The 54,112-nt window shown below is 63.7% G+C and carries 56 protein-coding genes, 1 tRNA gene and 1 pseudogene (1 of these 58 cut by a window edge); 34 read left to right on the forward strand and 24 right to left on the reverse strand.

Translation table 11 applies throughout. The features are described from left to right. Window positions 1-84: 84 nt before the first annotated feature. The 4 genes from AC1DYJ_RS24790 to AC1DYJ_RS24805 are packed head-to-tail and all read right to left on the reverse strand — an operon-like array spanning window position 85 to window position 4,173. Window positions 85-1,437 carry an aminotransferase class III-fold pyridoxal phosphate-dependent enzyme gene (locus tag AC1DYJ_RS24790; RefSeq protein WP_477285528.1) on the reverse strand — a complete coding sequence of 451 codons (1,353 nt, stop codon included), beginning with the start codon at window positions 1,435-1,437 and terminating at the stop codon, window positions 85-87. 23 nt (window positions 1,438-1,460) lie between these two features. Continuing rightward, the gene (locus AC1DYJ_RS24795) at window positions 1,461-2,120 is read right to left on the reverse strand and encodes an HAD family hydrolase (RefSeq protein WP_477285526.1); all 660 of its coding nucleotides are present in this window, start codon (window positions 2,118-2,120) and stop codon (window positions 1,461-1,463) included. After that, window positions 2,117-3,379: a Tm-1-like ATP-binding domain-containing protein gene (locus tag AC1DYJ_RS24800; protein WP_477285524.1), complete on the reverse strand. Its 1,263-nt coding sequence runs from the start codon at window positions 3,377-3,379 to the stop codon at window positions 2,117-2,119. The genes AC1DYJ_RS24795 and AC1DYJ_RS24800 overlap by 4 nt, the downstream gene beginning before the upstream one ends. Before the next feature lie 29 nt (window positions 3,380-3,408). After that, window positions 3,409-4,173, reverse strand: a complete 765-nt coding sequence (locus AC1DYJ_RS24805; RefSeq protein ID WP_477285522.1) for an IclR family transcriptional regulator — start codon at window positions 4,171-4,173, stop codon at window positions 3,409-3,411. Window positions 4,174-4,351: 178 nt separating this feature from the next. Between AC1DYJ_RS24805 and AC1DYJ_RS24810 the strand changes: the two genes are divergently transcribed. Beyond that, a complete protein-coding gene (locus AC1DYJ_RS24810; RefSeq protein WP_477285520.1) occupies window positions 4,352-5,794 on the forward strand; it encodes an APC family permease in 1,443 nt (480 codons plus the stop codon). Between the two features lie 14 nt (window positions 5,795-5,808). Beyond that, window positions 5,809-7,296, forward strand: coding sequence for an aldehyde dehydrogenase (locus AC1DYJ_RS24815; protein WP_477285518.1), 1,488 nt, complete (start codon window positions 5,809-5,811; stop codon window positions 7,294-7,296). 5 nt (window positions 7,297-7,301) lie between these two features. Here the strand turns inward: AC1DYJ_RS24815 and AC1DYJ_RS24820 are convergent, their stop codons facing one another. Together AC1DYJ_RS24820 and AC1DYJ_RS24825 are read right to left on the reverse strand one after the other, a co-directional pair. Beyond that, on the reverse strand, window positions 7,302-8,891 hold the full coding sequence (locus AC1DYJ_RS24820) for a GMC family oxidoreductase (protein WP_477285516.1): 1,590 nt from the start codon (window positions 8,889-8,891) through the stop codon (window positions 7,302-7,304). A gap of 4 nt (window positions 8,892-8,895) precedes the next feature. After that, a complete protein-coding gene (locus AC1DYJ_RS24825; RefSeq protein ID WP_477285514.1) occupies window positions 8,896-10,398 on the reverse strand; it encodes an aldehyde dehydrogenase family protein in 1,503 nt (500 codons plus the stop codon). Between the two features lie 214 nt (window positions 10,399-10,612). Between AC1DYJ_RS24825 and AC1DYJ_RS24830 the strand changes: the two genes are divergently transcribed. The 10 genes from AC1DYJ_RS24830 (at window position 10,613) to AC1DYJ_RS24875 (ending at window position 18,990) form a co-directional block, all read left to right on the forward strand. Further along, the gene (locus tag AC1DYJ_RS24830) at window positions 10,613-11,506 is read left to right on the forward strand and encodes a hypothetical protein (RefSeq protein WP_477285512.1); all 894 of its coding nucleotides are present in this window, start codon (window positions 10,613-10,615) and stop codon (window positions 11,504-11,506) included. Window positions 11,507-11,539: 33 nt separating this feature from the next. Then, window positions 11,540-12,127: a YceI family protein gene (locus AC1DYJ_RS24835; RefSeq protein WP_477285510.1), complete on the forward strand. Its 588-nt coding sequence runs from the start codon at window positions 11,540-11,542 to the stop codon at window positions 12,125-12,127. Window positions 12,128-12,318: 191 nt separating this feature from the next. Then, window positions 12,319-13,107 carry an SDR family NAD(P)-dependent oxidoreductase gene (locus AC1DYJ_RS24840; protein ID WP_477285508.1) on the forward strand — a complete coding sequence of 263 codons (789 nt, stop codon included), beginning with the start codon at window positions 12,319-12,321 and terminating at the stop codon, window positions 13,105-13,107. 9 nt (window positions 13,108-13,116) lie between these two features. Then, window positions 13,117-13,911: a MoaF C-terminal domain-containing protein gene (locus AC1DYJ_RS24845; protein WP_477285506.1), complete on the forward strand. Its 795-nt coding sequence runs from the start codon at window positions 13,117-13,119 to the stop codon at window positions 13,909-13,911. Window positions 13,912-13,928: 17 nt separating this feature from the next. Beyond that, window positions 13,929-14,321 carry a nuclear transport factor 2 family protein gene (locus tag AC1DYJ_RS24850; RefSeq protein ID WP_477285504.1) on the forward strand — a complete coding sequence of 131 codons (393 nt, stop codon included), beginning with the start codon at window positions 13,929-13,931 and terminating at the stop codon, window positions 14,319-14,321. 33 nt (window positions 14,322-14,354) lie between these two features. Next, a complete protein-coding gene (locus AC1DYJ_RS24855; protein ID WP_477285503.1) occupies window positions 14,355-15,557 on the forward strand; it encodes an amino acid ABC transporter substrate-binding protein in 1,203 nt (400 codons plus the stop codon). Window positions 15,558-15,673: 116 nt separating this feature from the next. After that, the gene (locus AC1DYJ_RS24860; RefSeq protein ID WP_477285501.1) at window positions 15,674-16,411 is read left to right on the forward strand and encodes an ABC transporter ATP-binding protein; all 738 of its coding nucleotides are present in this window, start codon (window positions 15,674-15,676) and stop codon (window positions 16,409-16,411) included. Next, window positions 16,404-17,114, forward strand: a complete 711-nt coding sequence (locus AC1DYJ_RS24865; RefSeq protein WP_477285558.1) for an ABC transporter ATP-binding protein — start codon at window positions 16,404-16,406, stop codon at window positions 17,112-17,114. The genes AC1DYJ_RS24860 and AC1DYJ_RS24865 overlap by 8 nt, the downstream gene beginning before the upstream one ends. A gap of 3 nt (window positions 17,115-17,117) precedes the next feature. Then, window positions 17,118-18,011, forward strand: a complete 894-nt coding sequence (locus tag AC1DYJ_RS24870; protein ID WP_477285499.1) for a branched-chain amino acid ABC transporter permease — start codon at window positions 17,118-17,120, stop codon at window positions 18,009-18,011. A 4-nt stretch (window positions 18,012-18,015) separates the two neighbouring features. After that, window positions 18,016-18,990 (forward strand): branched-chain amino acid ABC transporter permease, encoded by a 975-nt coding sequence (locus tag AC1DYJ_RS24875; RefSeq protein WP_477285497.1) that lies wholly within the window; start codon window positions 18,016-18,018, stop codon window positions 18,988-18,990. A 24-nt stretch (window positions 18,991-19,014) separates the two neighbouring features. Here AC1DYJ_RS24875 and AC1DYJ_RS24880 read toward each other — a convergent pair whose 3' ends face one another. After that, entirely contained in the window at window positions 19,015-19,884 is an 870-nt protein-coding gene (locus AC1DYJ_RS24880) for an AraC family transcriptional regulator (RefSeq protein ID WP_477285495.1), read from the reverse strand. A gap of 175 nt (window positions 19,885-20,059) precedes the next feature. Between AC1DYJ_RS24880 and AC1DYJ_RS24885 the strand changes: the two genes are divergently transcribed. After that, entirely contained in the window at window positions 20,060-20,785 is a 726-nt protein-coding gene (locus tag AC1DYJ_RS24885; RefSeq protein WP_477285493.1) for an SDR family oxidoreductase, read from the forward strand. 69 nt (window positions 20,786-20,854) lie between these two features. On the opposite strand, the gene AC1DYJ_RS24890 is transcribed toward AC1DYJ_RS24885, so the two are convergent. Together AC1DYJ_RS24890 and AC1DYJ_RS24895 are read right to left on the reverse strand one after the other, a co-directional pair. Then, window positions 20,855-21,808 (reverse strand): helix-turn-helix domain-containing protein, encoded by a 954-nt coding sequence (locus AC1DYJ_RS24890; protein WP_477285491.1) that lies wholly within the window; start codon window positions 21,806-21,808, stop codon window positions 20,855-20,857. A 109-nt stretch (window positions 21,809-21,917) separates the two neighbouring features. Next, window positions 21,918-22,664 (reverse strand): IclR family transcriptional regulator, encoded by a 747-nt coding sequence (locus tag AC1DYJ_RS24895; protein ID WP_477285489.1) that lies wholly within the window; start codon window positions 22,662-22,664, stop codon window positions 21,918-21,920. 160 nt (window positions 22,665-22,824) lie between these two features. Here AC1DYJ_RS24895 and AC1DYJ_RS24900 point away from each other — a divergent pair, with 160 nt between their 5' ends. From AC1DYJ_RS24900 to AC1DYJ_RS24940, 9 genes and pseudogenes are all read left to right on the forward strand, one after another. Beyond that, window positions 22,825-24,210 (forward strand): transaminase, encoded by a 1,386-nt coding sequence (locus tag AC1DYJ_RS24900; protein ID WP_477285487.1) that lies wholly within the window; start codon window positions 22,825-22,827, stop codon window positions 24,208-24,210. A gap of 3 nt (window positions 24,211-24,213) precedes the next feature. Beyond that, window positions 24,214-25,011: an SDR family oxidoreductase gene (locus AC1DYJ_RS24905; protein ID WP_477285485.1), complete on the forward strand. Its 798-nt coding sequence runs from the start codon at window positions 24,214-24,216 to the stop codon at window positions 25,009-25,011. Then, window positions 25,008-25,781 (forward strand): SDR family NAD(P)-dependent oxidoreductase, encoded by a 774-nt coding sequence (locus AC1DYJ_RS24910; protein WP_477285483.1) that lies wholly within the window; start codon window positions 25,008-25,010, stop codon window positions 25,779-25,781. Before AC1DYJ_RS24905 ends, AC1DYJ_RS24910 begins: the two co-directional genes overlap by 4 nt. Before the next feature lie 61 nt (window positions 25,782-25,842). Beyond that, on the forward strand, window positions 25,843-27,507 hold the full coding sequence (locus AC1DYJ_RS24915) for an amidohydrolase (protein ID WP_477285481.1): 1,665 nt from the start codon (window positions 25,843-25,845) through the stop codon (window positions 27,505-27,507). After that, window positions 27,494-28,579 carry a CobW family GTP-binding protein gene (locus tag AC1DYJ_RS24920; protein ID WP_477285479.1) on the forward strand — a complete coding sequence of 362 codons (1,086 nt, stop codon included), beginning with the start codon at window positions 27,494-27,496 and terminating at the stop codon, window positions 28,577-28,579. The genes AC1DYJ_RS24915 and AC1DYJ_RS24920 overlap by 14 nt, the downstream gene beginning before the upstream one ends. A 36-nt stretch (window positions 28,580-28,615) precedes the next feature. Continuing rightward, window positions 28,616-29,800, forward strand: a complete 1,185-nt coding sequence (locus AC1DYJ_RS24925; protein ID WP_477285477.1) for an ABC transporter substrate-binding protein — start codon at window positions 28,616-28,618, stop codon at window positions 29,798-29,800. Between the two features lie 144 nt (window positions 29,801-29,944). Beyond that, window positions 29,945-30,814 (forward strand): branched-chain amino acid ABC transporter permease, encoded by an 870-nt coding sequence (locus tag AC1DYJ_RS24930; protein WP_477285475.1) that lies wholly within the window; start codon window positions 29,945-29,947, stop codon window positions 30,812-30,814. Next, window positions 30,801-32,519 carry a branched-chain amino acid ABC transporter ATP-binding protein/permease gene (locus AC1DYJ_RS24935; RefSeq protein WP_477285473.1) on the forward strand — a complete coding sequence of 573 codons (1,719 nt, stop codon included), beginning with the start codon at window positions 30,801-30,803 and terminating at the stop codon, window positions 32,517-32,519. Before AC1DYJ_RS24930 ends, AC1DYJ_RS24935 begins: the two co-directional genes overlap by 14 nt. Continuing rightward, window positions 32,516-33,222 (forward strand): annotated as a pseudogene (locus AC1DYJ_RS24940) (ABC transporter ATP-binding protein). The gene AC1DYJ_RS24935 and the pseudogene AC1DYJ_RS24940 overlap by 4 nt, the downstream one beginning before the upstream one ends. A 188-nt stretch (window positions 33,223-33,410) precedes the next feature. On the opposite strand, the gene AC1DYJ_RS24945 reads toward AC1DYJ_RS24940, so the two are convergent. Beyond that, the gene (locus AC1DYJ_RS24945; RefSeq protein WP_477285471.1) at window positions 33,411-33,950 is read right to left on the reverse strand and encodes a sigma-70 family RNA polymerase sigma factor; all 540 of its coding nucleotides are present in this window, start codon (window positions 33,948-33,950) and stop codon (window positions 33,411-33,413) included. Between the two features lie 284 nt (window positions 33,951-34,234). Here AC1DYJ_RS24945 and AC1DYJ_RS24950 point away from each other — a divergent pair, with 284 nt between their 5' ends. Both AC1DYJ_RS24950 and AC1DYJ_RS24955 read left to right on the forward strand, forming a co-directional pair. Next, window positions 34,235-34,774: a sigma-70 family RNA polymerase sigma factor gene (locus tag AC1DYJ_RS24950; protein ID WP_477285470.1), complete on the forward strand. Its 540-nt coding sequence runs from the start codon at window positions 34,235-34,237 to the stop codon at window positions 34,772-34,774. Further along, complete coding sequence (locus AC1DYJ_RS24955; RefSeq protein ID WP_477285469.1) at window positions 34,771-35,388, forward strand: ChrR family anti-sigma-E factor; 618 nt, start codon at window positions 34,771-34,773, stop codon at window positions 35,386-35,388. Before AC1DYJ_RS24950 ends, AC1DYJ_RS24955 begins: the two co-directional genes overlap by 4 nt. 13 nt (window positions 35,389-35,401) lie before the next feature. On the opposite strand, the gene AC1DYJ_RS24960 is transcribed toward AC1DYJ_RS24955, so the two are convergent. After that, the gene (locus AC1DYJ_RS24960; protein WP_477285468.1) at window positions 35,402-36,829 is read right to left on the reverse strand and encodes a cryptochrome/photolyase family protein; all 1,428 of its coding nucleotides are present in this window, start codon (window positions 36,827-36,829) and stop codon (window positions 35,402-35,404) included. Window positions 36,830-37,148: 319 nt separating this feature from the next. On the opposite strand from AC1DYJ_RS24960, the gene AC1DYJ_RS24965 reads away from it, so the two are divergent. Beyond that, the gene (locus AC1DYJ_RS24965) at window positions 37,149-37,385 is read left to right on the forward strand and encodes a hypothetical protein (protein WP_477285466.1); all 237 of its coding nucleotides are present in this window, start codon (window positions 37,149-37,151) and stop codon (window positions 37,383-37,385) included. Between the two features lie 221 nt (window positions 37,386-37,606). Here the strand turns inward: AC1DYJ_RS24965 and AC1DYJ_RS24970 are convergent. Further along, window positions 37,607-37,683: transfer RNA gene (locus tag AC1DYJ_RS24970), tRNA-Met, on the reverse strand. A gap of 238 nt (window positions 37,684-37,921) precedes the next feature. On the opposite strand from AC1DYJ_RS24970, the gene AC1DYJ_RS24975 reads away from it, so the two are divergent. After that, the gene (locus tag AC1DYJ_RS24975; protein ID WP_023683623.1) at window positions 37,922-38,881 is read left to right on the forward strand and encodes a Gfo/Idh/MocA family protein; all 960 of its coding nucleotides are present in this window, start codon (window positions 37,922-37,924) and stop codon (window positions 38,879-38,881) included. A gap of 53 nt (window positions 38,882-38,934) precedes the next feature. On the opposite strand, the gene mnmA is transcribed toward AC1DYJ_RS24975, so the two are convergent. Continuing rightward, window positions 38,935-40,125, reverse strand: coding sequence for a tRNA 2-thiouridine(34) synthase MnmA (gene mnmA / locus AC1DYJ_RS24980; RefSeq protein WP_477285464.1), 1,191 nt, complete (start codon window positions 40,123-40,125; stop codon window positions 38,935-38,937). A 257-nt stretch (window positions 40,126-40,382) separates the two neighbouring features. Between mnmA and sciP the strand changes: the two genes are divergently transcribed. Beyond that, entirely contained in the window at window positions 40,383-40,658 is a 276-nt protein-coding gene (gene sciP / locus AC1DYJ_RS24985; RefSeq protein WP_013529904.1) for a CtrA inhibitor SciP, read from the forward strand. 62 nt (window positions 40,659-40,720) lie between these two features. Here sciP and AC1DYJ_RS24990 read toward each other — a convergent pair whose 3' ends face one another. Next, a complete protein-coding gene (locus AC1DYJ_RS24990) occupies window positions 40,721-41,650 on the reverse strand; it encodes an NADP-dependent oxidoreductase (protein WP_477285462.1) in 930 nt (309 codons plus the stop codon). Between the two features lie 90 nt (window positions 41,651-41,740). Here AC1DYJ_RS24990 and AC1DYJ_RS24995 point away from each other — a divergent pair, with 90 nt between their 5' ends. Then, window positions 41,741-42,145 (forward strand): winged helix-turn-helix transcriptional regulator, encoded by a 405-nt coding sequence (locus AC1DYJ_RS24995; protein ID WP_477285460.1) that lies wholly within the window; start codon window positions 41,741-41,743, stop codon window positions 42,143-42,145. Window positions 42,146-42,248: 103 nt separating this feature from the next. Here the strand turns inward: AC1DYJ_RS24995 and AC1DYJ_RS25000 are convergent, their stop codons facing one another. Beyond that, window positions 42,249-42,626: a flagellar export protein FliJ gene (locus AC1DYJ_RS25000; protein WP_023669945.1), complete on the reverse strand. Its 378-nt coding sequence runs from the start codon at window positions 42,624-42,626 to the stop codon at window positions 42,249-42,251. Window positions 42,627-43,076: 450 nt separating this feature from the next. Here AC1DYJ_RS25000 and ctrA point away from each other — a divergent pair, with 450 nt between their 5' ends. After that, the gene (gene ctrA, locus AC1DYJ_RS25005) at window positions 43,077-43,772 is read left to right on the forward strand and encodes a response regulator transcription factor CtrA (RefSeq protein WP_006203583.1); all 696 of its coding nucleotides are present in this window, start codon (window positions 43,077-43,079) and stop codon (window positions 43,770-43,772) included. Window positions 43,773-43,858: 86 nt separating this feature from the next. Here the strand turns inward: ctrA and AC1DYJ_RS25010 are convergent, their stop codons facing one another. After that, window positions 43,859-44,227: a response regulator transcription factor gene (locus AC1DYJ_RS25010; protein ID WP_477285557.1), complete on the reverse strand. Its 369-nt coding sequence runs from the start codon at window positions 44,225-44,227 to the stop codon at window positions 43,859-43,861. Between AC1DYJ_RS25010 and AC1DYJ_RS25015 the strand changes: the two genes are divergently transcribed. Next, window positions 44,151-44,399 carry a hypothetical protein gene (locus AC1DYJ_RS25015; RefSeq protein ID WP_477285560.1) on the forward strand — a complete coding sequence of 83 codons (249 nt, stop codon included), beginning with the start codon at window positions 44,151-44,153 and terminating at the stop codon, window positions 44,397-44,399. The two genes, AC1DYJ_RS25010 and AC1DYJ_RS25015, sit on opposite strands and share 77 nt — an antisense overlap. An 86-nt stretch (window positions 44,400-44,485) precedes the next feature. Here AC1DYJ_RS25015 and chpT read toward each other — a convergent pair whose 3' ends face one another. After that, window positions 44,486-45,115, reverse strand: coding sequence for a histidine phosphotransferase ChpT (chpT, locus tag AC1DYJ_RS25020; protein ID WP_477285458.1), 630 nt, complete (start codon window positions 45,113-45,115; stop codon window positions 44,486-44,488). 392 nt (window positions 45,116-45,507) lie between these two features. Between chpT and AC1DYJ_RS25025 the strand changes: the two genes are divergently transcribed. The 3 genes from AC1DYJ_RS25025 to AC1DYJ_RS25035 all read left to right on the forward strand — a co-directional run bounded on the left by AC1DYJ_RS25025 (window position 45,508) and on the right by AC1DYJ_RS25035 (window position 47,656). Continuing rightward, complete coding sequence (locus AC1DYJ_RS25025; RefSeq protein WP_235984549.1) at window positions 45,508-46,044, forward strand: DUF1134 domain-containing protein; 537 nt, start codon at window positions 45,508-45,510, stop codon at window positions 46,042-46,044. 155 nt (window positions 46,045-46,199) lie between these two features. After that, on the forward strand, window positions 46,200-47,348 hold the full coding sequence (locus AC1DYJ_RS25030; protein ID WP_477285456.1) for a coiled-coil domain-containing protein: 1,149 nt from the start codon (window positions 46,200-46,202) through the stop codon (window positions 47,346-47,348). A 41-nt stretch (window positions 47,349-47,389) separates the two neighbouring features. Then, a complete protein-coding gene (locus tag AC1DYJ_RS25035; RefSeq protein ID WP_477285454.1) occupies window positions 47,390-47,656 on the forward strand; it encodes a hypothetical protein in 267 nt (88 codons plus the stop codon). An 86-nt stretch (window positions 47,657-47,742) separates the two neighbouring features. Here the strand turns inward: AC1DYJ_RS25035 and AC1DYJ_RS25040 are convergent, their stop codons facing one another. The 6 genes from AC1DYJ_RS25040 to AC1DYJ_RS25065 form a co-directional block, all read right to left on the reverse strand. Next, the gene (locus AC1DYJ_RS25040; protein WP_477285452.1) at window positions 47,743-48,537 is read right to left on the reverse strand and encodes a TrmH family RNA methyltransferase; all 795 of its coding nucleotides are present in this window, start codon (window positions 48,535-48,537) and stop codon (window positions 47,743-47,745) included. Window positions 48,538-48,593: 56 nt separating this feature from the next. After that, window positions 48,594-48,932: an ArsR/SmtB family transcription factor gene (locus AC1DYJ_RS25045; RefSeq protein WP_477285450.1), complete on the reverse strand. Its 339-nt coding sequence runs from the start codon at window positions 48,930-48,932 to the stop codon at window positions 48,594-48,596. A 163-nt stretch (window positions 48,933-49,095) separates the two neighbouring features. Continuing rightward, window positions 49,096-49,866 (reverse strand): HugZ family pyridoxamine 5'-phosphate oxidase, encoded by a 771-nt coding sequence (locus AC1DYJ_RS25050; protein WP_477285448.1) that lies wholly within the window; start codon window positions 49,864-49,866, stop codon window positions 49,096-49,098. A gap of 36 nt (window positions 49,867-49,902) precedes the next feature. After that, window positions 49,903-51,075, reverse strand: a complete 1,173-nt coding sequence (locus tag AC1DYJ_RS25055) for a CaiB/BaiF CoA transferase family protein (RefSeq protein WP_477285446.1) — start codon at window positions 51,073-51,075, stop codon at window positions 49,903-49,905. 6 nt (window positions 51,076-51,081) lie between these two features. Continuing rightward, window positions 51,082-51,843, reverse strand: a complete 762-nt coding sequence (locus AC1DYJ_RS25060; protein ID WP_477285444.1) for a 3-hydroxyacyl-CoA dehydrogenase — start codon at window positions 51,841-51,843, stop codon at window positions 51,082-51,084. Window positions 51,844-52,074: 231 nt separating this feature from the next. Continuing rightward, on the reverse strand, window positions 52,075-52,611 hold the full coding sequence (locus AC1DYJ_RS25065) for a GNAT family N-acetyltransferase (protein ID WP_477285442.1): 537 nt from the start codon (window positions 52,609-52,611) through the stop codon (window positions 52,075-52,077). Between the two features lie 272 nt (window positions 52,612-52,883). On the opposite strand from AC1DYJ_RS25065, the gene AC1DYJ_RS25070 reads away from it, so the two are divergent. Beyond that, window positions 52,884-53,870 (forward strand): glutathione S-transferase family protein, encoded by a 987-nt coding sequence (locus tag AC1DYJ_RS25070; protein ID WP_477285440.1) that lies wholly within the window; start codon window positions 52,884-52,886, stop codon window positions 53,868-53,870. A gap of 10 nt (window positions 53,871-53,880) precedes the next feature. Here the strand turns inward: AC1DYJ_RS25070 and AC1DYJ_RS25075 are convergent, their stop codons facing one another. Then, a protein-coding gene (locus AC1DYJ_RS25075) for an ABZJ_00895 family protein (RefSeq protein WP_477285438.1) crosses the window boundary here: on the reverse strand, window positions 53,881-54,112 show its final stretch. It continues 248 nt past the right edge of the window; 232 of the gene's 480 nt are visible here — the last part of the coding sequence; its start codon lies off the right edge, out of view; its stop codon occupies window positions 53,881-53,883.

The raw sequence follows: 54,112 nt of genomic DNA on the forward strand, positions 1-54,112 counted from the left end.
CGCCCCCACCCCGTCTCTCAGGCTTCGCTGCGCTCCGCCTGTTCGCCGACCCTCCCCACCCCCACAAGGGGGAGGGTAAGTTGCTCACACCGCCGCCGCCAACCCCGCATCCAACCCCTGCGCAATCTTCGCCACATCGGCAGCGGTGATGATCAGTGGCGGCGACAGGATGATGTTGTTGCCGGAGACGCGCAGCATGACGCCGGCGGCGTAGGCGCCGTCGGCGATGGCCGCCATGGTCTTCTTGTCGGCGGGCTTCTTGGCGCCACGATCCGAGACGACTTCGATCGCAGCCATCAGGCCCTGGTAGCGGACATCGCCGACGAGCTGGTGCTTTACCTTCAGCGCTTCCAGCGCCTTGCCGAGTTCGATGCCGCGCGCGGCTGCGTTCTCGTTGAGCGCAAGCCGCCTGGTCTCGGCGAGCGCGGCAATGCCGGCCGCGCAGCCGACCGGATGGCCGGAATAGGTGTAGCCGTGGCCGATCGAGCCGAAGCTGGTCTTGTCGGCCTCGAAAACGTCGACGACCTTGGCGCCGATCAACGTTGCGCCAAGCGGGAAATAGCCCGAGGTGATCGCCTTGGCGAGTGTCATGAAATCGGGCTTCACGCCGGTGAGCCGCGAGCCGGACCAGGCGCCGGTGCGGCCGAAACCGGTGACCACTTCGTCAGCGATGAGCAGTATGTCGTGACGGTCACAGATGGCGCGCACCATCGGCATGAAGCTCTCATGCGGAACGATGACGCCGCCGGCGCCAAGCACCGGCTCCATGATGAAGGCGGCGATGGTGTCGCCGCCCTGGAAGGCGATCTCTTCCTCGATGGCGCGGGCACACAGTTTTGCCAGCTTCGCCGGATCGGTCTCGTCGAACGGGTTGCGATAGGTCATCGGCGCCGGCGTGTGGAAGACGCCGGGCAAAAGCGGCTCGTAGTTGCGGCGGAAATTGGCGTTGCCGTTGACGGAAGCGCCGCCGAAATGCGTGCCGTGATAGCCCTTCTTCAGCGCCAGGAATTTCGTGCGGTCGGCCTGGCCGCGGATCTTCCAATATTGCCGCGCGAGCCTGAGCGCCGTCTCGACCGAATCCGAGCCGCCGGAAGTGAAGAAGGCGCGCACCATGCCTTCCGGCGCGAACCATTCGGTGAGCTCATAGGCGAGCTCGATCGACGGTCCGGTCGAGGTGCCGCGAAAGCCGGAATAATAGGGGAGCGCGTCGAGCTGCGCTGCGATCGCCTTTTTGATCGGATCGCAGCTGTAGCCAAGGTTGACGTTCCACAGGCCGCCGACGGCGTCGAGAACGGTGCGTCCCTCGACATCGGTGACCGAAGCACCTTCGCCTTTGACGATGATCTTTGGTGGCGTCGCCCGCATTTCGGCTGGATGCGCCATCGGATGCCAGATCGACTTGGCGTTGTTTTCGGTGAGGAAGTTGATATCACGCATCGGGAGGACTCCGGGGTTTTCAATCAGGAGAGGGCGAGGCCGAAATGGCCTAGCGCCTCGGCATAGCTTTGCGCCGGTCGGGCGACGTCGAAATGTACGGTGAGCATGCCGGCGGCTACGGCGCCGTCGATATTGCGCTTCTGGTCGTCGACGAAGACGCAGGCCGCAAGCGGCAACTGCAGCGCCTCGCCGACCATGGCATAAGCGCGAGCGTCCGGTTTGAGGATTTTCGTATAGGTTGCATCGATGATCGTCTCGAACAGCGAGAGCATTGGCAGTCGCTCGCGAAACGATGCACCATAAAACAGATCGAGTTCGTTGGAGAGGATGGCGAGTCGCACACCTGCGTCATGCGCGATACGGATCGCCTGCTCAGCCTCGGGTCGGATCACGGCTTGCGGGTCGGCGCCGCGCGCCCGCTGCACGAAGGTCGACATGTCGTGCCAGTCTTCGCCGACCAGCCGGCCGACCTCGCTTGTGCGTATCTTCCAGTAGTCGCGCTCGCTGATCTCGTCAGCCTGCATGGCGCGCCACAGCGGATCGGAGGCCGGGTCGAACGGTCCGCGCCAGTCGAGCGTGCCTGGCTCTAGTCCAAGCGCTTGCTCGGTCAGCGCATGCGTCTCGAACAGCGTGCGGGTGACGACGCCGCCGAAATCGAGCACCAGCGCCTGAGGCTCGCTCATGCCGCGCGCGCGCCTGTCGGCGCGCCGGGCGGAACAATGCCTTCGGCCACCCAGCGATCGAAGATTTCCAGCGCCTTGGCGCTGAAGGCGGCGTCATTGATGTGACCTGATATTTCGTGCAATTCGGCATTCTCCGGCACGCTGAGCCGCATCTCCTCGACGAAGGCCGCAAGCGAGTCCGGATCGTGCAGCGGCTCGCCTTCCTGATCCCATTGCTGGATGCCACCGGCGGGCAGGATGAAGGCGGTCGGACCGGTAGCACCGGCAAGCTTCTCGCCGATGGCGCGCGCGATCTCCCGGCGCGTTTCACCGCCCGATGTCACCGACGCCAGCAGGCGGTTGTGCGCATGGTAAGGCCGATCGGCAAAACGCGGCGGCACCGGCTGCCAGGTCGGAAAATCCACCATGTCGATAGCGCCGGGCGCGACGATCTGCGGGATCCCCTGGCGGCCGGCATTTTCCAGCCGGTCGGCGCCGGAACTCACCACCGAGCCGGTGAAATGGTTGGCGAGTTCCTGCAGGCTGAAGTCCATCACCGCGACAAAACCCTTCTGCGCAGCAATCGCTTCGAGCGCGCGGCCGCCCATGCCGGTGGTGTGAAAGACGATGACTTCATAGCCGCGCTTCTCCAGTTCCGGCTTCAGCGTCACCATGTAGCGCAGGCAGCTTTTGCCGAGCGAACTCATGCCGATGCGCGGCTTTGTCTCGTCCGGCTTGATGGCTGCTCGCGCGGCACCGACCACCGCGCCGCTCGCCTGCGACAGCACCGCCTTGCAGGCGCTGTTGAGGCCGTAGAGGCCGCCTGCCCACAGGATCATCATCAGGTCGGTGGCGATCCGGTCCGGCGGCAGAAGGTGCGAATAGGCGATGGTCGAGACGACGAACTTTGGCACGCCAAGCGGCAGCGCCAGCGCGACGTCGAGCGCGAGGTCGGTGCCCATCGAACCGCCGAGCGCGATGAAGCCGTCGATCTCGTCCTGGTCGTACAAAAAGCGAGCGAGCCGTGAGGCGCCAAGCGCCATCAATGTCATCGCCGAATTCTCGTCGCCGCTGGCGATGATCGCCTCGATCGTCGTCTCGGCGGCACGCGCCACCGCATGGCGGTCGTGCTCCGGCCGGTAAGGCGGATCGCCCAGCACGCTGACGTCCATCATCACGGCAACGCCGCCGACGGCCTCGATGCGCTCGCGCATGAACAGAAGCTCGTCGGCCTTGGTGTCGCCGGTGCCGATAACCAATATTCGGCGATTGTCCTCCACGTCAGTCTCCCTGCAGTCTCTTGTGATTGTTATGCTCGTTTTTGTCCCGGCAGCTTGCCGAACAGCCGTTCGCCGATCTCGTGCGCGGCGGCGGCCGCGCTGACGCCAAGGCGTTCGATCTCGCCCTTCTGCGTCCGCACCCGTGGGGCTGCGACCGCAATGGCGCCGATAGCGTAGCCGTCGGCGCCGAGGATCGGCGCGGCAACACTCATCACGCCTTCCTCGAAACCCTGCGCGCCGATGGAATGGCCGCGGCGGCGGGCGGCAGCGATATGCTCGGCCAGTACGGACGCATCGCCGATGGTGAACGGCGTGAAGGCAGGCATCGGGCCGGCCAGCGCTTCGGCGCGCGTGCGCTCGTCGCTGAAGGCTAGGAAGGCGATGCCCGACGCGGTCGCGTGCAAGGGCAGGGCCTCGCCGAGCGGCACGCTGACACGGTTGGCCCTGGTCGATTCGACGACGTGAATGGAGAGCAGGCCGCGCCTGGAATATTCCGATAGATGCACCGTCTCTTCGGTCTCCGCCGCCAGCGCCTCGACCACCGGCACCGCCATGCGCAGGAACGGGAACTGCGCTTCGCGCATCAGCGCCAGCCGGGTGATGCCGGCGCCGAGCCGGTAACGGCGCGTCGTCTCGTCCTGCTCGACCAGGCCTTGCGCGATCAGCGATACGAGCAGCCGGCGCGTTGTCGCCTTGTCGAAGCCGGCGCCCCTGGCGAGGTCGGCAAGCGCCGTCTCGGGCGCGCCGTGCCCCAGCCTCTCCAGCAGCGAAATGGCTTTGGCCACCGTGCTCATATCGTCTCTGATCCTCCACCAGATACTTAACGTGCGAATTAACTTGACAGCAAGTCGATTCCTTTGCAAGTCTAATATCGAAATGCCGTTGCAAATAGTGAAATGCACATTGGCCCCCACAGAAGGCCCTCGGCGTCTCAGGGACACTTGGCTTCCGCAGCGCGGAATGGAGGGAAAGATGACGACAACAGATACCGGCGAAACAAACCGGCTGAGGAAGAACAGCCTCGGCGTCGGCGCCGTGACATTCCTTGTGGTTTCGGCTGCCGCGCCGCTGACGGCGGTGGCCGGTGGCGTGCCGCTCTCAATGCTGATGGGCAATGGCGCCGGCATTCCCGGCACCTTCCTGATCGTGACCGTGCTGCTGCTGGTCTTTGCGGTCGGCTATGTCGCCATGGCCCGCCATGTCGCCAATGCCGGCGCCTTCTACGCCTATACGGCGCGTGGCCTTGGCGGCACGCTGGGTGGCGCCGCCGCGCTGATTGCGATCCTCAGCTACAACGCCATGCAGATCGGCGTGTTCGGCCTGTTCGGCGCCGCCACCTCCGGCCTTTTCGCCGGCTGGGGCATCAACATGCCTTGGTGGGTATGGTGCTTCGTCGGCATCGCGCTGGTCGGCGTGCTCGGCTATCGCCGCGTCGACCTCTCGGCCAAGATCCTCACCGTGCTGGTGCTGCTCGAATATCTCGTCGTGCTCGTCGTCGACCTCGCGATCCTGTTCAAGGGTGGCGATTCCGGCCTCAGCCTGGCGCCATTCACGCCGACCCAGATCCTCAGCGGCTCGCCGGCGATTGGCCTCCTGTTCTGCTTCGCCGCCTTCATCGGCTTCGAGGCGACGACCATCTATTCCGAGGAAGCGCGCGAGCCGCACCGCACCGTGCCGCGCGCCACCTACATTTCGGTGCTGGTGATCGGTGTGTTCTACATGCTGACCAGCTGGCTGATGGCCAATGGCGAAGGCGTCGACAAGCTGGTGCCGTCGCTGAAGGCGCTGGCCGATCCCACCACCTTCCTGTTCGGCCTCTCGGACCGCTATGTCGGCCCGCTGCTGACGCAGCTGATGAGCATCCTGTTCGTCTCCAGCCTGTTTGCCGGTGTGCTCGCCTTCCACAATGGCGTCGCCCGCTACCTCTACGTCGCCGGCCGCGAGAAGCTGCTGCCGGAAGCCGTCGGCGTCACCCATCCGGTGTTCCAGAGCCCGCATGTCGGCTCGATCATCCAGACGGTGATCGCGGTTGTCGTGGTGGGGCTGTTCGCCGCCACCGGCCAGGATCCGGTGCTGGCGCTGTTTTCCTGGCTGACCAATGTCGGCACGCTCGGCATCATCGTTCTGATGGCGCTCACCTCGCTGTCGGTGGTGGCATTCTTCAGCCGCAACCCGACGGCGGAGCCGAGCGCGCTGAAGGCCAAGATCCTGCCCGGGCTTGCGGCGCTGGCACTTCTGTTCATCATTGTCGAGATCGTCATCAATTTCGGCAATCTGTCGGGCGCTTCAGGCTTCCTCGGCGTGTTGCTGCCGGGCCTGGTGCTGATCGCCGGAATCATCGGTTTCGTGCTGGCGGCAGCGCTGCGCAGCCGCAGCCCTGAGGCCTTCGCGCGCCTCGGCAGTCAGCCGGTCTAACCTGGAGGAATGAGTTGGATCAATCGGCCATCGATCGCCTGAAGGCGCAGACCATCGCGGCGCAGGGCCTGTGGATCGGGGGGCGAAAGCTCCCCGCATCCGACGGTTCCCATCTCGATGTGATCAGCCCGATCGATGGCCGTGCGATCAGCTCTATCGCCAATGGCGGTGCGGCCGACATCGACGCCGCCGTCAGTTCTGCTCGCAAGGCTTTCGAGAAAGGCTCCTGGTCACGCGCGGCCCCCGCCTTCCGCAAGAAGGTGCTGATAAAATTCGCCGAACTGGTCGAGAAGCACGCGCTGGAACTTGCCGTTCTCGGCGTGCGCGACAATGGTACCGAGATCGGTATGGCCTACAAGGCCGAGCCGCTCTCGGCGGCCGGCACCATCCGCTACTATGCCGAGGCGATCGACAAGGTCTATGGCGAGATTGCGCCGACCGCCGACACTGTGCTTGGCCTGATCCACAAGGAGCCGCTCGGCGTCGTCGGTGTCATCGTTCCCTGGAATTTCCCGCTGATGATCGGCGCCTGGAAGATCGCGCCGGCGCTGGCCGCCGGCAACACCATTGTCGTCAAGCCGCCGGAGATCGCTTCGCTCACCTTGCTGCGGCTGGCCGAACTCGCCACCGAAGCCGGGCTGCCCGAGGGCGTCTTCAATGCCGTCACCGGCCGCGGTTCGGTCGCCGGCGAGGCGCTTGGCATGCACATGGATGTCGACGCGATCGCCTTCACCGGCTCCGGTCCTGTCGGCCGCCGGCTGCTCGAATATTCCGCGCGCTCCAATCTGAAGCGCGTCTTCCTCGAGCTCGGCGGCAAGTCGCCCAACATCGTCTTTGCCGACGCGCCGGATTTGAGCCAGGCGGCCGTGGTCTCGGCCAACGGCATTTTTCGCAATTCCGGCCAGGTCTGCGTCGCGGGCTCGCGCCTGCTGGTCCAGGCCTCGATCTACGACCGCTTCATGGACGAGCTTCTCAGGGCAACCACGAAGCTGAAGGTCGGCGATCCGCTCGATCTCGCAAGCGATGTCGGCGCGGTGTCCAGCGCCGAGCAACTGACCAAGAATCTCGGCTTCGTCGCCAAGGCTTCCGAAGAGGGCGCGCGCCTCGTCACCGGCGGCGATCGCATCCTGGCCGAGACCGGCGGCAGCTACATGGCGCCGACCATTTTCGATAATGTGACGCAAGACATGCAGCTTGGCCGCGAGGAAGTGTTCGGGCCGGTGCTCGGCGTCATGCGCTTCGACACCGAGGAAGAAGCGGTGCGGCTCGCCAACGCGACCGTCTATGGCCTCGCTTCCGCCGTCTGGACATCAAACCTGTCGACGGCGCACCGCATGGTGCGCGCCATCAATGCCGGTGTCGTGCATGTGAACACCTATGGCGGTGCCGACATCACCGTGCCGCTCGGCGGCGTCAAGCAGTCTGGCTTCGGCCGCGACAAGTCGCTGCACGCCATCGAGAAATACACCGACTTGAAGACGGCGTGGATCAATCTCGGCTGACCGCGTCAGGCCGTGCCCAGGATGAAATCCGCGCAGCGATCGCCGATCATGATCGCCGGCGCGTTGGTGTTGCCGCTGGTCAGCCTTGGCATAACAGAGGCGTCGGCAATGCGCAGGCGCGGCACGCCGCGCACGCGAAGCTGGGGATCGACAACTGCCTCATCGTCCGTCCCCATCCGGCAGGTACCACAAGGGTGATAGACGGTCTTGGCGTGGCGGATGATGTGGTCGACGATTTGGTCGTCGCCGAGGTCATCGGCTTTGCCCGGCGCAAGCTCCTCTGCAACCATTTCTCGCAGCGCCGGCTGGCGCAGGATGGTGCGTGCCACCTTCATGCCGGCAAGCAGCAACACCAGGTCATCTGGATGCGACAGGAAGCCGGTGGTGAAGCGGATCGGGTCACTGGGATTGGACGAGCGCAGCCGCACCGAACCGCGCGATTTCGGCCGCAGCACGCACGGGTTCAGCTCCATGCCATGGCGCTCGACCGAGCCGTGTTCGGCATTCTCGATCATCACCGGCAGCACATGGAACTGGATGTCCGGCCGGCCGTCGCCGTCGGTGTCGAAGAAGCCGCCGCTCTCGACCACGTTGGAGGCGAGCAGGCCGCGCCGGAACAGCAGATACTCGATGCCGTGCCGCAGCGCCTTCAGCCCGCGATCTTCTCCGAGCAGCGAGATTGGTTTGCGGGTCAGCGCATAAAGCGGTGCCGCGACATGATCCTGCAAATCCTGGCCCACGGCAGGCATGTCGCGAATAACCGGAATGCCCATCTCGGCGAGATGCCCGGCCGGGCCGAGGCCTGACAGCATCATCAGCTTCGGCGTTGCCAGCGCGCCGGCGGTGAGGATCACTTCGGCCCTTGCTGAGGCGGTGTGGGTTTGTCCGTCCGGCGTCGTGTAGGAGAGCCCGCTCGCTGCGCCATTCTCCAGCGTCAGCGCCGTCACTTGCGCGTCGGTGACCACTTTGAGGTTGGCGTTGCCGGCGAGTGGCCGCAGGAACACTTTAGCCGCGGACTGCCGTTCGCCATTGGCTGTCGTCGTCTGGTAGAAGCCGACGCCTTCCTGATGCTCACCGTTGAAGTCGTCATTGAAGGGATAGCCGGCCTGCTGCGCCGCCCTGACGTAGGCGAGCGACAGCGGATGCCGGTAGCGCGGATCGGAGACCGGCAAAGGACCGTCATTGCCGTGGCGTTCGCCGGCAAGCCGCTCGTTGCGCTCCAGCCGTCTGTAGACCGGCAACACATCGTGCCAGCCCCAGCCGGGGCAGCCGAGATCGCGCCAGCCATCGTAATCCTGCGGCTGGCCCCTGACGTAGAGCATGGCGTTGATCGACGAGCCGCCGCCAAGCGTGCGTCCTTGCGGGATCGGCAGCGAGCGGCCGCCGACGCTGGGTTCGGGATCAGACTGATAGATCCAGCTGCGCGCCGTGCCGATCACCTTGGCGAAGGTGGCGGGCATGTCGATGAAGCGCGAATTATCGGCCGGTCCCGCCTCGACGACGAGCACGCGTCTGCCGGCCGCGACCAGCCGGCTTGCAACGGTACAGCCGGCCGAGCCCGCGCCGGCGACGATGTAATCGTAGACCTCCGTCATCACGTCACGCGTAGCGCATGATGGCGGTCTTGGTTTCAAGATAGCTGTCGATCGCCGCTCGACCATGCTCGCGACCGATGCCGGATTGCTTGAAGCCGCCGAAGGGCGCAGCCGGATCGAGCGTGTTGTGCGAATTGACCCACACCGTACCGGCCTTGAGGCCGTGGATCGCTGTCATCGCCTTGCCCATGTCGCGGGTCCAGATCGAGGCCGACAGGCCGTAGCGCGTGTCGTTGGCGATGCGGATCGCCTCATCGAGATCGGCGACCGGCATCGCCGCCACCACGGGCCCGAACACTTCCTCGCGCACGATCTCCATCTCGGGCGTGACGTTGTGCAGAATGGTCGGCGCCACGTAGTGGCCTTTGCCCGGAACCATTCGCGCGCCGCTCACACGTTCGACGCCTGCCGCCAGGCTGCGGTCGACAAAACCCTGCACGCTGTTGCGGTGCTTGGCCGAGACCAGCGGGTTGATCTGCGCGCCCGCATCGCGGCCGGCGCCCATGATCATGCCGTCGGCGATCTCGGCAAGGCGTGAAAGCGTGCGATCATAGATCGACTTCTCGATCAGGATCCGTGCCGCCGAGGTGCAGACCTGACCCTGGTTGAAGAACATGCCGAGGCCGGCCAGCAGCGGCTCGATGCCTTCCTCCATATCGGCCAGCAGGATCATCGGGGATTTGGAGCCGAGCTCCAGCGTGAAGCGCGCGACGCGGTCGACGGCGGCGTGGCCGATGCGTTTGCCGACTTCGGTCGAACCGGTGAAAGTCAGCTTGTCGACGCCGGGATGGCGGATCAAAGCCTCGCCGGTCACGCTGCCGCTGCCGGTGACGATGTTGACGACGCCGGGCGGAAACCCAGCCTGCTGGATCAGTCCGGCGAGCCGCAGCAACCCCAGCGGCGTTTCCTGCGGCGGCTTCAAGACGATCGTGCAGCCGCAGGCCAGCGCCGGCGCGATCTTCCACATGCCGATCAGCAGCGGAAAATTCCATGGCACGATGGCACCGACGACGCCGACCGGTTCCATCACGGTCATGGCATGGTGCTTGGCGCCGGGCGGCACCGGGATCGAAACCTGAAAAGTTGAACCCTCGATCTTGGTCGCCCAGCCGGCATAGTAACGCAGCCAGTCAATGGTGCCGCCGGCGCTCAGCATGCGCGCGACGCCCAGCGACTTGCCGTTTTCGATGCTTTCGATTTCGGCCAGCAGGTCAGCATCGGCCTCGATCATGTCGGCGAGTTTCAACATCAGGTTCTGGCGGTCCACCGGCCGCATCGATCCCCAGGGACCTTCAAGCGCCGCGCGTGCGGCGCGTACCGCCTGATCGACCAGTTCTGCGCCGCTTTCCGGCACGTGGGTGACGATCTCACCGGAGGCGGAATCGTCGACCGCAAGGCCTTCGCCGGCGAGGCCGTTGACGAAGCGCCCGTTGATGAAGGGCCGATGCGGCCGCGACAGGAATGCGGCCGCGGCGGCGCTGATCGGCGGCACGGTTCTCTCGTTCACGCCATCCTCCTCGAATGCTGATGAGCCGTTTTCGAGAGGGTTATGGAGCGCCTCGCCGCGCTTCAAGCCGCCACGGGCACGAGTGCGCTTTCAGTCAAAACAAAGTTCCCGCTCGGACAAGACGGCAAACGCGTTGCCAATCAAGATTGCCTCAGCGTCGACCGGCGCGGAGCTCGCGGTTCGGGCTTTGAGATTGTCAAGGAGTGTTGGCGATTTGAGCGCGTTTCTGGGCAATCCGATCGTCGTCACCGCGGCGCTGCCGATGCTGCTTGGCATCGTGCTCGCGCTGCTGGCGCGCTCTGCCTTGGCATCCTCGTCGCTGGTGCTGACCTTGCTGTGGGCGGCTCTTACCTTGTTCTTCTACTGGGACACACTCGGACCGCCGGCCGTGCCGCCAGTCGCGGCCAGCCAGAAGCTGATCTATCTCGCCCTTGCCGGCATCGTCATCGGCCTTTTGCCTGGGTTGAGCGGTCGGGCGGCAAGCATCGTCATCATGGCGGCGCTGGCGGCGGCGTTTCTCTGGCTGGGCTGGCGGCGCATTGGCGCTGGCGCGCTCGACCTGCAGATGATTGCCGCAATCGTTGTCGGCCTGCTGGCGATTGTCGGCGGCGCCATCGCGATGGCTCTGCGCGCATCGCCATCGCCTGAAATCGAAGCGCCGTTCCTTGTGCCGGCTGCCGTGCTTGCCATGGCGCTCTCCGGCGCCATCGTTTCGGTGCTTGGCGCCTCGATCGTTACGGGACAGTTGCTCGGGGCGCTTGCCGCTTTGGTCGGCGGCTGGTGCCTCGTCCAGTATCTGGCGACGCTGCGCGGCGGCACAGCCACCGCCTGGAGCAGGGGCGTCGCCTTCCTGCTCCTCTATGCCGTCGCCACGGTGCTGATCCAGGTGGCGCTGCTGGCGCCGAAGGCAAATCCGGTGGCACTCATCCTCTCGCCCCTACCGCTGATCGCTGCCGCGCTGGTGTCCGGTCCGCTGCAACGCTTCCTTCCCGGCGCGCGGCCGTTGCGGCCGCTCATCGCCGGCCTGCTGGTCGCCCTGCCGGCGATGCTGGCCGTCCTGGTGGCGATCGTCTGGGCGCCGCATGGGGCTGCCCTTGGCTTTTCCTGAACCCGTTTCAACACGCCAACCATGGAGAGACATGTGACGACGAAGAAACTGATTGCCGCGCTCGCTTTTGCCGGCGCATCGATGCTTGCCGTATCGGCCCATGCCGACACTTATGAAATCGACGGCCAGCACGCCTGGGTCACCTTCACCATCAAGCACGGCATCTATGGCATCGCGCATGGCCAGTTCGACACGGTCAAGGGCGCGATCGTCATGGACAAGGCCGATGTCACCAAGAGCAGCGTCAAGGCCGAGATCGATGTCGGCTCCGTCCACACCGCTTTCGAGCAACGCGACAGCGATCTGAAGGGACCTGACTTCTTCAACGCCGCCGAATTCCCGACGATCAGCTTCGAGAGCACCAAGGTCGAGAAGGTCGACGACAAGACCGGCAAGGTCACCGGCAATCTCACCATCAGCGGCGTCAGCAAGGAGATCACGCTTGATGTGAAGTTCCTCAACGAGGCACCGGCGCCGTGGGATGCGACGCTGACCAAGGCGGCCTTCAGCGCCACGGCCAAACTGAGCGCAGCCGACTTCCCGATGGCCAAAGCCGCCGACGGGTTCGGCCTCGGGCCGGATGTGGATGTCGTCATCGACCTTGAAGCGGTGAAGAAATAGGCCGCTGCGGATTGCGGCGGTGGCCGCCGCGCGACCGAGAGAGGTCGCGCGGCACTTCCGAGGCGGGGGCTGAAGTGCGCGCTCAGTCAAAACAAAGTTCCCGCTCGGACAAGACGCGCAACGCGCGTCCATCGCACACTTGGCCTCGACGAACAGCGACATTGGGCCTAGCGCCCCTAGGGACAGCAGGGATGAGATTTTCCGGCAAGACGGCCTTCATCACCGGTGGCGGCACYGGCATCGGCGCTGCGGTTGCGCGGCGGATGGCCGCCGACGGCGCTAGAGTGGTGCTGATGGGCCGGCGGCGCGAACCGCTCGAAGCCGTCACCAGGGATATTGGTGGACTGGTGGTGCAGGGCGACGCCGCCGATGCCAAGGCGGTGCGGGCAGCACTTGCCGAAGTGCACGAGAGGTTCGGCCCGGTCGACATTCTGGTCGCCAATGCCGGTGGCCATGGCGTTGGCCCGACCGTGACGATGAGCGACGAGACCTGGGCGCTGGCGACCCGCCTCAATCTCGACACCGCCTTCGTCTGCGCTCGCGAATGCCTGCCGGACCTCATCGCGCAGAAGGGCAACATCGTCGTCGTCGCATCGATCGCCGGTCTCTTCGCCGGGCCGGCGGCGGCCGGGTACGTCACCATGAAACATGCCTGCATCGGCTTCGGCAAATCGCTGGCGCGCGACTATGGCCGCCAGGGCGTGCGCACCAACACGATCTGCCCCGGCTGGGTGGCGACCAGCATGGCCGACGAGCAGATGCAGGTGATCGTCGACAAGCATGGGCTCGGCTCGATCGATGAGGCCTACAGGCTTGTCACCAAGGATGTGCCGCTCGGCCGACCGGCAACGCCGGAAGAGGTCTCCAACGTCATCTGCTTCGTCGCCTCGGGCGAGGCGTCGATGATGAACGGATCGATCCTGACCGTCGATGGCGGCGCCACCGTCGTCGACCTGCCAACGCTTGCTTTTGCCGACTGAGGATTTGCCATGAACGACCAGAACAGACCTGCCGACTGGAAACATTTTGACGACTTTGCCGCCGGCATCGCTACCAACCGGATGGCCACGTCCAAGGCGCTTGTCGGCCAGACCTTCAAGATCACGCTCAACACCGGCCGTGTCATCGATCTCGCCTTCACCGCCACCGACACGGTGGCGTGGAGCGAGGGCAGCGATGCCGGCGTCGACTGGTACGAGGCGCTGGAAGTTGCGCCGCAAGTGTTCTTCATCAACATGACTTTCGCCGCCAGCCCGGCCGAGGACGAGGCCTTCGTCGTCTCGACCGCGACGCGGCGTGTGCTTTCGGTACGCGAGCGGGTGCGTGAGGCCGCGGAAGCGCCGGGCGAGCCGCGCGTGGCGCAGGTCTATGCCGCCGGCGTGCTCGGCGACGCTTCCGTGCCGCCGACCGGGCGCGAGCCGGCGCCGACGCGCGATCTGGTCGGGCTGACGGCGCACTACACATACAGCCCCAATCACGTCTACGAGCACATCTATCTGAGCTCCGAGCGCTATGCCTGGCAGAACCTTGTCGGGCTCCAGCGCGGCCATGGCGACGTCGATCTCGCCACCACCTGGAAGTTCGCCGAGAACCTCTACGTCTTCGGCTTCCGCGAGTTCATCATCCCGGTCGCGTCGCTGTTTTTCTACAATTGGGACACGATGCGCTCGACCGGCAAATTCCTGGGCATCACCAGCCAGGGCACGATCGAGAACAAGCCCGCCGGCGCCTTCATCGAGAAGAAATCGCGGACCGTCTACGACCACGGCCAGGAACCGGTCTGAGCGCTGGGGAGCAAACCATGAGCAACAAGAACTACGACGCCATCAAGGCGCACTATGCCGGCTCGGATGCGAAGGATCTGGCGGCGATGATGGCGCCGCTCACCGGCCGCACAGCCTGGACCGAGATGGCCGGCTTTCCCTATGCCGGGACCTATGTCGGCCCCGACGCCGTCATAGCGGGCGTCTTCAAGCGCATCGGCGAAGACTGGGACGGCTACACATTCGCGCTGGAAAAACTGGTCGATGGTGGCGCGACCATTGTCGGCATCGGCACCTATTCCGGCACCTACAAGAAGACCGGCAAGCCGATGACCGCACGTGTCGTCCATGTCTGGGAAATGCAGGACGGCAAGGCCGTCAGCTTCGAACAGTTTACCGACACCAAACGGGTCGCGGCCGCGATGGTTTGAGGCAGCCTGACCGATCACAACTGGGAGGATGAAATGGGAAACAATCTGAAGGCAATGCTGGCGGGGCTGGCGCTGTCGAGCGCGCTGGCGCTCGGCGGCGCGGGGGCTGCCTATGCCGCCGGCGACGAGATCGTCATCGGCGCACCGATCTCGCTGACCGGGCCGCTGGCCGGAGACGGCAAGGAACAGAAATGGGCCTATGAGCAGGCCGTCGCCGACATCAACAAGGCGGGCGGCATCACGGTGGCGGGCAAGAAGCTGCAGGTGCGGCTGGTCGTCGCCGACGATGAGAGCTCGGAGGGCAAGGTCGCCTCGGCGCTGGAAAACCTGATCAAGGTGCAGAAGGTCGATGCGCTGCTGTCGACCCATTCCGGGCCGATGAACATTGCCGGTGCCATCGTCGCGGAAAAATACAAGAAGTTCTACATGATCACGACCGCCTTCCCGTTCGAATGGCAGCCGCTGAAGTTGAAATATTCGGCGTTGTTCTTCTTCCATCCGGGACCAGGTGCGGAAGTGCCGTTCGAGATCTGGGGCAAGCTGCCGGCCGATGAGAAGCCGAAGCATCCGGCGCTGGTCTCGGAAGATTCGCCCGATGGCAAGGGTTTTGGCGGCGCCTTCGAGGCGGCGGCCAAGAAATACGGCTACACCTTTGCCGTTGACGATCCCTGGGCAATCGGCGCCACCGACTATTCGGCGCTGATCACCAAGCTCAAGGCCGCCGATGTTGACGCCATGCTGGTCTTCGGCTCGCCCGCCGACACCATCACGCTGCTGCGGCAGATGAAGGAACTCGGCTTCTCCGTGCCTTATCTGCATGGCTGGAAGGGCACCTGGACCGGTGAGTTCCACGAAGCGCTCGGCGCGGATTCCGATTACATCATGACGGATGGCTTCTGGTCGGCGAGCTACCCCTACAAGGGCGCCAAGGAACTCGGTGACCGCTACGAGGCGGAGTTCAAGAAGGACTCCGTCACCGTCGGCGCCTTCTACGCCAACGCCCAGGTGCTGGCTCAGGCGATCGAGAAGGCCGGCAGCACCGATGCCTCGGCAATCCATGACGCCATCTTCGGCCAGGAGTTCAAGGACACGGTCGTGGGCGATCTTAAATTCGACGAGACCGGCTTCGCGCTGATCCCCAGCGTCGCGACGCAATGGTGGCAAGGCAAGCACCAGCTGATCTATCCGGACGGCACCTGGACCTACAAGCCGGCGCCGGCCTGGGACAAGCGCTGATCACAGCGCTCCTCTCCCCGTTCCACGGGGAGAGGAGCCGGCAGGCAGGTGAGGGGCAGCGCTGCCCTCAAACAATTTCCACACGCGAGAAGTCTCGCCGGAGACAAAGAAACACGATGCAGCCTGACGAAACCTTGCTGCGCCTCGAGGCGGTCAAGAAGCGCTTCGGCGGGCTTGTCGTGCTCAACAATATCGACATATCCGTCGGCTCCAACGAGTTGATCGGCCTGATCGGTCCGAACGGTGCCGGCAAGTCGACGCTGTTCAACGTCATCACCGCCCTTTACGCGCCGACGGAAGGCAAGGTGCTGTTTAATGGCCAGGACATAACCGGCATCGCGCCTCATCGTATCTCGCGGTTGGGCATTGCCCGCACCTTCCAGCTGGTGCGGACCTTTCTCACCATGACCGCTTTCGAGAATGTCATGGTCGGCGCCGTCTTTGGGGCAGGGGGGCGCGTCAGGCATGCGAGCGAAGCAGCGAATGCCGCGCTCGAACTGGTCGGGCTCGGCGAAAGGCGCGCCATGCTGACCGCGCATATGACTTTGTCCGACCGCCGCATGCTGGAGATAGCGCGCGCCGTTGCCTCCGAGCCGGCGCTGCTTCTGCTCGACGAACCGATGGCAGGGCTCAACCCGACCGAGATCCAGCGCATGGTCGATGTCATCCGCCGCGTCCGCGACGAGAAGGGCATTTCGATGCTGTGGGTCGAACACAAGGTCGACGCCATCATGAAAGTGTGCAGCCGGGTGATCGTGCTCGACCATGGCGAAAAGATCGCCGACGGCACGCCGCGCGACGTCACGCAAAACCGCAAAGTGATCGAGGCTTATCTTGGCGAACCGGCTGCTTGAAATCAGCGATCTCAAAGTCGCCTATGGCGATGTCGGCGCGCTTTGGGGCGTGTCGCTGCATGTCGACGCCGGCACCATCGTCGCCATCGTCGGCGCCAATGGCGCAGGCAAGACGACGCTGCTTCGCACCGTGTCGGGCCTGCTGACGCCGAAGGCCGGCGACATCAGATTGTCCGGCCAGTCTCTGGTCGGCAAGGCGCCTGAAGCCATCGCCCGCATGGGCATTGCCCATGTGCCGGAGGGGCGCGGCCTGTTTCGCCAGATGACCGTGCTGGAAAACCTTGAGCTCGGCGCCTTTCAGCCAAAGGCGCGGCCACGCGCAAGAGAGTTGCTGGAGAAGGCCTATGCGCTGTTTCCACGCCTGAAGGAACGCGCAAACCAGAAGGCCGGTTCGCTTTCCGGTGGCGAGCAGCAGATGCTGGCGATCGCGCGCGCCACCATGTCGGAGCCGTCGCTGCTCATTCTCGACGAGCCGTCGCTGGGTCTGAGCCCGCTCGTCGTGCAGCAGATGTTTGCACTTATCCAGACCTTGCACAGCCAGGGCGTCACCATCCTGCTGGTCGAGCAGAACATCCATCAGGCGCTGAAGGTCGCCGACTATGCCTTCGTGCTCAAGACAGGCGCGCTTGCCATGCAAGGCACCGGCGCCGAGCTCATCGCCGATCCTGAAATCCAGAAGGCCTATATGGGCGTGTTGGAGTAGATGATGTCTAGCATTCCGTCCCCCGACATACTGCTCCAACTCTCGCTCAACGGCGCACTGGGCGGCGCCATGTATGGCGTCGCCGCGGTGGGCTTGAGCCTCATCTTCGGCACCATGCGGTTGATCTTTCTGGCGCAGGGCGCGATGATCATCCTTGCCGCCTATTTCGTGCGGGCGCTGTTTTACGGTCTCGGCATCGATCCGTTCCTGTCGCTCGTCATCGTCGTGCCGGTCGGGCTCGGCGTCGGCTGGCTGCTCTATCAGGGCCTGTTCCGCAAGGCCGCCGCTGAGGCCGACCGCAACGTTTCGCTGCTGATCGCCGTCGGCCTGATGTTTCTGGTGCAGAACCTGATGACGGTTGTGTGGGGCGGCAACACCGCTGCCGTGGTCACCTCCTATACCGCGACAGGCATTGAGCTGCTCGGCGTGCGCACCTCGTTCACCCGCTCGATGGGTTTCCTGATTGCGCTGGCCGGCACCGGGCTGGTGGTGCTGTTCCTGCGCAAGACCATTATCGGCAAGGCGGTGCGCGCCGCTTCGGAAGACATGGATGCGGCGACGCTGATGGGCATCAGTCCTCACCGCGTCAATGCCATTGCCTTTGCCATCGGCATTTCGCTGGCCGGGGCCGCCGGCGTCGCGGTGGCGACAACCTTTCCGTTCAACCCGTTCGCCGGGTTCATCTTCAGCCTGAAGGCGCTGGTGGCGCTGGCGCTGGGCGGCATCGGCAATGTCAGCGGCGCACTCGCCGGCGGCATCCTGCTCGGCCTGATCGAGGCCTATGTGCAGTTCTTCATCTCCGGCGGCTGGACGAATGCGATCGCCTACGGCGTGTTTCTGCTGGTGCTGATGTTCAAGCCGGAAGGCCTGTTCAGCCGCCCCTACAAGAAGGCTTGAGAGCATGAACCGAGCCTTGCCATGGATTGCCGTCGTTGTCGTCGCCGCGCTTGCGCTGGTGCCGTTCCTGCCAGGCGCCGTCGACGCCTACGCCTTCTCCTTCCTGTTCTTCGTCTTTCTCTACGCCATCATGGCGCAGAGCTGGAATCTGGTCGCCGGCTTCGGCGGCCAGATCAGCCTCGGCAGCCATGCCTTCTTCGGGCTTGGCGCCTACACCACCGCTATCCTGTGGAGTGGCAACTATCTCTGGGGCTCGCTCTATGACAGCCATCCCGGCATCTACTATTTCGATCCGGTGACGATGGCGCTGGGCGGCGTGGTCGCGGCGGTTGCCGCGGCCATCATCGGCTTTCCGCTGCTGTCCAAACTGCGCGGCGACTATTTCGCGCTGGGCACGCTCGGCTTCGGCGAGATCGTCAAGGTGCTCTTCGTCAATGGCGGCGATTTTACCGGCGGCGCCTTCGGCATCGTCGCACCGGCCAGCACCTTCGACACCCTGCGCCCGCATTACTGGGTCGCCCTTGGTCTGATGGTCGCCACCGCGCTCGCCATCCGCACGCTGATGCGCTCGCGCTATGGCCTGGCGCTAATCGCCGTGCGCGACGACGAGATGGCGGCGTCGGCCAACGGCATCGACGTGCTGAAGGTCAAGGTCGCCGCCTTCGCCGGCAGCGCCTTCATCGCCGGCGTCGCCGGCAGCCTCTACACTTTCTACATCTTCCATGTCGGGCCTGACTCCGTCTTCGACCTCGACTGGATGCTGTTGCCGCTGATGATGACGGTCGTCGGCGGCACCGGCACCGTGCTTGGCCCCATCCTCGGCGCACTGGTGATGTATGCGGTGTTCGACCTCGCCAAGATCGTCGTGCCGGATTACCACCCGGTGATTTCAGGCCTGACCATCATCCTGGCGATGCTGTTTTTGCCGAAGGGGCTGATGCGGAGTTTTGCGGGCAGGGCAAGGGCGGCCGGCGCCTGATCTGCCTCAGGCTGTCGCTAAGGCTCAATAGGCAGCAGCCGAACCGGGCACCGCCTGGAGGCGGTCAATGTCTTTGCGAGGCGGCGCGCCGAACAGGCGGCGATATTCGCGGCTGAACTGCGACGGGCTGTCATAGCCTACCGCGAAGCCGGCCGTGCCTGCGCTTGCCCCGTCGACAAGCATGATCCGTCGTGCCTCCTGCAGGCGGAGCTGCTTCTGGTATTCGAGCGGGGTCATGCGGGTGATCGCCTTGAAGTGGGCATGAAGCGATGACGGGCTCATGCCCGATGCGGCGGCGATCTCGTCGATCCGCAACTGCGCCTGGTAATGATTGCGGATCTTGGCGATGGCGCGGCTGACCTGGTTGAGGTGGCTGTCCACGGACGCCATCTGGCGCAGCTTCGCGCCGTGCGGTCCTGTGAGCAAACGGTATAGAATCTCACGCTCGATCAGTGGCGCCAGAACCGCAATGCTCTCGGGCCGGTCGAGCAGCCTGACTAGCCGGCAGGCCGCATCGATCAGGTCGGGGTCGCTTGGATAGGTTGCCAGCACCGGCAGGTCCCTGCCGGGGGCAGCACGCCCTTCCTTCACCAGCAGCTCGGCCAGTGCCGCGCTGTCAAAATCGATCTTGCAGCAAAGGTAGGGCGCCGCCGGGCTCGCCTCCAGAACATGCCCGACCAGGGGCAGGTCGACCGAGACGAGCAAATAGCTCGCTGCGTCGTAGACCACACTCTGGTCGGCCAGCGAGACACGCTTCGATCCCTGGGCGATTATGCAAAGAGACGCCTCATAGACCGCGGGGATAGGCGCGCTGGGCTGATTGGCGCGAATGAGCGTCAGCCGCGGCACTTTGGTACCGGCCATGCCCGAATTCGGCGCAAAGCGCGCGATCATTTCGGCGAGTTCGTTGATTTTCTCCATGCCGCATAAATCTCCACGGCGAGAAATGTTGCAAGCCATTTCGCACTCATTTGGAGGATCGTGCAAACTCTTTGGACGATCGCGCTACCGCCCTTTGCCGGTTCGCCGCCATCTATCTCCCCGTCACCGCAGCGAAAAAGGAACGATCATGACGGGACTTAAAGACAAGGTTGTACTCATCACCGGCGCCTCGAGCGGTATCGGCGAAGCGACGGTTCGGGAGCTTGCCACGGCAGGCGCCAGACTGTTCATCGGAGCTCGCCGCACCGAGCGGCTCAAGGCACTGGCCGCGGAAATCGGCAAAGGCGTCGCATGGCGCGAACTCGACGTGACGGATGCGGCAAGCTTCGATGCCTTCGCAGAGGCCGCCCATGCCGAATTCGGGCGGATCGATGTGCTGGTCAACAATGCCGGCGTCATGCCGCTATCGCCGCTTGCCGCGCTGAAGCGCGATGAGTGGTCTCGCATGATCAATGTCAACATTGGTGGTGTGCTGAACGGGATCGCCGCGGTGCTGCCGCGCTTCGTCGCCCAGAAGAACGGCCATATCGTCAACGTCGCCTCGGTCGGCGCGCATATCGTGCTGCCCACCGCGGCGGTCTATTGCGGCACGAAATATGCCGTCTGGGCGATAACCGAGGGGCTGCGGCAGGAGCATGACGACATCCGCGCCACGATCATCTCTCCCGGCGTGACCGCAACTGAACTCGGCGACGATATCAGCGATCCCCAGGTTGCCACAGCGCTGAAAGAGTGGCGGCAGAAGTCGCTGACACCGGACGCCATCGCGCGCGCCATCCGTTTCGCGCTCGATCAACCCGATGGCGTCGATGTCAACGAGGTGATCGTGCGGCCAACCGCCGCCAACATGTAGCAACCTGCTACCGGATGCCGGATTTCGGTGGGCTGCGGCGCTCTTCGAAATCCGGCAACGGCCATATCCCTAATGCACCACCGACATCACCCGCTCCCGCAATTCCCGCGGCGCCACATCGTACTTGCTCTTGAACGCCCGCGAAAAATGCGCGCTGGAATTGAACCCGCAGGCAAAGGCGATTTCGGAGATCGAGGCTGACGCCCGGGTTGGCGAGAGCAGCTCTTCCTTGCTGCGCTCCAGCCGCCTGTCCCAGACGAAGCGTTCGAGCGTCATGCCTTCGCCCTCGAAGGCGCGGTGGAGATAGCGGCGCGAGCAGCCCATGTGGCGGGCTATGTCTTCGGCTGAGAGCGTGCTGCGGGCGAGGTTGGCGTCGATATAGGCGACGATGCGCTCGCGCAGCGCCTCCAGCGGCGAGCGACGGAATTCGGGCGCCATCGGCTTGGCCTGGATCAGGCCGTTGACGAGCTGGATCAGGCTTTCGCCGACACGGCGACAGCCGGCCTCGTCGAGCTTGTGCGCCGCGCCGATCGCCATCTGCATCAGACCGGAAACGATATGGGTCAGGCTGTCGTCTTGGCCCGGAAGCGGCAGCGGCGCCGACAGGCGCGCCAGCGTCTCGTCGCCGAAGGTCGAGCGCGGCACCTGCAGGATCAGCTGGTCGACATCGCTGAGGTTCTGCAGCGAGTAGCTGCGCACCGGATCGTAGATGATCGCCGCGCGCGGGCCGAGATCGACGGCCACCTGTTGCTGTTCGAAGCGACTGCGGCCTTTCAGCTGCATCAGGATCTTGATCGCGTCGGGATCGAAGCTGCGCCAGAAGGCGCGGTCGTTGACGACCAGATGCGACTTGGCCTTGATCTCGGACAGGCGACAGGCGCCGAGATTGACCGAGACCAGTTTGGGCAACGACGGCGCTTCGCCGCGCGAAAAGCGCTGCGTGATCGGGCCGAACAGCATCCGCGATGCCGACAGGAAGGCTTCGCCGTCGGCGACGCTGACATGGTGCATAATCTCCTCCATCTTCATTCCGTTTCCTGTCTTCGCAGGATTGAGCAGCAAGGCCAGAGCCGGTGCAACTGGCATGGAAGTTAACATGCTAATCATCTTCGCCGCAACGGCGGAGATTGCGTCATGCCTCGCCGGTCAATCGCGCCGAAATCTGCCCGGCCGCCCTGATCGCCGCCGCGCCCTGGCTCGCCGCAATCGCATCGTCGATGCGCGAGACGGGCGAGGCGATCGCCAGCGTGCCGATCGGCTGGCCGTCGCCGCCGAGGATCGCCGCACCGACGCTGTGCACGCCTTCCTCATAGCCCTGGGCGCTGCGCGAATAGCCGCGCGAGGCGGCAAGCGCGACCGCCTTGGACAGAGCGGCAGGCCGGGTCATCGTGTGCGCCGTGAAGGCCTCCAACGGCTTTTCGAGATAGGCATCGACCACTTCGGGCCGCGACGCCGCGAGGAAGGCGATGCCTGACGCCGTGCCATGCAGCGGCAGCACCTGGCCGACATCGACATTGACGCGGTTGGCTTTGACCGACAGCTCGACATGGACGGTGATCAGCGCGCCGGCGCTGAATTCGGTCAGGTGCACCGTCTCCCCGGTCTCGAGTGACAGCTCGCGGATGATGGGCGTTGCCAGCCGCACGAAAGGAAAATGCGCGTCACGGATGCGGGCCAGCCGCGACAGGCCGGCGCCCAGCCGGTAGTGGCGGCTATGCGGCTCCTGCTCGATCAGCCGGTGGTTGGCGAGTGCCATCAGCAGCCGCCTGGCGGTGGCCTTGTCGAGGCCGGCCCGGCGGGCGAGGTCGGACAGGCCGATCTCGGGTTCCGTCAGGGTGAACAGCTCCAGCAACGACACCGCCTTGCTCACCGTGCTCATTGCGCATTCTCCGAGATACTTCGCATGTGAATTAACTTGACAGCGCTCATTCCTGTCTGCAGTGTGTCTATAACATACAAAACACAGGTTCAAATAGTGAACCGATGTGGGCGCGGTCTTGTGCCCCGAAAACTAGCGCCAGGGAGAGTTCAGCACTGTGATGGCTGCCAGCAGAAGCGATGCGCATGCCGCATCAATCGATGAGCTGCTCGATCGCGAGCAGGCGCGGTTCCTCGACACGCATCCGCGTTCGGCGGCGGCGTGGGAAGAGGGCAAGACACACTTCCTCTATGGCGGCCCGTCGCACTGGATGCGGCGCTGGGCCGGCGGCTTTCCGGTCTATGCCGCCTCGGCGCGCGGCGCGCATATCGGGGACATTGACGGCCACGACTATGTCGATTTCGCGCTTGGCGACACGGGCGGCATGTGCGGCCACGCGCCGGAGGCGGTGACGCGTGCGGCCCTGCACCAGCTGCAGAACGGCACCACCATGATGTTGCCGACGGAAGAGAGCCGGTGGGTGGGCGCCGAGCTGACGCGCCGTTTCGGCCTGCCCTACTGGACGCTGACGACGTCGGCCACCGACGCCAATCGCGGCGCCATCCGCATTGCGCGTATGATCACCGGGCGCGCAAAAGTGCTGGTCTTCTCCGGCTGCTATCACGGCGGCGTCGAGGAGGCGCATGTCGAGATCCGCGACGGCCGGATCGGCATGCGCAACATGATCCATCCCAACGGGGTCGATCACTCCACTGTTTCCAGAGTGGTCGAGTTCAACGATGTCGCGGCGTTGGAGGAAGCGCTGTCGCATGGCGACGTTGCCTGCGTGTTGACCGAGCCGTTGATGACCAATTTCGGCATGATCCCGGTCGCCGATGGTTTCCACGAGGCGTTGCGCGAGATCACGCGGCGCACCGGCACGGTGCTGATCATCGACGAGACGCACACCATCTCCAGCGGCCCCGGCGGCTACACGGCGCTGCACGGGCTGGAGCCCGATATTCTCGTCGCAGGCAAGGCGATTGCCGGCGGCATTCCGGCTGGCATCTTCGGCGTGTCGCAGGAGATCGCCGAGCGACTGTGGAAAATCGTGCCGCTGGTCAATCCGCGCGTGCGCCAGTCGGCGCATCTGGGCATTGGCGGCACGCTCGCCGGCAATGCGCTGACCATCGCCACCATGCGCGCCGTGCTGGAAGAGGTGCTGACGCCGGCGAATTTCGAAATCATGATCGCCAATGCGACGCGGTTGGCGCAAGCGGCGTGGGGCGTCATCCGCGCCAACAAACTGCCCTGGCATGTGACGCAGACCGGCGCCCGCGCCGAGATCATGTTTATGCGAGAGCCGCCGCGCAGCGGCGCCGACGTCATTGCCGGCCGGCGCGGCGATCTCGAGACGCTGCTGCACGCCTTCTACATGAACGAAGGCATTCTGGTCACGCCGTTCCACACCATGTTCCTGATGTGCCCGGCGACGTCGCCGGCCGATGTCGACCGCCATACGGAGGTCTTCGGCCGCTTCGTCGATCTGGTTCGCGGCGTCGTCTGAGCGATGGCGAACCCGTTCGACCTCAAGGGCAGGACAGCGCTGGTGACCGGCGGCGGGCGTGGCATCGGCGCCGCCATCGTCACACGCCTCGCAGAGGCCGGCGCTTCGGTGATCATCGCCAACCGCACGCTCGATGTCGCCGAGGCACTTGCGGCGGACCTCACGGCGCTCAGCCTGTCAGTTCGTGCGGTGGCGTTACCCAGTCTTGACCGCACGGCGCTGCTTCAGCTTGTCGGCGCCATCGTGGATGAGGCCGGCCGGCTCGACATCGTCGTTCACAATGCCGGCGGCTGTCCCTGGGCTTCGATCGAGGAGCTCGACGAGGACAAGCTCGAAGAGGCGCTGGCGGTCAATCTGAAGGCCTGTTTCTGGCTGGCGCAGGCGGCGGCGCCTGCAATGCGCAAGCACGGCTTCGGCCGCATCCTGGTGACGTCGTCGGTGTCGGCGCGCGTCGCGATGGCGGGCGGCGCGCACTATTCGGCGGCTAAGGCCGGCGTCAACGCCTTCATCCGGGGCGCGGCCTTCGAGTTCGCGCGCGACGGCATCACTGTCAACGGCGTCGAGCCCGGCTTCATCGCCAAGCCCGGTCGCGGCACGATGAGCAAGCCGGAGGTGACGGGCCGTCTCGGCCAGTTTATCCCGATGGGCCATCTCGGCGAGGCCGACGACATCGCCTATGCCATGCTTTATCTCGCTTCCGAGCAGGCGAAATACACGACCGGCCAGACCATTGTCGTTGACGGCGGCTCGACCTTGCCGGAGACGGGCTATGCCGTCGAGCGGCACTGGGGGCTCGCATGAGCCAGCGTCTCGAAGGCCGCAAGGCGCTGATCACCGGTGCCGCTACCGGCATGGGCCGGGCCACCGCAGAATTGTTCGCGCAGCATGGTGCAGAGGTTGTGGTGTTCGGCCATGGCGGCGAGGTTCTGGACGAGGCGGCGAACGCAAGCGGCGGCATTGCCGTGCGCGGCGATATCACCAACGCCAAAGACATTGCCAGCGCCATCGATGCCTGTGCCGGCCGGCTCGACATCGTCGTCAACGCTGCAGGGGTGATGATCCTCGACGAGCCTGAGACGCTGAGCGACGAGACCTGGGCAAAAAGCTTTGCCGTCAACGTTACCGGCGCGATGATGGTGTGCCGGGCAGCACTGCCGCTGTTGAAGACAAACGGCGGCGCGATCGTCAACATCGCCTCGGTCGGCGCCTTCAATGCCAGCGGCCAGAACGCGGCCTATTCGGCCAGCAAGGCGGCACTGGTTTCCTACACGCGCTCGCTCGCTTTCGCGCATGGCCAGGATGGCATCCGCGCCAATGCGGTGGCGCCCGGCTGGGTGCGCACGCCGATGAGCATCTACGAGATGAAGGTGGCCGCAGCCGCCAACGGCTCGACATCGGAGGAAGAATTCTCGGCACTCACCAACCGCATCGCGCTGCGCCGTGTCGCCGAACCGCAAGAGATCGCGTCGTGCTGCCTGTTCCTCGCATCGGACGATGCGTCCTTCGTCACCGGCGCGGTGCTGGTGGCGGATGGCGGCGGCCGCGCGCCAACGCAGAACCGGGCGGTGTGAGGCGAGCTGAAATCTATCGGCTGGCGTGGAGGCGCCGGCCAGCGAAATGGGAGGAGAAAGAATGCCTGACAGAAGTGCCGAGTTGGTCTTCACCAATGGCCGCATCTACACGCTCGACCGCAAACGGCCCTGGGCCTCGGCCATCGCGGTCAAGGGCGGGCGTATCATCGCGGTCGGCGAAGGCGCCGATGTCGCGGCGCTGACGGGGTCTTCCACGCGCGTCGTCGACCTCAAGGGCGCCATGATGATGCCGGGCATCGTCGACGTGCACGCGCATCTGATGATGGGCGGCATTGCCGAACTGTTCGAACTGCGCTTCCCGCCGACATCGAGCTTCGAGACGCTGATCGCGCGCGTCGGTGAGGCGGCGGCCAAGGCGCCTAAGGGATCCTGGATCATCGGCGGCCAGTGGGGCAGCGATCTCTTGCCGAAGCTGAACACGCTGGAGGCGCTGGCGGCGCTCGACCGCGCAAGCGACGGACGTCCGGTGATGCTGCGCGACGACACCTATCACAACCGCTGGGTCAACTCGGCGGCACTCGCGCTCACCGGCCTTTCCGCCGCCTCGGCGGATCCGGAGAAGGGCTCGATCGGCCGCGATGCGGCAACCGGTGCACTGACCGGCATGATGATCGAGACCGCGGCCGGCATCATCGAGCGTACCATCGCGCTGTCCGGCCACTACACAGACGAAATGGGCCGCACGGCGATGGCGCGCTCGATCGCGACGCTCAACTCCTATGGCGTCACGGCTTTCCTCGACGCCGCCGCCATGCAGCCGGTGCTGGCGGCGCTGAAAGGCCTCGACGACCGCGGCGAACTCACCGCCTGGTCCGTGTCGGCGATGCCGGCCGTCGAGCCGTCCTTCATGTTCGGCATTGCCGGCGACGAACTGATCGCCTTGCGTGAGAACTATCGCAGCGCTCACGCCAAGCCCGATTTCGTCAAGATCTTCCTCGACGGCGTGCCGGGCGCGCGCACCGCAGCCTTCCACGAGCCTTATGTCGAGGACGCTTTGGTCGGCTGCTGTTTTCGCGGTTCGACCATCGTCACCGTCCCGGAGCTGATCCGCTGGGTCGGTAAATGCGAGAAGCTCGGCCTGGGCGTCAAAATCCATTGCGCGGGTGACGCCGCCGTCAGCCAGGCGCTCGATGCCATCGATGTCGTGCGCTCCTTCAACGGGCCGACGAAGGTGATGCACCACATCGCGCATGCGAGCTACATCGCGCCGGAGGACATTGCCCGCTTCGCCGAACTTGGCGTCGTCGCCGATCTCTCGCCTTTCCTCTGGTATCCGACCAGCTTCCTCGAAGGCCACAAGCAGACCATGGGCGAGGCGCGCGCACTGCGCTTCTGGCCGAACAAGGATCTGCTTGCGGCTGGCGCGCTGCTCGCGGGCGGGTCCGACTGGCCGGTGATGCCCAACCCCGATCCCTGGGACGGTATTGAGGGGCTGGTGACGCGCCGCAATCCGAGCGGCGAATTCCCGGGTGCGGCGCTCTGGCCGGAGCAGGCGATCGATGTCGCGACGGCGCTGAAAATCTTCACCATCAACTCCGCCCGCGCCATCGGCCTCGGCGATACGGTCGGTTCGATCGAGATCGGCAAGTCGGCCGACCTCATCGTGCTCGACCGCAATGTGCTGGAAACGCCGGCGGACGATCTCGCCGACACCAAAGTGCTGACGACCTGGTTCGAGGGGAGGGTGGTCTATGAGCGCGCCTGATCCCGGCAGCGACAGCAGGATCCCGGTGACGATCCTCACTGGCTTTCTCGGCAGCGGCAAGACCACGGTGCTCAACCGCCTGCTGCGCCAGCCCTCGCTGGCGGGCGCTGCCGTCATCGTCAACGAGTTCGGCGCCGTCGGCCTCGATCATCTTTTGATCGAAGCGAGCGACGAGCAGTTCACGCTGCTCGACAATGGCTGCGTCTGCTGCACGGTGCGCGGCGATCTCATCGCCACGCTGCAGGAACTCGACCGCAAGAGCCAGGCGGGTGAGACGCCGCCACTATCCAAAGTAATCATCGAGACAACCGGGCTCGCCGACCCGGCGCCGATCCTGCACACACTGATGGTCGAAAATGAGGTTGCGGCCCGCTTTCGCATTGGCGGCGTCGTCACCACGGTCGATGCGGTCAACGGCGCGGCGACACTTGCGCGCCACTCGGAAGCGGCCAAGCAAGTCGCGGTCGCCGACCGGCTGCTGATCACCAAAACCGATCTTTTGGCGGGTGGTGCGCTTGCCGACCTGCGGCACCGGCTGGAGCATCTGGCACCGACCGTCGGGCAAACCATTGCCCTGAACGGCGAGATCAATCTCGACCTGCTGGCAAGCTTGCCCGCCGAGGCTGCTGCCGACGTGACACGCATCGCCGCACGGCTGGAGGCAGCCACGCATGGCCACCATGATTGCGGGCCGGATTGCCATCATCACGATCATCATCACGACGCGCATCACGGTATCCAGTCCTTCAGCTTCGTCATCGACAGGCCTGTCGAGTGGAGCGCCTTCGCCCGCTGGCTCGACTATGTCGCGGCGCTGAAGGGCGAGGATCTTTTGCGCTTCAAAGGCCTCGTCCATGTCAGCGACGAGCCGGAGCGGCCGCTTGTCCTGCACGGCGTGCAGCACGTGTTTCATCCGCCGGCGCGGCTCGAGCGTTGGCCATCGGCCGATCGCCGCACCCGGCTGGTGTTCATCGTGCGCAACATCGAGCGCGAGACCATAGCGCGCACGCTGGTGAAGTTTGCCGCCATCGACGCCGCCAGCATCGCCGCGCCGGTGCGCGCCGCCGCCTGAACCGAAAACCGCATGACAAAAATGGGAGAGACAAACATGCATTGGAAATCGAGACTGCTCACCGCGGCACTGGCCGGCATCGGCCTTTCCACCATCGCTGGCGCGGCTTTCGCCGCAGGCCCGACCTGCAAGGATGGTTCGATCAAGGTCGGGGCCGTATCGACCGTCACCGGGCCGGCTGATTTCAGCGAGGTGCCGAAGGCAACGCAGGCCGCTTTCGACGCGGTCAACGCCGCAGGCGGCATCAATGGCTGCAAGATCGACTACACCATCGCCGACGACAAGGCCGATCCGGCGGTCGCGGCACAGGCTGCGCGCGACCTCATCGACAACAAGGAAGCGGTGGCGCTGGTCGGCTCGGCCAGCCTGCTCGACTGCGCGGTCAATTCCGCCACCTACAGCCGCAAGAAAATCCTTTCGGTCCAGGGACTTGGCGTCGACGCCGCCTGCTTCTCCTCGCCCAATGTCGCACCGGTCAATGTCGGTCCGTACACGCTGTCGACGGCGATGGCCTATTACGCCACCAACGAGCTGAAGGCGAAGAAACTCTGCGCCTTCTTCATCATCATCGGCGGCACCCAGGAAGCCTACAAGAAGGCGATCGAGAACTGGGAGACGATCAGCGGCCAGAAGGTTCATTTGCTTGACCTTACGCTGCCCTTCCAGGGCGATCTCACGCCCTATGTCATCAAGGCGCGTGACGCCGGCTGCGATGCTGTGCTGACCAACCAGGTCGAGCCGCAGGTGGTGCAGCTGATCAAGACGGTCGATGCGCAGAAGATATCGGGCATCAACTGGCTGTTCCTGGCGCCGGGTTATACCGAGCAGGTCGCCTCGGCACTCGCCGACACCAAGCAGCCGATCTATGTCGGCACCGAATGGGAGCCTTTCACCGAGAAAGGTTCGGCTGCGAACGCGCAATGGGCCGCCGACATGCAAAAGGCCGGCCGTCCGCTCACCGCCTTCTCGCAAGGCGGCTATCTCGCCGCCGAACTGTTCCTCAAAGTGGTCGCCTCCATCGATGGCGAGGTGACGCGCGAAAGCGTTGGCCAGGCGCTGCACGACATGCAGCCGCTCACCAATCCGCTCGCCGGCAGCGCCTACGTCTTCGGCAAGGACAAGACGCATTCGCCGATGCAGGCGACCAAGGTGATGAAACTCGAGAGCGGCGCCTGGAAGGTCGAGACGCCGGACTGGGTCGTGCTGCCTCAGGCCAAGTGAGGTCCTCCCGGGCGTCGGCGCTGCTTCTTGCGTCCAGCTTCTTTCTCCCCCTTTGCGGAGAGAAATGCAGGACAATGAGGGGCGGCGCCGATCTCGACGATATGTCGGGCCGACGCTGGCCCGCTTTCCAGAATCGGGAAAACGATGAACGCATTGCTCACATCCGCCGTGGCGGGACTGACAGCCGGGGGCACCTATGCGCTGCTCGGTGTCTGCGCCGTCTTCACGTACCGGCTCGTCGCCGTGGTGAACTTTACCGGTGCCGCTATCGGCACCGCCGGCACCTTCGTGCTGATCGCGCTGTTCGAGGCCGGCTTTCCGATCTGGCCATCGGTGCTGGCTGGCATTGCGGCGGGCACGCTGACCGGCGCCGCGATCGGCTTCATCATGACGCGGTGGTTCGGCGAGGCCAGCGCCTCGACCAAGGCGGCGGTCACGGTCGCGTTGCTTGTCGGCCTGATCGCCATCGGGCTGCGCCTCACCGGCGGCCAGCATCCGCACAACATGCCAGACCTCTTCCCCGGCTCCGCTTTTCGCCTCGCCGGCGTCGAGGTGACCATCGCCTCGGTTCTCACCATCGGGCTGGCTGTGTTGTTCACGGTCCTCTCGGACCTTTTCCTCAACAGGACCAAGGTCGGCCTCAATTTGCGTGCGCTGGCAGACCGGCCGATGGCAGCGGAGCTGCTTGGCGTGCGCGTGCAGCTATTGTCGCTGCTCGTCTGGGGCATGACCGGCGCTTTCACCACTTTCGCGCTGATGATCATCGCGCCGCAGCGCTCGCCGAATTTCATGACGCTCAGCCTGCTGGTGGTGCCGGCGCTGGCGGCGGCACTGGTCGGCGTCTTTCGCAGCTTCTGGTGGACGCTCGCCGGCGGCATTGCACTTGGTGTCGTCGAAGGGTTGGCGAGCTCGGTCGATTCCATCAGCCAGTACCGCAGCGCCATTCCGTTCCTGGTGGTGCTTGCCGTTCTTCTCTGGTCGCAGCGGGAGGCCCGCTGGGATGAAGCGCGCTAGTCTGCGAGCCTCGCTCGCCATTGTTGTCGTCGCACTTGTCGCCGGCTCCGCTGCCTATGCCGGCCTGCTGCCGCCCTATTGGGTGTTCCTCGCAACTTCGGTGTTGATCACTGGCGTTGCGCTGCAAAGCCTCGGCCTCGTCGCCGGTCGCACCGGCATGATCGCGCTTTGCCAGATGTCATTCGCCGGTGTCGGCGCCTGGACGGTCGGCTATCTCAACCTCGCCGAGGCGCCCGGCGGCCTGGCCGTGTGGACCGTGATCGGTGGACTGGCGGCGGTACCGTTCGGCATTGCCATCGGCCTGCCGGCGCTGCGCCTGCGCGGCATCAACCTCGCCATCGTCACGCTGTCCTTCGCCACCGCCTTCGACACCATCCTGGCCACCATGACCTATCCCGGCCAGACCGATTTCCTGCAGGTGCCGCGGCCGGAGATGTTCGACAGCGACGAAGGCTATTTCGTCTTCGTACTTTTGTTTTACGTGGCAATCGCCGTGGCGCTTGAAGTCGTCAGCCGTTCGCGGCTCGGCGCCTCGTGGCTGGCGGTCCGGCATTCGGAACGCGCGGCCGCGGCGCATGGCGTCAGCATCGCCACCGCAAAACTCTCGGCCTTCGCCATCAGCGCCTTCGTCGCCGGCATTTCGGGCGGGCTGCTGGCCGGCTATCTCGGCACGCTGGTTTCAGAAAATTTCAGCATGATGCAATCGCTCTCGCTCTATGCGGTGTCGGTGATGGCCGGCGCGCATTTCGCCGAAGGCGCGATCATCGGCGGCCTGCTCGTCGTCATGTTCCCGGAACTTCTGCGCCGTCTGGATTGGCCGCAGGACATCGGCAATGTGCTATTCGCCGTCGGCGCCACCCAGGCGCTGGCATCCGGCGAGACGATGAGCGAGACTTTTCGGCGCCAGGTCCGCAAATTGTTGCCAGTTCGGGCGCTGAAAGGCACTGCGGCGGACGCGCAGAATCTGCCATCGCTGATCCAGCGCCCGGCGGGGGCGGCACTTGCCATCGATGGGCTGACGGTCCGCTATGGCAGCGTGGTCGCGCTGAACAATGTCAGCCTGACCGTTGCCGCCGGCACGGTTGCGGGACTTATCGGACCGAACGGCGCCGGCAAGTCGACCTTCATCGACGCGGTCGCCGGCTTCCTGTCGAGCTATGAAGGCCGCATCAGCTTGAGCGGCCAGTCGCTCGAAGGCATGTCGGCAAGCAAGCGCGCCCGTGCCGGCGTTCGCCGCAGCTGGCAGACCACCCGCATCGCGCCGGAACTGACCGTCGGTGGCTATCTGGCGCTGGCGGCGAAGGGACTGTCGGCCGGCGAAACCAAGGCGGTGCTCGACTGGCTCGACTGCCCGCATCCTGACACGCTGGTGGCCTCGGTTGATGCCGGCACCAGACGCCTGCTCGATGTCGCCGGCGTCGTTGCGGCGCGCCCCGCCGTGGTGCTGCTCGACGAACCGGCCGCCGGCCAGTCGCATGAAGAGACGCTGCGGCTCGGCAAGCGCATCGCCGAGATCCCAAAGCTGTTCGGCTCGGCGGTGCTTCTGGTCGAGCACGACATGGATCTGGTCCGGGCGGTCTGTTCGGAAGTCACCGTGCTCGATTTCGGCCAGGTCATCGCTTCCGGCCCACCGGCCAAGGTGCTTGGCGAACGCGCGGTGAAGAAGGCTTATCTCGGCATCGAGGAAGAGAGCGTGGCGGCATGAGCAGGCTCGTCGTTTCCAACCTGTCGATCGACCGCGCCGACTTGCCGGTCGTCAGCTCGGTCGATCTCGTCGCCGAGAGCGGCGCGATCAGCGTCGTGCTCGGCGCCAATGGCGCCGGCAAGACGACGTTGCTCGAAGGCCTGTCGGGCATCATCCCGGTTGCCGGCGGCACCATCGCCATCGATGGCCGCGAACTCAAAAGGCGCGCCCTGGCGTCCGCTCGCGCGAGGGCCTTGCCCACGTCGAGCAAGGACGCACGGTCTTTCGTCAGCTCACCACGGAAGAGAATTTGCGCGTCAGCCTGCATCCGAACGCCGACATCGGGGAAGCCTATTCGCTGTTTCCCGAACTGGTGCAGCGCCGCGCGGTGAAAGCAAGTCTGCTATCTGGTGGCGAGCAGCAGATGCTGGTCATTGCGCGCGCGCTTCTCACCCGGCCGAAGGTGCTGCTCATCGACGAGATGTCGGCAGGCCTCGCCCCGGTCATCGTCACGCGACTGATGAGCGCGGTGCGCAAGCTCGCCGATGATGGCTTGGCCGTGCTGTTGGTCGAACAGTTCGCCGCGCTCGCTCTGTCGATCGGCAACCGCGCCTATGTCATGCGGCGCGGCCGCGTTGTCTATGACGGCGACTGCGCGAAGCTCAGCCAGTCGCCGGACGAACTGCACCGGCTCTATCTCGGCGGAGCCGCGGAGGTGGCTTGACGGCTGGTTCTCTCGGAAGGCGTAAAGCATTCCCGACGCCGCACGGACACACCAACCGGGCGGCTAGCTCGCCACCTGGAAACGCACGAAACTCGCTTTCCAGACACTGGAAACAGCGAGCACGCGCCGTTGGCACGACCTTAATTTTGTCGCCTCAGGCCTTTTACACCTCAGCGGTCACGGGAGTTTCACGCCTCAACTGCCTGCCTGAGTTTTATCAGACTGCGACGTAGCCATGTTCGCATCGTGTTGAGCGGTACGTTGTAACGCTGGGCGAGCACCTCATAAGATTCGCCATCGAAATATGCACTTCGGACGGCTTCGGCTTTTTCTTTGCTTAGATGGTCGATGCATTGATGGAGCAGCCTGACGTTATCGCGTGCAAGGAGCTGTGCCTCCGGCCACGGAGAGGGATCGGTAACATCTCGCGCATGATCGATCTCCAGACATGGAGGACGTCGCGACCGGATGCGATCTATCGCCTGGTTGCGTGCAATCGCAACCAGCCATGAAATAGGGCTCAGCTCCGATACTGCGAAGCGGTCGGCCTTTGCCCAAACCTTCAAAAACACCTCTTGCAGCGCTTCCTCCGCGTCAGCTCGGTCGCCAAGAATGTGGAGGCATACTCCGAACAGTTTCGCGCTGGTATGCCGGTAGAGGAGGTCGAAAGCGGCCCGATCTTGTTTGCTTGTTCGCAGTATGAGTGCTGTTATGCCATCGCGCGTCATCGGATTTGACCTCAAAAACTGACTGCTGGTGATGCCTGATCGATTTGGCCCACCTCGTAGGTCCGCCTTCGGCATGCTCTCGGAGCGCTAGTCGGGTTACGCGGGTTGTGGGGGATACGTTCGCCGGTTCGAAGTGGATCACTCCGACGGATTAAATGTTGCGGTCCCAAACGGGCGGACCGCACATGAGTGATCCAAACCATTGTCTGGTGCGTAGTAAGGCATCAGAAAAGAGCGGCTCGCCCTGGCTAGCCGGAGCAAGCTTGCGCATTTACTAGTGAGCGATGGAAGAATTCGACCCAGCCCGGCTGATCAATCGTGTCGGGACGACACAGGATCGGGATGCGTTTGTGGAGTTGTTCGGACACTACGCGCCGCGCGTGAAGGCCATGATGATAAGGCGTGGCGCGAGCCCTGATCGCGCCGACGATCTGGCGCAAGAAACCCTGGTCAAGCTTTGGCGAAAGGCCGCACAATATGATCCGTCGCGCGCTTCCGCCTCGGCGTGGGTGTATGCGATTGCTCGCAACGTGAGCGTTGACGCAGTGCGTCGCGACGGTCGCGCGGCACCATGGACCGAAGACGAAGGCGTGGACCTGGATGAGCCAGAGCGCCAATTGCTCGCGGCAGAGCGCGAGGCGTTGGTTAGATCGAAAATGGTGTCTCTGCCGGTAGAGCAGTTACGCGTTATCCGGATGTCCTTTTTCGACGGTCTGCCGCATTCGCAGATCGCGGATCTGCTTGGGCTACCGTTGGGTACAGTCAAATCGCGCATCAGGCTCGCCCTGCAGCGACTGAAAGACGGACTTGGTGATTTGATATGAACTCGATTACCCATCACCCGACCGACGAGACGCTCGCAGCCTTTGCTTCCGGCACGCTTGACGAAGGGCGCAGCGTCGTCGTTTCAATGCACATGTCGTTTTGTACTGCCTGCAAGAACAAGGCACGTCGGTATGAGGCGGTAGGGGGTGCGCTTCTCGAGCGGACATCGCCAGCACGAATGAAGCCTGATGCTCTGCAAAATGTTTTGAAGGTTATCGACACAGATTTGCCGGCGCCTGACACGAGCCCGGAAGAACCGCTCGATCGCTATCAGCTTGGAAAATGGCGATGGGTCTGGCCGGGTGTACGGCAACGTTCGATATCGGTACCCGTGGTCTCGAATATCAAGGTGTTCATGCTGAAAGCGGAACCCGGAATTCAGCTGCCGCATCATAAACACACCGGATATGAGTGGACATGCGTGCTGGAGGGGGCGTTCGAGCATCAGTTCGGCCGCTATGGCCCAGGCGACTTCGACGAGGCCGATGAGACGCTCGAACATAAGCCAACCATATGCGAGGGCGCCGCGTGCGTCTGCATCGTCGCCTTACAGGGAGAAATCAAGTTTCAGAGCGGGTGGGGGCGGCTGATACAGCCGCTTTTGCGGCTGTGATCTGGTTTAAGCTCTAACTCCCTCGTGTCCGTCTATAAATCTCCAGGGCTCGCTCTCTGGCCACCGAATGATCGACCAACGGCGAAGGGTAGTTTTCTCCGAGGGTAATACCGCATTCCGCGAGCACAGATGCAGGGGCTTCAAACGGCCTGTGGACATATCGGTTCGGCAGGCGGGCCAATTCCGGCACATAACGCCTTACATAGGTGCCCTCCGGATCGAACTTTTCGCCTTGGAGGATCGGATTGAAAATACGGAAATATGGCGCTGCGTCGGCACCTGATCCAGCCACCCACTGCCAACTGGCCGGATTGTTGGCGGGATCCGCATCGACCAGAGTATCCCAAAACCAGCCCTCACCATCGCGCCAGTCGACAAGAAGGTCTTTGACGAGAAAAGACGCGGCAATCATGCGCACGCGATTGTGCATCCATCCTGTCCGCCAGAGCTCCCGCATTCCCGCATCCACGATTGGATAGCCGGTTCGGCCAGATTGCCAGGCCCTTAGGGCCGATGGCGTGCTCCGCCATTCGAACGAATCGAATTCCTGGCGGAAGTTTTCGGAGTCCAGTTTTGGGCGATGGAAAAGCAGATGGTAGGAAAACTCGCGCCAGCCTAGTTCCTTGCGGAAGGTCTCAACACCTTTACCGCGCCGGCGCCGCAAAGCAGCCGTGATCTGAAATGGCGAAATCTCACCATGCGCAAGATGAGGTGACAGGCCAGAAGTGCCTTCCACACCTGGCACATCGCGGTCCTCAGCGTAACTGTCGAGACGATCCTTGAGAAAGAGATTGAGCCTTTCAGTTGCGCCCGCTTCGCCAGGGTGCCAGCGTTCCGCAAGGCCCGGAGACCAGTCCGGCTTGCCGGGCAAAAGCTTGAGATCTTCAAGCTTCTCTGAGTGCAGGGTTCCATTCCACGTCGTTATGTGTGACGGCGCATCAATCGGATCTCTCGGTTCGACCTCCGCTAGCCGATTATAGAACGGCGTGAACACTTTATAGAAGTCGCCGGACCGCGTTGAAAGCTGCGACGGCTCATGCAGAAGAAAGCCATCAAAGCTTTCCGCCTTCAATCCGTCTGCGCGTAGCGTCGACTTCAAAAGCGTGTCAGCGGCGATGTCTGACGGAGAATAGCGCCGGTTCCAGAACACGGCGTCAGCGCCGGTGGACCTGACTGTTTGCGCGATAATTTCAGCTGTCGGAGCTTGCCGCAGCACCAACCTCGATCCGAGCTTTTCCAGCGCGTTTGCCAGACCCAAAAGCGAATGATGAAGCCACCAGCGGCGGGCTGCTCCCGGCGGACGCCAGCCCTGCTCTTCGTCAAGAATGAACACCGGCACAACGGGTCTGCCAGCGTCGACTGCGGATGAAAGCGCGCGATTGTCGGAAATGCGGAGGTCGTTGCGAAACAGAACGACGATTGGGGCAGGGCCGGTGGTCATTCGCCTCAGTCTCTTTTTGGGCGGAGTGGCGGTGGTCGCCTGTTCTCCTCACGCCTACCAGACAACTACGCGCGAAAGGCCGGATCGGATCACTGCAAACATTGTCAATTGGATTGCCACCTGTAGGAGCGGCTATCAGCGTCCTTTAATTCAGCGATCGATGCAGCGTCAAATCTTCACAAACGAATCTGCTGGGCGGTACATCATAGTTTAATGACGGCGTTCAGGGACCCTGCCACAACGGCCAGGTCGGCGACCACTCCTGGGGCTTCGCTGCTTGAGAGCGACCATCGCACTCTCCCCGTTTTGGAGGCGTCTGATGCAAAACCGACCTGTGCGCCCTTACAGCGAAGCATTTTATCCGAACGACCTCGATGCACTCAAAGCTGTCTTTGACTGGCTGTGCGCTGAGTTTCATGTGCTTCCGGAAACCTCAGAGGCGCACGAAATTGCCGGTGAGCTCATAAGGCTTTTCCAGACCGGCATGGCTGATGAGGATATGTTGAAGATCGCGATGCGCGCGCGCTGGCAGAGAGACTGGAAGGTCGCCGGCTAGGGTTTCTTGGCGCCAAGCTCTGCCGCAACGGTGCAGCCAGGTGCCAAGGCACAACATACGCGTGCATCTGGCGTCGGATCACCATATGTCCGCCCTTGACGTCGCCCACCCCAGTAGCCGCCGGTCCTCTTCCGGCTATTCTCGTCGTTTCGAACGCAGACCCGTTTCGCACTAAGCAGCGACGCGGTGTCCGCGACAGAGAATTGTTAGTTTCTGAGGACTGGTAGCGGGAGAGGGACTTGAACCCCCGACCCCAGGATTATGATTCCCGTGCTCTAACCAACTGAGCTACCCCGCCAGGGCGGCGAAAGGCCCGAAATCCGCCTTAAATCGAAAGGCATTTCGAGGCGTTTGCCAAGGTCGCGCGGATATAAGGTTGGGAGGGCGAGCCTGTCAAGCATCGATGCGTCAGCAACGCCGGCATATTGTCGCCGGCGAAAAGCTTTGGCGGGCAGACATCTGAGGTGAGCCGCCGGGGTTGAGTTCGGCGAGGCACGTCGCTATGTCTCGGCCAAGAAATCTAGAGTTTGAAGCTGATGAAGCCGCGCATTGCAGTCCTCGGTTGCGGATACTGGGGCAGCAACCACATCCGCACCCTCAAGGCGCTCGGCGCGCTGCATGCGGTTTCCGATGCCAATCGGGCGCGGGCCGAAGGTTTTGCCAGCGAGCAGGACTGCCTGGCGATCGAGCCCGACCAGCTGTTCGTGCGCGACGATATCGACGCCATCGTCATGGCGCTGCCGCCGCAATTCCATGCCGATCTCGCCGTCCGAGCCGCTGAAGCCGGCAAGGACGTGCTGGTGGAAAAGCCGATTGCGCTGACGGTGCCCGACGCCGAACGCGCGGTGCAGGCGGCAAAGGACAATGGCCGCGTGTTCATGGTCGGCCATGTCCTGCGCTTTCATCCCGCCTTCGAGACGCTGAAGGCGCTGATCGACAATGGCGAGCTCGGCGAAGTCCGCTACATTCATTCGCACCGGCTCGGCCTCGGCAAATTCCACACCGAAAACGACGCGCTGTGGGATCTTGCGCCGCACGATCTGTCGATGATCCTGGCCATCACCGGCACCGAGCCGATCGAGGTCAGGGGCGAAGGAGCGGCACTGCTCGACAATCTCAGCGACTTTGCGCATCTGCACATGCGCTTTCCCAATGGATTGCGCAGCCATCTCTTCACCTCGCGGCTCAACCCTTACCGCGAGCGACGGCTGACCGTCGTCGGCACCAAGGCGATGGCGGTGTTCGACGATGTCGAGCCGTGGGAGCGCAAGCTTGCCGTCTATCGCCACGCAGTGTGGCAGGACAGCGGCCAGTGGGCCTTCACCACCAACGAGCCGTCCTATGTCGCGGTCGGCCAGGGCATGCCGCTGACGCGCGAGCTGGAGCACTTCATCCAGTGCATCGAGACGCGGGCCGAACCGCGCACCAGCGGCGAGGAAGCCATCAGGGTGCTACGCATCCTGACCGCGGGCACGGTGACGCACACAAAGTCCTGAGACCGTCTGGAAATTCTACTCCAACGGCCAACGATCTCTGAGAGGCTGGTGGCTTACTCTGCGGGAACCTGTGCCGGACGGGCTGCGAGCCGCGTCAGCATGGCTTCGGCCTCGGCGCCGCGCTCGGAGCGCTCGATGAAGCCGCCGCCGAAGACGCGGGCCTCGTTGCCGTCGTCGGAATAGAGCACGCAACCCTGTCCGGGCGCGATGCCGGACTCGCCGTCGACCAGCTCCACCCATGTCGCGCCGGCGCGGTGATGCAGCACGGCGGGGCGCGGCGGCCGCGTCGAGCGGACCTTGGCGAACAGCTCCATGCCGGCCGCCGGGATGTCCGACAGCGAGCGGTCGCCCAGCCAGTTCATGTTGCGCAGGTAAATCTTGTGCGTCTCCAGCGCCTCGCGCGGGCCGACAATGACGCGGGCCCGGTCGGCGTCGAGATGGACGACGTAGAGCGGCTCGCCCGAGGCGATGCCGATGCCGCGGCGCTGACCGATCGTGTAGCGCAATATGCCGTCATGGCGGCCAAGCACGCGGCCGTCGATATGGACGATGTCGCCCGGATTGGCGGCAGCCGGCTTCAGCTTGGCGATGATATCGGAATACTTGCCCTGCGGCACGAAGCAGATGTCCTGGCTGTCCTGCTTGGCGGCGACGGTCAGCCCCATCTCTTCGGCGATAGCCCGCACCGCGGGCTTCGACAGGCCGCCGAGTGGAAAGCGCAGATAGTCGATCTGCGCCTGGGTGGTGGCAAACAGGAAATAGCTCTGGTCGCGGTCGGCATCGACCGGCCGGAACAGCGCACGGTGGGCGCCATTGGCGCCGGAGCGGATATAGTGGCCAGTGGCGAGCGCGTCGGCGCCAAGGTCCTTGGCGGTGGCCAAAAGGTCGGCGAACTTCACCGTCTGATTGCAGGACACGCAAGGGATCGGCGTCTCGCCGGCGACATAGCTCTCGGCGAACGGATCGATCACCGCCTTGCGGAAGCGCTCTTCATAGTCGAGCACGTAGTGCGGGATGCCCAATGTCTCGGAAACGCGGCGGGCGTCGTCAATGTCCTGGCCGGCGCAGCACGAGCCCGCGCGGTGCGTTGCCGCGCCATGGTCGTAGAGTTGCAGCGTGACGCCGACGACATCATAGCCCTCGCGCTTCAACAGGCCTGCGACGACGGACGAATCGACGCCGCCCGACATGGCGACGACGACGCGGGTGTTTTGCGGGCTGGCGGGAAGGTCGAGGCTGTTCATGGTTCTTTCGTTCTGCGCGGCGCTTCAATGGCAGTGGCGCGAATATAGGTCAACCACATCAACGGCGCCAGCTTTGCGGCGGCGCCGATTTCACGGGAAAATTGCGCGTCTCCCTGCCGTTCACTCAAATGCCGGCGAAAAGACTAACGCGGCGTTCATGATCCTTACCTAGTCATTAGGGTTCGCTTAGGCAATTTTTAAAGCTGTGGCGGTAATGTGGTGGGGATTGGGTCTTTGAGTTTTTTGTAGAGAGTACGATGACCGATCTTGTTAGACCGCGAGTCAAATATGTTATCGGGCCTGACGGCAGCCCTCTTACGATTGCCGATCTGCCGCCGACGAATACACGTCGCTGGGTTATCCGGCGTAAGGCGGAAGTGGTTGCTGCGGTTCGCGGCGGGCTTTTGAGCCTCGACGAGGCATGCCAGCGCTACAAGCTGACCACCGAGGAATTCCTGTCCTGGCAAGCGTCGATCGACGAATACGGCCTTGCCGGGCTGCGCACGACGCGCATCCAGCAATACCGGCACTAGAGCCAGGATCTCAACAGAAAAGGGCGCGGTAACCGCGCCCTTTTGCCTTTTTTAGGCCTGTTTCAGACCGTCAGCACCACCTTGCCGATCGGCCTGGTGGCGAGAAAGGCGTGCGCAGCGCCCGCCTGTTCGAGCGGAAAAGCCTTTGCCACATGGACGGTGAGCTTTCCCGCATCGACCAGTTTGCCAAGCTCAACGAGGCCTTCGCGGTCAGGCACCACGGACATGCGCTCGACGCGGATGCTTCGCGCCGCAGCCTTGGCCCGGGTGGTGTCGTGGACGTTGAGCAGCGACACCAGGACGCCACCGTCCTTCAGGACTGTCAGCGATCGCTCGGCATGGTCGCCGCCCATCGGGTCCAGCACCAGATCGAGGTCGCCGACCTCGCCGGTAAAATCGCCCTTGGTGTAGTCGATGACCTCGTCGGCGCCAAGCGAGCGGACGAAATCGAGTTTTCCCGGGCTGGCGGTGGCGATGGCATAGGCGCCGCGCGCCTTGGCGATCTGCACCGCCAGATGCCCGACGCCGCCGGCCGCGGCATGGATCAGCACGCGCTGGCCAGGCTTCAGGCCGCCATGGCGGACAAGGCCTTGCCAGGCGGTCAGGCCGGCCAGCGGCAGCGCGCCGGCGTGGTTGTGGTCGATGCCTTGCGGCTTCGGTGCGATTTCATCGGCAGGGGTGACAGCGAGTTCCGCATAGGCCGCGGCCTCTCTGGGGAAACGCGGCATGCCGAACACGGCGTCACCGACCTTGAGGCTGCCGTTGACGCCTGGGCCAACCGCCTCGACCGTTCCTGAAATATCCCAGCCAAGGGTGAAGGGCGGTTCGCCCAGCAATGGGTAATAGCCGGCGCGCACCGCGCCATCGACCGGATTGATGCCGGCTGCGTGCACGCGGACGAGCACTTCGCCTGATTTGGGCGAGGGGGCGGGACGATCGGCGATGACGAGGACGTCGGGTCCGCCGACGGAATTCTGGACAACGGCACGCATGGCAAGCTCCTGCTGGGTTTCTGTGCCACTATCATTTGGATAGTAATATCCCATTGTCTAGTATGTACCTTTTCGATATATAGGCACCTCATGGATAGTGATAATGATTGCGGCTTCGGCTATGATGCCTTCCAGCGGACGTGCCCTTCGCACGCCGTTCTCGAAATGCTGGCCAGCAAATGGGTCTATCTGGTGGTTTGCGCATTGCGCCGCGGCCGGATGCGCAATGGCGAGCTGGCGCGCAGGCTGGAAGGCATTACGCCCAAAATGCTGACGCAGACGCTGCGCATTCTCGAGCGCGACGGTCTGGTGCGGCGCGAAATCTTTCCGGTGATCCCGCCGCGGGTCGAATATGAACTGACCGAACTTGGCCAGAACCTGGCGGGGCTGCTCACCCAGATACGGTCCTGGTCGGAAGAGCATGTGCCCGACATCAAGGAGGCACGGGCAAGGGCAGCGGCGAACCTGGATGGGGAGTCGCAGGCACAGGTGTGAGGCTGCGGTCGCCTTGTGGCCAGATCAGCAGCGCCCGGGCCTTTGGGCGCGTCTCCACGCGAAGCGCGGCGTCAGTCGACGCCGGCTGGATCAAACCCTGTCTTCAGCCGATCATGGCGCTGCGGCCGCCGAGTTCCGCATCGCGGATCTTGGTGTCGCGCGATTCCAGCATCTCGGCCTTGGAAAGCTCCGCTTCAGCTTCGCCGAGTAATGATTCGGCAGCGCTTCGCTGCTGGGCGAGGTCGCTCTGCGAATTTCTGAGGTTGTCGCGGCGCAGACGCGCCGCCTTGGCGAAGGTAGGATAGGCAAAATGATTGATGTCGGTGATGCCGGCCTTCTTCTCCTCGGCGGTGATCTGAAGCTCCAGTTCAACGGCCATGCGCTCGAACTCGGCGATCATCATGTCGAGCTGCAGCAGCTGCCGCCGCTTCTCATTCACCTGAAATTGCTTCAGTCGAACGAGGTTCTCACGTGACTTCATGATTCGGTACTCCCGGAAACGCACACCTGCACATATCGTCCAATCCGCTCGCCAGGGCCTGGCGCCGCCCGTATCCACCGGCATTCCCCGAACTATGGGAAACAAATTCCTAAAGTTTTTTGCCGGCGGTAACCATTCGTTTACGGGCATTGTTAATCATAAGGGCGAGGACTTAAGGCCGGGTAAAAATTCCGGCTCCCGATACGGAAGCCGGCCAGCGAGTCCCTTGAGTCACTTAGTCCGACTTATTAATGTGTTGCATTAGCGATTTGGTTCTGTGATTCATCATTAGATTCAAGAGGGTGTAGAAAGCGGTTAAAAAATCTGGTACCGTCCTGGGTGCGGAATTAGGTTTTGTTAACCATTCGATGGCAGCCTTCTGTTCAGGCAATCACTGCTCCGGTCCCGGATGGGTCGTGACATGGTCCGGCGGCAGAAAAGGGGAATGAAATGCGCGTTCTGCTGATAGAAGACGACAGTGCAACCGCTCAGAGCATCGAGCTGATGCTCAAATCCGAAAGTTTTAATGTTTATACGACCGACCTCGGCGAAGAGGGTGTCGATCTCGGTAAACTTTACGATTACGATATCATTCTTCTCGATCTCAACCTTCCCGACATGTCAGGCTACGAGGTCCTGCGGACACTTCGCCTCTCCAAGGTGAAGACGCCGATCCTGATCCTGTCCGGCATGGCCGGCATCGAGGACAAGGTGCGCGGCCTCGGCTTCGGCGCCGACGACTATATGACCAAGCCGTTCCACAAGGACGAACTGGTCGCCCGCATCCACGCCATAGTGCGCCGCTCCAAGGGCCATGCCCAGTCGGTCATCACCACCGGCGATCTGGTGGTCAATCTCGATGCCAAGACCGTCGAAGTCGGTGGCCAGCGCGTGCATCTGACCGGCAAGGAATACCAGATGCTGGAGCTGCTCTCGCTGCGCAAGGGCACCACGCTGACCAAGGAAATGTTCCTCAACCACCTCTATGGCGGTATGGACGAACCGGAATTGAAGATCATCGACGTCTTTATCTGCAAGCTACGCAAGAAGCTCGACGCTGCGTCCGGTGGCCAGAACTACATCGAAACCGTCTGGGGCCGCGGCTATGTGCTGCGCGAGCCGGAAGACATCCGCGTCAGCGCCTGAGCGAACACCATCTGATTGAATTCAATGCAAAAAACCCGGCTTAGGCCGGGTTTTTTGTTGTCCCTTTTGGCCGAACCCGAGCCGAATCAGGCGGCGATCTTTAGGGTGCGAAAGCGTTCGAGCAGCTGCGGCCGGTTGAACGGCTTCAAGAGATAGCCCTGGGCGCCGGCGCGCTTTGCCTTCATGATCGAGGCGACATCGACCTCGACCAGCGAAATCAGAATCTGCGGCTTGATCGCGCTTTCCATGGCGCGGACCTGGCGGATGACATCGACCGCCTGCATGTCGGGCAGGGCGCCGTCGACGACGATGACATCGGGCATCTCGGCAGCGCACATCTCGACCGCGTCAAGTCCGGTGGCCGCTTCGATCACAATCATGTCGGAGCCGCCAAGAATCCGTTTTGCGACCTTCCTGATCACACTTGAATCGTCGACAAACATGCAGCGCTTCATTTCCGGGTCCTCTTTGCCTTGGGGCGAACCGGCGGCATCCGGGGTATCGGAATGCACCTTAGGCCAATCTGGTAAAGAAGCCGAAAAGCGGTTAGGTAAAGTTTTTGCAAAAATGTCGTTTGCGCGCGGTGCCCGCGGACACGCCACAGGCGACGAAACTTGGCTGTTCTGAATTTCGGCCAAGCCCGCAAATATCAGTGGCGAAAAATACTTGATTTGTTCTTGGCTGTCGGCCGAGCCGGCAAACGACCGGGATCGTCAGGCCGCGGACAGCACGATCTCTTCGGCGGTCGCGTGGATGGAGATCGTCATGTTGGCCTCACGCGCCAAGAGCAGCGTGTAATAGGGCTGGACCGAATGGGCGTCGATCGGCTCCTCGGGCTTGTTGCCGGAATGAAGTTCGAGGAATTTCGGCGGCACGCGCAGCATCGGGCCACTGGCGGCAAGCGCAAAGCGCGGCTCGGTGTCGAGGCTTTCCAGCGTGACCACAAGCTTGCCGCCGCGCGGGATGGCGGCGTTGGCGACGAGCAGCAAATTAAGCAGCAGCTTGACCTTGTTTTTCGGCAGCAGGGCGCGAACCCCGTTCCAGACCAGGTCCGGCTTCTCGTTCTTCAGGAAAGCGATGGCGACCGACTCGGCGTCGCCTGTGTCGATCATCATGCCGGCCGAACCGGCGGCGCCGAAGGCGATGCGGGCGAATTGCAGGCGGGCCGATGCGTTTCTGGCGCTCTGGCGAATCAGCTTCATGGCGTCTTCGTCGGCGCCGCCCTCGTCGAGGAGTTCAAGGCCGTTGTTGATGGCGCCAACCGGTGAAATGATGTCGTGGCAGACACGGCTGCACAACAGCGCCGCGAGATCGGGTGCGGAGAGAGAGAAAAGCTCGGCCATCGGCGAAAATCCCTGCTAAAAATTCACGTCCTGGTGGCCACGCGACCGTCAGCCGCGCCTTACCCACCCGAATCACGCCCTTTCCCCAGCGCTTCTGAATACACAGCGCCCGGGCGTCCAGCAACAAATCCACAATTCTCGTTAGCAAAAATGGCGAGTTTGCACAGGATGGGAGCCCGCGCAGACGGTCAGAACAGCCTTCGAACCGCCATGTTCATGTGGGAGGTTAATGGTTGAAAAAGGATTACGGCATAGTTTGCCCGTAACAGCCATCCTTAACGGCCGCCTAAAGAGCCGTGCGGGGTGCGAGGCGTCGGCGAAAGTGCTCCCTGACGGAGATTGGAAGCATGGTTTCCCGATTCTACGACCGGACCTTTGTCCGTGTCTTCTTTATGGCGATTGCCCTCATGGGCGCTCTCGCCTTTTCAACCTCTGCGTCGCGGGCGCAGGAATACACCGCTCAGGAGATCGTCGATTCCGGCCACAAGTTCTTCGGCGCGACGTCGGGCGGTCTCGCCACCGTCGTCGAGAAGATTTTTGCCTCCTACGGCCTGCCCAATGGCTATCTGCTCGGCGAAGAGGGTTCCGGCGCGGTGATCGGCGGCCTGACCTATGGCGAAGGCACGCTCTACACCAAGAATGCCGGCGACCATAAGGTGTTCTGGCAAGGTCCGTCGCTCGGCTGGGATTTCGGCGGCGAGGGATCGCGGGTGATGATGCTCGTCTACAATCTCGACGACGTCAGCAATCTCTACAACAGGTTCGGCGGCGTTGCCGGTTCTGCCTACGTCGTGGCCGGCGTCGGCTTCAACGTGCTGCAGAACAACAGGGTGCTGCTGGTGCCGATCCGCACCGGCGTCGGCGCGCGGCTTGGCGTCAATCTCGGCTATCTGAAGCTGACGCAGCGGCCGACCTGGAATCCTTTCTGAGCGATTCCGACCACAGTTCGACCCGATCAACAGGTTCTGACCCGATCAAGCTGCGGCATACTCTTGCCGCAGCGCTGGATTTGCGTCATGCGAACGTGGCAAAGTCCAGAGTTGGCGGTTGCCGGATAGCGGCCCGCCCGTAACGGGTAGTCACCTTGGTTCAGTCGATCCTGTTCTTCGCCCTCGGCTTTCTGTGCGCCGGCTTTCTGGCGCTGCTGGTCGCGCCGGCCATCTGGCGGCGGGCGGTCGCGTTGACACGCAAGCGTGTCGAGGCGTCGGTGCCCCGAACGCTGGAGGAGATCCAGGCCGACAAGGACAGCGTGCGGGCCGAATTCGCCATGACGACGCGCCGGCTTGAAATGAGCGTCAAGACGCTGCGTGAGCAAACAAATGAGCAACTCGTCGAAATCAGTCGCGGGCGCGAGGCGCTGAAGGGCCTGGCGGTCGAGCGCAAGGACAAGAAGCAGGCGCTTTCGGAGCTCGGCGAAAAAAACGAACTGCTCCTGCATCGCGAGCAGCAGATACAGCAGCTGACGGACAAGCTCGTACAAGCCGAGCGCATGATGGAAAAGCGCGCGCTTGAGCTGGAAAAGCTCGAGCACATGTATGACGACGCCTCCTTCTCCTCCAGCAACCGACAGATCGAACTGGTGGCGCGCGAATCCGAGCTGGAAAAGTTTGCCAACGACATTTCGGTGCTGCGCGGCCAGCGCAAGGAAGCCGACAAGCGCCATCAGGAAGTCGTCGCCGAGGGCAAGGCCACGCGTGACGCGCTGAAGGCCGAGAAGAAGAGAACCGCCGACCTCGAGAAGAAGCTCGAGCGCCTGCTCGCCACGCTTGCCGATCGCGAGGACAAGCTGGATCGCCGTGAAAAGGACCTGGCCCGGCTTCGCGAACGGTTAAAGGGCGAGGCTGGGGGAGGCGCCGTGGCTGCTGGTTTGGCTGGTGTTCAGGACAATGTCCCTGCGAGGAACGACGACGTCGACAAGGCGCTCGCCAAGCTCGAAGGCGATCGGGAGCGGCTGGAAGCCAGGCTGACGACGCTGGCGCGGGAGAACAAGCGGTTGAAGACGGAGCTTGGCGCCGCTGGAACCGCGAAGCCCATTAACGGCAATGATGCCGGCGATGCGTTGCGCGAACAGATGAACACGCTGGCGGCGGAGGTCGTCAGCCTCACGGCCAAGCTCGAAGGGCCGGATTCGCCGATCGCCAAGGCATTGGCGGCGCCGCAGGAAGCGCGGTCGGGAACCGTCAGCCTCGCCGATCGCGTGCGAGCACTGCAGAGGGCAGATTTGCCGAGTTGAATGGCGAGGGAGCTGGCTTGCGCCCTTAACAGGCCATTCCCATGTCTAACGTCATGATCGTCTATGGCGTGCTTGTCATCTCGTCGCTTGTGCTCTGGCACTTTCATCCGGTGCTTTTTGAAGTGTTGGACACTGTGGCGTCGCTGTTCGAGAAGACGGCAAGAGATCGCGAGGCGACCGGCGCTCCGATACCGTTGGCCGACGACATGGAGACTTTCAGGATCGAGGCCGCGCCGACCGAGGCCGGCACTACGCGCGTTGTCCTTAAAGCGCGTCGCGCTGAAACGGATTCATGCGACGCGCTTTAAGTCTTTGTTTGATGGATGTCGTTCTCTCAAAACCGGGGCCACTTTTGCCTTCCATCAGACTGGCTCCTAACGCCAGCCGAGGCGCATCAGCGCGAAAAATGATGCAGCGCAATCGCTGAGGCGGCGGCGACATTCAGGCTGTCGAAGCCTTGCGCCATGGCGATCCGCACGGTTTGCAGGCGAGCGAGCAGGCTTTCGGGCAGGCCTTCCCCTTCGGTGCCGAGATAGAGCGCCAGCCGGTTCGTCCTCTCTGCGTCGCGAATATCGGCCGCGCCACGTGGCGACAGCGCAAACTGGCTGAAGCCCAGACGGCCGAGTGCGGTGATGAAACCGGTCGTGTCCTCAAACGATGCAAAGGGAACCTTCAGCGCCGCGCCGACCGAGACACGGATCGCCTTGCGGTACAGCGGATCGCAGCAGGTCGCTTCGAGAAATACGGCATCGGCGCCGAAGGCGGCGGCGTTGCGGAAGATCGACCCCATATTGTCGTGGTTGGCGATGCCGACGAGCACGACGATCAGCGCGTTCGCAGGCAAGGTCTCCAGCAAGGCTTCGGCGGGCAGCGCGGTGCCCTTGCTGCCGATCGCCAATATGCCGCGGTGCATGTGGAAGCCGGCGATCCTGTCCATGATGTCGCTTGTCGCGACGTAAACAGGCAGGTCGGCAGGGGCCTTGCGCAAGATGTCGTCGAGCCCGGCCAGCCGGTTTTCAAGAACCAGGACCGACTCGGCGGTGAAGCGTCCGGCCGACAGCAGGACGTCCAGCACCACCTTGCCTTCGGCGACGAACCGGCCATGGCGGCCGGTGAGATCGCGTTCGCGGATGTCGAGATAGGCGGCGACCCGCGGATCGCGCGCGTCGTCGATCTGGATCGGATCCATCATTACCTCGGCCGGCGAAAATCGTCAGCGAGGTAAGGAGCGATCGGAGCGGCAGGTCAAGTCCCGGCGCGGCGCAGACGCGTTGCCATCTGGGACAAATCGCCGGCGCCGAAAATGCCGTCCAGCATGCGCAAGAGATCGCGCACGGCTTCGGACTTGCACGAATAGTAGATCATCTGCCGGTCGCGGCGGGTCTCGACAAGGTCGAGCGCTCTGAGCTTGGCCAGATGTTGCGACAAAGCGGACTGGCTGAGCACCACCTTTTCGGCGATGGCACCGACCGACATTTCACCGTCGGTCAGATGGCTCATGATCAAAAGCCGCTTTTCGTTGCCCATAAGGGTCAGAAATGTCGCCGCCGATTCGGCATTGGCGATTAATTTGGTCGAGACCATCGATGCCCCATGTTTCCCTGCTCATCCGAACGCTATGGGGGCAAATAGCGTTGGGTGCTATAATTCAGCTGTGGATGCACGCTGCTGATTCAGCGCTACCTGAATCGTAGATCATTTCGCCCAAATCTCAAGACATGCTTTTGATTCATGACGATTATCCTTGCTAACCCTGCGTAGCCGGCGCACGTCCGGCCCTGGCCATGTCGACCAGAACCGGCCGCAGGTCACGCGCTGTCTTCAATGGTTGCGGAAAATAGACCCTGCAAACGGCGTCGCCCGATGCCAGGTCCATGCCCTCGGCATCGAAGCCGGTCATGGTCCAGCCATCACCTTCGGCCTTGGCAAAATGACGGGCATAGACGGCGATTGCGTCGAGGTGGTCGGCGTTCATGTGGTCGAGGGCTGACTGTTCGCTGGCCGCCAGCTCGTCGACGATCGGTCCATCGGTGATGAGATCGGCACGTTCCAGCAGATAGGCCTTGCCAAAACCGCCATTGAGGCTGGCGCGCTCCGGCTCGAGGCGGAAGATCGAAAAATCGCCGAGCCCGGAATACAGCTTTGCCTTGGGGTTGCGGTTGAGATAGCGCCGCTCGGCGCGGGCATGCGCGCTCGAGCCGCGCTCAAGCGGCTGCGCCCGGCAGACCAGCGTTATCCTGGGATGCGCCAGCGGATCGCCCTTGCCGGGTTCGCCGACAAGCAGCGAGCAGCGCGGCTCGGCAAGCATCGCCCCGGTGTGAGCGGACAACGCCGAGACAAGGATCAGCGGCGCGCCATCAATGTCGGTGGCGACGCCGACCCGAGAGGCCAGCGGCGAGCCGGTTTTGGGCTCGATCACCGCCATGGCGCCGAAACGGGCGCTGCGGATCAGCGTTGCAGCCAGTCTGGTCGCCTCGGCGTCCGTCGCGCGAATGACGTCCTTCTTCGGCTGGTCCAAGATGCTCACCGGGTTAAGTTGATTTTCATCGTCCAGTTATTGGCCAATCAGGCCGGATTTGACAAGCGCTTTGACCTCATCCGCCGAAAAGCCGAAGCGCGCCAGCACGATTTGCGGCCGCTGGTCGTCGTCGACCGGTATGGCGGCGAGCGACGGCTGCGAGCCCGAGAAACGCGGCGCGGGCGCCGGGCGCTCGAACGCGCCCGTCTTCACAAATGCGTGACGAGCGCTGATATGCGGGTGATTCCTGGCCTCTGTCAGCGACAAAACCGGCGCAACGCAGGCGTCGGTCTCCTCAAACAGCCCGGCCCAGTCGTCGCGTGTTTTCTGCCGGAACCGGCCGGCAATGGCGGCGCGCATCTGCGGCCACAGCGCCTTGTCGTACTGGCCGCGGACAAAATGCTCGCCGAGCGGCAGCAGGTTTGCGAATTCGACGAAGAAGCGCGGCTCGAGGCAACCGACCGCGACATGGCGTCCGTCCGCCGTCTCATAGGTGTCGTAGAAGGGCGCACCGGAATCGAGCAGGTTGGCGCCGCGCCGGTCGCTCCACAGGCCGGCCGCCATGAAGGCGTGTATGGGCGCCGCCAGCATCGACGCGCCTTCGACCATTGCCGCGTCAACCACCTGGCCCTTGCCGGAGCGCGAACGCTCAAACAGCGCGGCGAGCACGCCGGCGATCAGCATCATGGCGCCGCCGCCATTGTCGGCGATCAGGTTCAGCGGCGGCACGGGCCGGCCTTTCTCCCGACCGATGGCATGCAGCACACCGGAATAGGCGAGGTAGGTGATGTCGTGGCCGGCGCGGCCAGCCAGCGGCCCGTCCTGGCCAAAGCCGGTCATGCGGCCATAGATCAGCGCCGGGTTGCGGGCCAGTGCCGTATCCGGGCCGAGACCGAGCCGCTCCATCACCCCGGGGCGAAAACCCTCGACCAGCAGATCGGCTTTCTCGACGAGACCCAGCACCAGCTCGATGCCTTGCTCTTGCTTGAGGTCAACGCGCAGGATGGAACGGCCGTGACGGTCGAGATTGTGCGCGTCGGAGAGCGGCAGCAAAGGCTGGTCCGACCCGGCGCGCTCGATGCGCAGCACCTCGGCGCCCATTTCCGACAGCATCAGTCCGGCCAGCGGCACCGGGCCGAGCCCGGCCATCTCGATGATTTTGAGGCCGGCCAACGGACCGGTCTTCACTGCGGCTTCGCCGGCCGCCATCGCCGTCTATTTCGGCGCCATTCGGATCGCCCCGTCGAGACGGATGGTTTCGCCGTTGAGCATCTGGTTCTCGACGATGTGCAGGGCGAGCGCCGCATATTCGGACGGTTCGCCCAGGCGAGACGGGAAGGGCACGGCTGCACCAAGCGAATCCTGCACCTCCTGCGGCATGCCGGCCATCATCGGCGTCTTGAAGATGCCGGGGGCGATGGTGCAGACGCGAATGCCGGAGCGTGCGAGATCGCGGGCCACCGGCAGCGTCATGCCGACGACGCCGCCCTTGGAGGCGGCATAGGCGGCCTGGCCGATCTGGCCGTCATAGGCGGCGACCGACGCCGTGTTGACGATGACGCCGCGCTCGCCGCCCTGCAGCGGCTCAAGCCTGGCGGCGCGGTCGGCGACAAGGCGGATCATGTTGAAGGTGCCGATGAGATTGATCTCGATCACCTTGCGGTACTGGTCGAGCGGATGCGGGCCATCCTTGCCGATGGTTTTCACGCCGATGGCGATGCCGGCGCAATTGACCAGGATGCGCGCGGGGCCAAGCCTTTTTTCCACCTCCGCGACCGCGGCCGCACCGCTGTCGGCACTGCTGACGTCACACTGGATGGCGGTGCCGCCGATGTCGCCCGCCACCTTCGCTGCCCGGTCGATGCCGATATCGAAAATGGCAACGCGCGCGCCCTTGTCGGCCAGCGCGCGTGCGGTTGCTTCGCCGAGGCCGGAGCCGCCGCCGGTTACGATCGCAATCTGGCCGTTCGGGTTCATGCCGCGTCCTCCCTGCTTTTGCGGGTCATGCTACGGAGGTCGCCGCCATGGTGCAACCTGAGGGACCGGGATCAATCACGACAAGGTGTCGAGATTGACCTAGAGCGGTTCATCGTTTCAGGGAAACGCGAACCGCTCTATCTCTTTGTTTTGACGCAACTCCCAAGGGAAAGCGCTTCGCGCTTTTCCCTGGGAAAACCGCGCACACTTTTCCTGGAATTGCTCTGGGGATCAGGCCATCGCCGGGATGTTCTCGGCAATCCTGGCAAAGCTGGCATGGCAGACCTCGCCGGAGAGCCGCGCCACGGCACCGGGCACGATCTCGTGCGACAGCAGCCGGTCGAGGTCGACCGGGCGTGGCATGGAAATCTGGCCGCGCGGGATTTTTCTGAAACCGAGCGGGCCGTAATAGGGCTCATCGCCGACAAGGATCACCGCCGGCGCGCCGATCTTGACAGCCGCCTCCAACGCAATGGCCACCAGCCGGCGGCCGATGCCGAGATTCTTGAAGGCAGGGCGCACGGCAAGCGGCCCGAGCATCAGCGCGCGGCCGGCGCCGGCGGCGATGCGGGTCATGCGCACCGAAGCGACGACGATGTCACCGTCGACGGCGACAAAGGACAGCGAGCGCTCGTGGCCGCCGGCCTCGCGGATCTTGTAGGCGGCCAGCACGAAGCGGCCGGGCCCGAACGCTTCGTCGTTGATGGCTTCGATTTCGGGGTCATGCGCCGGAGTTTCCGGCAGGTATTTCACGTCGGCAAGGCTCATGGTCTTCGCGGTCCGATATACGAGGAAGGTTGCTGCAAGCGGCAGCGTTCGCCAGTCAGCGCTTTGTCAAGCGCGGGCGCCCTTTCGTCGTCGGTCAAACCGAATGGAGGCAAAGTCGAACATGCGAGGTGTCCGCTAGCATCATTTTTCAGCCGCTGCAATCGGTCGCTTTCATCAGGCATTTCGGACGAGTGACGCTCTGTTCAGCAGATGACGACTTCGACATTGCCGCTTTGCGCCTACATTCGCTAACGCAGGCAAGGAGATTTCGCATGGGTTTGCTGGTCGAAGGCAAATGGCAGGACCGCCCGGTCAAAGTCGATAGCGGCGGCAGGTTCATCCGCGCCGAGACGCAGTGGCGTGACTGGATCACGCGTGATGGAGCGCCGGCGCAAGGCCGCACGCCCGGCTTCAAGGCCGAACCAGGCCGCTACCATCTTTATGTCTCGCTCGCCTGTCCGTGGGCGCACCGCACGCTGATTTTTCGCGTTCTGAAGAAGCTCGAGGGCGTCATCTCGGTCTCGGTCGTCCACCATTTCCTCGGCGCCGACGGCTGGACTTTTCTGGCCGAAGACGGCGCCACCGGCGACACGGTCAACGGTCTGGATTTCCTGCATCAGATCTACACCAAGGCCGATCCCGCCTATTCGGGCCGGGTGTCGGTGCCGGTGCTGTGGGACAAAAAAGAACAGACCATCGTCTCCAACGAATCCTCCGAGATCATCCGCATGCTCAATTCCGCCTTCGACGAATGGGGCGATGCCGGCATCGATTTCTATCCACCGGCGCTGCGCGGCGAGATCGACAAGGTCAATGCGCTGGTCTTTCCGGCCATCAACAATGGCGTCTACCGCGCCGGCTTTGCCACCACGCAAGCGGCCTATGAAGAAGCCTTTGGAGAGTTGTTCTCGGCGCTCGAAACGCTGGAGGAGAGGCTGTCAAAACAGCGCTACCTCACCGGCGAGCGCATCACCGAGGCCGACTGGCGGCTGTTCACCACGCTGGTGCGTTTCGACCCGGTCTATGTCGGCCATTTCAAATGCAATCTGCGCCGCATCGCCGACTATCCGAACCTGTCGAACTACCTGCGCGATCTCTACCAGGTGCCCGGCGTCGCCGGCACGGTGAACCTGCACCACATCAAGACGCATTATTACGGCAGTCACCAAAGTATCAACCCGACGCGCATCGTGCCGGTGGGGCCGGAGCTGGACTACGGCGCGCCGCACGACCGGGCGCGGTTCAGGAAGGCGGCGTGAAGGCCACGGACTAGCTGAAAGGCTCGCTGCTGGTTCGAGCCTGCCTGGCAAGTTCTGCCTTCAAATAAGTCTTGCCAATGCTGCTTGAGTAGCCCGCGGCATTAATGCCGAAGGCGACAAGTCCGGCAAGCAGCAGGATAAAAATCCAAACCAGGGGCGGAAGGGTATCGCTGTCCGGAACGGCGCCGCCCGCGACCGCGAGACCCATCAGCAGAAATGACAGTACGCAAGAGACCAGAGTC

The sequence above is a fragment of the Mesorhizobium sp. P2_B11 genome, from assembly GCF_056404855.1.

What these genes read in the sequence shown, in the direction of transcription:
- AC1DYJ_RS24790 (WP_477285528.1), bottom strand. Translation starts at nt 1,437, where the DNA reads ATGCGTGATATCAACTTCCTCACCGAAAACAACGCCAAGTCGATCTGG.
- AC1DYJ_RS24795 (WP_477285526.1), bottom strand. Translation starts at nt 2,120, where the DNA reads ATGAGCGAGCCTCAGGCGCTGGTGCTCGATTTCGGCGGCGTCGTCACC.
- AC1DYJ_RS24805 (WP_477285522.1), bottom strand. Translation starts at nt 4,173, where the DNA reads ATGAGCACGGTGGCCAAAGCCATTTCGCTGCTGGAGAGGCTGGGGCAC.
- AC1DYJ_RS24810 (WP_477285520.1), top strand. Translation starts at nt 4,352, where the DNA reads ATGACGACAACAGATACCGGCGAAACAAACCGGCTGAGGAAGAACAGC.
- AC1DYJ_RS24820 (WP_477285516.1), bottom strand. Translation starts at nt 8,891, where the DNA reads ATGACGGAGGTCTACGATTACATCGTCGCCGGCGCGGGCTCGGCCGGC.
- AC1DYJ_RS24845 (WP_477285506.1), top strand. Translation starts at nt 13,117, where the DNA reads ATGAACGACCAGAACAGACCTGCCGACTGGAAACATTTTGACGACTTT.
- AC1DYJ_RS24850 (WP_477285504.1), top strand. Translation starts at nt 13,929, where the DNA reads ATGAGCAACAAGAACTACGACGCCATCAAGGCGCACTATGCCGGCTCG.
- AC1DYJ_RS24855 (WP_477285503.1), top strand. Translation starts at nt 14,355, where the DNA reads ATGGGAAACAATCTGAAGGCAATGCTGGCGGGGCTGGCGCTGTCGAGC.
- AC1DYJ_RS24860 (WP_477285501.1), top strand. Translation starts at nt 15,674, where the DNA reads ATGCAGCCTGACGAAACCTTGCTGCGCCTCGAGGCGGTCAAGAAGCGC.
- AC1DYJ_RS24870 (WP_477285499.1), top strand. Translation starts at nt 17,118, where the DNA reads ATGTCTAGCATTCCGTCCCCCGACATACTGCTCCAACTCTCGCTCAAC.
- AC1DYJ_RS24875 (WP_477285497.1), top strand. Translation starts at nt 18,016, where the DNA reads ATGAACCGAGCCTTGCCATGGATTGCCGTCGTTGTCGTCGCCGCGCTT.
- AC1DYJ_RS24880 (WP_477285495.1), bottom strand. Translation starts at nt 19,884, where the DNA reads ATGATCGCGCGCTTTGCGCCGAATTCGGGCATGGCCGGTACCAAAGTG.
- AC1DYJ_RS24885 (WP_477285493.1), top strand. Translation starts at nt 20,060, where the DNA reads ATGACGGGACTTAAAGACAAGGTTGTACTCATCACCGGCGCCTCGAGC.
- AC1DYJ_RS24890 (WP_477285491.1), bottom strand. Translation starts at nt 21,808, where the DNA reads ATGGAGGAGATTATGCACCATGTCAGCGTCGCCGACGGCGAAGCCTTC.
- AC1DYJ_RS24895 (WP_477285489.1), bottom strand. Translation starts at nt 22,664, where the DNA reads ATGAGCACGGTGAGCAAGGCGGTGTCGTTGCTGGAGCTGTTCACCCTG.
- AC1DYJ_RS24900 (WP_477285487.1), top strand. Translation starts at nt 22,825, where the DNA reads ATGGCTGCCAGCAGAAGCGATGCGCATGCCGCATCAATCGATGAGCTG.
- AC1DYJ_RS24905 (WP_477285485.1), top strand. Translation starts at nt 24,214, where the DNA reads ATGGCGAACCCGTTCGACCTCAAGGGCAGGACAGCGCTGGTGACCGGC.
- AC1DYJ_RS24910 (WP_477285483.1), top strand. Translation starts at nt 25,008, where the DNA reads ATGAGCCAGCGTCTCGAAGGCCGCAAGGCGCTGATCACCGGTGCCGCT.
- AC1DYJ_RS24915 (WP_477285481.1), top strand. Translation starts at nt 25,843, where the DNA reads ATGCCTGACAGAAGTGCCGAGTTGGTCTTCACCAATGGCCGCATCTAC.
- AC1DYJ_RS24920 (WP_477285479.1), top strand. Translation starts at nt 27,494, where the DNA reads ATGAGCGCGCCTGATCCCGGCAGCGACAGCAGGATCCCGGTGACGATC.
- AC1DYJ_RS24925 (WP_477285477.1), top strand. Translation starts at nt 28,616, where the DNA reads ATGCATTGGAAATCGAGACTGCTCACCGCGGCACTGGCCGGCATCGGC.
- AC1DYJ_RS24930 (WP_477285475.1), top strand. Translation starts at nt 29,945, where the DNA reads ATGAACGCATTGCTCACATCCGCCGTGGCGGGACTGACAGCCGGGGGC.
- AC1DYJ_RS24935 (WP_477285473.1), top strand. Translation starts at nt 30,801, where the DNA reads ATGAAGCGCGCTAGTCTGCGAGCCTCGCTCGCCATTGTTGTCGTCGCA.
- AC1DYJ_RS24945 (WP_477285471.1), bottom strand. Translation starts at nt 33,950, where the DNA reads ATGACGCGCGATGGCATAACAGCACTCATACTGCGAACAAGCAAACAA.
- AC1DYJ_RS24950 (WP_477285470.1), top strand. Translation starts at nt 34,235, where the DNA reads ATGGAAGAATTCGACCCAGCCCGGCTGATCAATCGTGTCGGGACGACA.
- AC1DYJ_RS24955 (WP_477285469.1), top strand. Translation starts at nt 34,771, where the DNA reads ATGAACTCGATTACCCATCACCCGACCGACGAGACGCTCGCAGCCTTT.
- AC1DYJ_RS24960 (WP_477285468.1), bottom strand. Translation starts at nt 36,829, where the DNA reads ATGACCACCGGCCCTGCCCCAATCGTCGTTCTGTTTCGCAACGACCTC.
- AC1DYJ_RS24965 (WP_477285466.1), top strand. Translation starts at nt 37,149, where the DNA reads ATGCAAAACCGACCTGTGCGCCCTTACAGCGAAGCATTTTATCCGAAC.
- AC1DYJ_RS24975 (WP_023683623.1), top strand. Translation starts at nt 37,922, where the DNA reads ATGAAGCCGCGCATTGCAGTCCTCGGTTGCGGATACTGGGGCAGCAAC.
- mnmA (WP_477285464.1), bottom strand. Translation starts at nt 40,125, where the DNA reads ATGAACAGCCTCGACCTTCCCGCCAGCCCGCAAAACACCCGCGTCGTC.
- sciP (WP_013529904.1), top strand. Translation starts at nt 40,383, where the DNA reads ATGACCGATCTTGTTAGACCGCGAGTCAAATATGTTATCGGGCCTGAC.
- AC1DYJ_RS24990 (WP_477285462.1), bottom strand. Translation starts at nt 41,650, where the DNA reads ATGCGTGCCGTTGTCCAGAATTCCGTCGGCGGACCCGACGTCCTCGTC.
- AC1DYJ_RS24995 (WP_477285460.1), top strand. Translation starts at nt 41,741, where the DNA reads ATGGATAGTGATAATGATTGCGGCTTCGGCTATGATGCCTTCCAGCGG.
- AC1DYJ_RS25000 (WP_023669945.1), bottom strand. Translation starts at nt 42,626, where the DNA reads ATGAAGTCACGTGAGAACCTCGTTCGACTGAAGCAATTTCAGGTGAAT.
- ctrA (WP_006203583.1), top strand. Translation starts at nt 43,077, where the DNA reads ATGCGCGTTCTGCTGATAGAAGACGACAGTGCAACCGCTCAGAGCATC.
- AC1DYJ_RS25015 (WP_477285560.1), top strand. Translation starts at nt 44,151, where the DNA reads ATGTCGGAGCCGCCAAGAATCCGTTTTGCGACCTTCCTGATCACACTT.
- AC1DYJ_RS25010 (WP_477285557.1), bottom strand. Translation starts at nt 44,227, where the DNA reads ATGAAGCGCTGCATGTTTGTCGACGATTCAAGTGTGATCAGGAAGGTC.
- chpT (WP_477285458.1), bottom strand. Translation starts at nt 45,115, where the DNA reads ATGGCCGAGCTTTTCTCTCTCTCCGCACCCGATCTCGCGGCGCTGTTG.
- AC1DYJ_RS25025 (WP_235984549.1), top strand. Translation starts at nt 45,508, where the DNA reads ATGGCGATTGCCCTCATGGGCGCTCTCGCCTTTTCAACCTCTGCGTCG.
- AC1DYJ_RS25035 (WP_477285454.1), top strand. Translation starts at nt 47,390, where the DNA reads ATGTCTAACGTCATGATCGTCTATGGCGTGCTTGTCATCTCGTCGCTT.
- AC1DYJ_RS25040 (WP_477285452.1), bottom strand. Translation starts at nt 48,537, where the DNA reads ATGGATCCGATCCAGATCGACGACGCGCGCGATCCGCGGGTCGCCGCC.
- AC1DYJ_RS25045 (WP_477285450.1), bottom strand. Translation starts at nt 48,932, where the DNA reads ATGGTCTCGACCAAATTAATCGCCAATGCCGAATCGGCGGCGACATTT.
- AC1DYJ_RS25055 (WP_477285446.1), bottom strand. Translation starts at nt 51,075, where the DNA reads ATGGCGGCCGGCGAAGCCGCAGTGAAGACCGGTCCGTTGGCCGGCCTC.
- AC1DYJ_RS25060 (WP_477285444.1), bottom strand. Translation starts at nt 51,843, where the DNA reads ATGAACCCGAACGGCCAGATTGCGATCGTAACCGGCGGCGGCTCCGGC.
- AC1DYJ_RS25065 (WP_477285442.1), bottom strand. Translation starts at nt 52,611, where the DNA reads ATGAGCCTTGCCGACGTGAAATACCTGCCGGAAACTCCGGCGCATGAC.
- AC1DYJ_RS25070 (WP_477285440.1), top strand. Translation starts at nt 52,884, where the DNA reads ATGGGTTTGCTGGTCGAAGGCAAATGGCAGGACCGCCCGGTCAAAGTC.